Origin of the sequence: Chryseobacterium sp. MYb328 (assembly GCF_037572595.1) — a bacterium.
GTDB lineage: Bacteria > Bacteroidota > Bacteroidia > Flavobacteriales > Weeksellaceae > Chryseobacterium > Chryseobacterium pennae.
On record NZ_JBBGZQ010000033.1, the window covers coordinates 1 to 46,125 of the forward strand.

General features: G+C 33.5%; 32 protein-coding genes, 2 pseudogenes and 1 CRISPR repeat array. Of the genes and pseudogenes, 9 read left to right on the forward strand and 25 right to left on the reverse strand.

Annotated elements, in window-relative coordinates; all coding sequences use genetic code 11:
- Window positions 1–300 precede the first annotated feature (300 nt).
- Window positions 301–1,914: a glycoside hydrolase family 10 protein gene (locus WH267_RS23180; protein WP_445223284.1), complete on the reverse strand. Its 1,614-nt coding sequence runs from the start codon at window positions 1,912–1,914 to the stop codon at window positions 301–303.
- Window positions 1,915–2,055: 141 nt separating this feature from the next.
- Complete coding sequence (gene typA / locus WH267_RS23185) at window positions 2,056–3,861, reverse strand: translational GTPase TypA (RefSeq protein WP_340011300.1); 1,806 nt, start codon at window positions 3,859–3,861, stop codon at window positions 2,056–2,058.
- A gap of 512 nt (window positions 3,862–4,373) precedes the next feature.
- Here typA and WH267_RS23190 point away from each other — a divergent pair.
- Complete coding sequence (locus tag WH267_RS23190; RefSeq protein ID WP_340011303.1) at window positions 4,374–6,335, forward strand: glycosyl hydrolase family 28-related protein; 1,962 nt, start codon at window positions 4,374–4,376, stop codon at window positions 6,333–6,335.
- Between the two features lie 55 nt (window positions 6,336–6,390).
- Here the strand turns inward: WH267_RS23190 and WH267_RS23195 are convergent, their stop codons facing one another.
- Window positions 6,391–6,642, reverse strand: a complete 252-nt coding sequence (locus tag WH267_RS23195; RefSeq protein ID WP_123318872.1) for a DUF1294 domain-containing protein — start codon at window positions 6,640–6,642, stop codon at window positions 6,391–6,393.
- A gap of 129 nt (window positions 6,643–6,771) precedes the next feature.
- Between WH267_RS23195 and WH267_RS23200 the strand changes: the two genes are divergently transcribed.
- On the forward strand, window positions 6,772–7,128 hold the full coding sequence (locus WH267_RS23200) for a hypothetical protein (RefSeq protein WP_123318871.1): 357 nt from the start codon (window positions 6,772–6,774) through the stop codon (window positions 7,126–7,128).
- Between the two features lie 63 nt (window positions 7,129–7,191).
- Here WH267_RS23200 and WH267_RS23205 read toward each other — a convergent pair whose 3' ends face one another.
- The 9 genes from WH267_RS23205 to WH267_RS23245 form a co-directional block, all read right to left on the reverse strand.
- Window positions 7,192–7,887: a M48 family metallopeptidase gene (locus WH267_RS23205; protein ID WP_340011308.1), complete on the reverse strand. Its 696-nt coding sequence runs from the start codon at window positions 7,885–7,887 to the stop codon at window positions 7,192–7,194.
- The gene (locus WH267_RS23210) at window positions 7,887–10,940 is read right to left on the reverse strand and encodes a type I restriction endonuclease subunit R (RefSeq protein WP_340011310.1); all 3,054 of its coding nucleotides are present in this window, start codon (window positions 10,938–10,940) and stop codon (window positions 7,887–7,889) included. The genes WH267_RS23205 and WH267_RS23210 overlap by 1 nt, the downstream gene beginning before the upstream one ends.
- Window positions 10,937–12,970 (reverse strand): DUF262 domain-containing protein, encoded by a 2,034-nt coding sequence (locus WH267_RS23215; RefSeq protein WP_340011313.1) that lies wholly within the window; start codon window positions 12,968–12,970, stop codon window positions 10,937–10,939. The genes WH267_RS23210 and WH267_RS23215 overlap by 4 nt, the downstream gene beginning before the upstream one ends.
- Window positions 12,960–14,378: a DUF262 domain-containing protein gene (locus WH267_RS23220; protein WP_340011316.1), complete on the reverse strand. Its 1,419-nt coding sequence runs from the start codon at window positions 14,376–14,378 to the stop codon at window positions 12,960–12,962. Before WH267_RS23220 ends, WH267_RS23215 begins: the two co-directional genes overlap by 11 nt.
- Before the next feature lie 222 nt (window positions 14,379–14,600).
- Window positions 14,601–15,215, reverse strand: a complete 615-nt coding sequence (locus WH267_RS23225; RefSeq protein WP_340011318.1) for a hypothetical protein — start codon at window positions 15,213–15,215, stop codon at window positions 14,601–14,603.
- Window positions 15,216–15,234: 19 nt separating this feature from the next.
- Window positions 15,235–15,591, reverse strand: a complete 357-nt coding sequence (locus WH267_RS23230; protein WP_340011320.1) for a hypothetical protein — start codon at window positions 15,589–15,591, stop codon at window positions 15,235–15,237.
- Window positions 15,592–15,691: 100 nt separating this feature from the next.
- Complete coding sequence (locus WH267_RS23235) at window positions 15,692–16,891, reverse strand: restriction endonuclease subunit S (protein WP_340011321.1); 1,200 nt, start codon at window positions 16,889–16,891, stop codon at window positions 15,692–15,694.
- Window positions 16,885–19,326: a type I restriction-modification system subunit M gene (locus tag WH267_RS23240; RefSeq protein ID WP_340011323.1), complete on the reverse strand. Its 2,442-nt coding sequence runs from the start codon at window positions 19,324–19,326 to the stop codon at window positions 16,885–16,887. The genes WH267_RS23235 and WH267_RS23240 overlap by 7 nt, the downstream gene beginning before the upstream one ends.
- 362 nt (window positions 19,327–19,688) lie before the next feature.
- A complete protein-coding gene (locus tag WH267_RS23245) occupies window positions 19,689–20,363 on the reverse strand; it encodes a YceI family protein (RefSeq protein ID WP_340011325.1) in 675 nt (224 codons plus the stop codon).
- Window positions 20,364–20,666: 303 nt separating this feature from the next.
- Here WH267_RS23245 and WH267_RS25220 point away from each other — a divergent pair.
- A pseudogene (locus WH267_RS25220) lies at window positions 20,667–20,765 on the forward strand (bacteriocin-like protein); the annotation flags it as partial.
- A gap of 177 nt (window positions 20,766–20,942) precedes the next feature.
- A CRISPR array of direct repeats spans window positions 20,943–22,145; the repeat unit is 47 nt; unit sequence GTTGGGAATTGCTTTCAAAAATTATTATCTTCGTGATTAGTCACAGC.
- Window positions 22,146–22,202: 57 nt separating this feature from the next.
- Here the strand turns inward: WH267_RS25220 and cas2 are convergent.
- Genes cas2 through cas9 form a run of 4 tightly spaced genes read right to left on the reverse strand, consistent with a single transcriptional unit; the run spans window position 22,203 to window position 28,141 of the window.
- The gene (cas2, locus tag WH267_RS23250) at window positions 22,203–22,541 is read right to left on the reverse strand and encodes a CRISPR-associated endonuclease Cas2 (RefSeq protein WP_340011326.1); all 339 of its coding nucleotides are present in this window, start codon (window positions 22,539–22,541) and stop codon (window positions 22,203–22,205) included.
- A complete protein-coding gene (gene cas1 / locus WH267_RS23255) occupies window positions 22,538–23,431 on the reverse strand; it encodes a type II CRISPR-associated endonuclease Cas1 (RefSeq protein WP_340011328.1) in 894 nt (297 codons plus the stop codon). Before cas1 ends, cas2 begins: the two co-directional genes overlap by 4 nt.
- Window positions 23,428–23,721, reverse strand: coding sequence for a PIN domain-containing protein (locus WH267_RS23260; protein WP_340011330.1), 294 nt, complete (start codon window positions 23,719–23,721; stop codon window positions 23,428–23,430). Before WH267_RS23260 ends, cas1 begins: the two co-directional genes overlap by 4 nt.
- Window positions 23,708–28,141 carry a type II CRISPR RNA-guided endonuclease Cas9 gene (cas9, locus tag WH267_RS23265; protein WP_340011331.1) on the reverse strand — a complete coding sequence of 1,478 codons (4,434 nt, stop codon included), beginning with the start codon at window positions 28,139–28,141 and terminating at the stop codon, window positions 23,708–23,710. Before cas9 ends, WH267_RS23260 begins: the two co-directional genes overlap by 14 nt.
- Before the next feature lie 217 nt (window positions 28,142–28,358).
- Here cas9 and WH267_RS23270 point away from each other — a divergent pair, with 217 nt between their 5' ends.
- Window positions 28,359–30,482: a Tex family protein gene (locus WH267_RS23270; RefSeq protein WP_340011332.1), complete on the forward strand. Its 2,124-nt coding sequence runs from the start codon at window positions 28,359–28,361 to the stop codon at window positions 30,480–30,482.
- A 173-nt stretch (window positions 30,483–30,655) separates the two neighbouring features.
- The gene (locus tag WH267_RS23275) at window positions 30,656–31,288 is read left to right on the forward strand and encodes an HAD family hydrolase (protein ID WP_165852234.1); all 633 of its coding nucleotides are present in this window, start codon (window positions 30,656–30,658) and stop codon (window positions 31,286–31,288) included.
- A 284-nt stretch (window positions 31,289–31,572) separates the two neighbouring features.
- On the opposite strand, the gene WH267_RS23280 is transcribed toward WH267_RS23275, so the two are convergent.
- From WH267_RS23280 to WH267_RS23295, 4 genes are all read right to left on the reverse strand, one after another.
- Entirely contained in the window at window positions 31,573–33,144 is a 1,572-nt protein-coding gene (locus tag WH267_RS23280) for a M20/M25/M40 family metallo-hydrolase (protein ID WP_340011334.1), read from the reverse strand.
- 302 nt (window positions 33,145–33,446) lie between these two features.
- Complete coding sequence (locus tag WH267_RS23285) at window positions 33,447–34,595, reverse strand: carboxypeptidase-like regulatory domain-containing protein (RefSeq protein WP_340011336.1); 1,149 nt, start codon at window positions 34,593–34,595, stop codon at window positions 33,447–33,449.
- Between the two features lie 352 nt (window positions 34,596–34,947).
- Window positions 34,948–35,124: a histone H1 gene (locus tag WH267_RS23290; protein ID WP_034684091.1), complete on the reverse strand. Its 177-nt coding sequence runs from the start codon at window positions 35,122–35,124 to the stop codon at window positions 34,948–34,950.
- 1,133 nt (window positions 35,125–36,257) lie between these two features.
- Window positions 36,258–37,667 (reverse strand): aminotransferase-like domain-containing protein, encoded by a 1,410-nt coding sequence (locus tag WH267_RS23295; RefSeq protein WP_340011341.1) that lies wholly within the window; start codon window positions 37,665–37,667, stop codon window positions 36,258–36,260.
- Window positions 37,668–37,783: 116 nt separating this feature from the next.
- On the opposite strand from WH267_RS23295, the gene WH267_RS23300 reads away from it, so the two are divergent.
- The 3 genes from WH267_RS23300 (at window position 37,784) to WH267_RS23310 (ending at window position 40,596) form a co-directional block, all read left to right on the forward strand.
- Window positions 37,784–38,299 (forward strand): hypothetical protein, encoded by a 516-nt coding sequence (locus tag WH267_RS23300; protein ID WP_340011342.1) that lies wholly within the window; start codon window positions 37,784–37,786, stop codon window positions 38,297–38,299.
- Between the two features lie 90 nt (window positions 38,300–38,389).
- A complete protein-coding gene (locus tag WH267_RS23305) occupies window positions 38,390–39,301 on the forward strand; it encodes a helix-turn-helix domain-containing protein (RefSeq protein ID WP_340011344.1) in 912 nt (303 codons plus the stop codon).
- A gap of 89 nt (window positions 39,302–39,390) precedes the next feature.
- A complete protein-coding gene (locus tag WH267_RS23310; RefSeq protein WP_123318850.1) occupies window positions 39,391–40,596 on the forward strand; it encodes an MFS transporter in 1,206 nt (401 codons plus the stop codon).
- Window positions 40,597–40,666: 70 nt separating this feature from the next.
- Here the strand turns inward: WH267_RS23310 and WH267_RS23315 are convergent, their stop codons facing one another.
- Together WH267_RS23315 and WH267_RS23320 are read right to left on the reverse strand one after the other, a co-directional pair.
- Window positions 40,667–41,020 carry a DUF488 domain-containing protein gene (locus WH267_RS23315; RefSeq protein ID WP_340011347.1) on the reverse strand — a complete coding sequence of 118 codons (354 nt, stop codon included), beginning with the start codon at window positions 41,018–41,020 and terminating at the stop codon, window positions 40,667–40,669.
- A 100-nt stretch (window positions 41,021–41,120) separates the two neighbouring features.
- Entirely contained in the window at window positions 41,121–42,218 is a 1,098-nt protein-coding gene (locus tag WH267_RS23320; protein WP_340011348.1) for a lactonase family protein, read from the reverse strand.
- Window positions 42,219–42,565: 347 nt separating this feature from the next.
- Between WH267_RS23320 and WH267_RS23325 the strand changes: the two genes are divergently transcribed.
- A complete protein-coding gene (locus WH267_RS23325) occupies window positions 42,566–42,925 on the forward strand; it encodes a prevent-host-death protein (protein WP_115971571.1) in 360 nt (119 codons plus the stop codon).
- A 1,106-nt stretch (window positions 42,926–44,031) separates the two neighbouring features.
- Here the strand turns inward: WH267_RS23325 and WH267_RS23330 are convergent.
- The 3 genes and pseudogenes from WH267_RS23330 to WH267_RS23340 form a co-directional block, all read right to left on the reverse strand.
- The gene (locus WH267_RS23330) at window positions 44,032–44,469 is read right to left on the reverse strand and encodes a hypothetical protein (RefSeq protein ID WP_340011350.1); all 438 of its coding nucleotides are present in this window, start codon (window positions 44,467–44,469) and stop codon (window positions 44,032–44,034) included.
- A gap of 261 nt (window positions 44,470–44,730) precedes the next feature.
- On the reverse strand, window positions 44,731–45,267 hold the full coding sequence (locus tag WH267_RS23335; protein ID WP_340011352.1) for an STM3941 family protein: 537 nt from the start codon (window positions 45,265–45,267) through the stop codon (window positions 44,731–44,733).
- A gap of 16 nt (window positions 45,268–45,283) precedes the next feature.
- Window positions 45,284–46,125: pseudogene (locus tag WH267_RS23340) on the reverse strand (hypothetical protein); the annotation flags it as partial.

Sequence of the window (46,125 nt, forward strand, 5' to 3'; positions counted from 1 at the left end):
CGTCATTAACGATTATGTAATATAGATTATATTAATAAAAAATATAATATCAATTGATTATTGCAATTAAAATTAGTCGTAAATGATAGATTTTATACTAAAATCGCCAAAATATACAATGGATTATTTAAGTATAATTGTGAGTATAAATTATTAATACCCTTGCTTATTAGGTTTAAATTTTTAAAAACCTTTTTCACTGTTTTTTCTTCAAACCCAGAAATCTAAAGAATTCAACAAAAAAGAGGTTCAACTTAAAGTTAAACCCCTTCTAAATTTTATAAGATCTCTGGCAACGAATTATTTCATTTTCTTTGCCATATAATCACTTTCATTTCCTAATCGGTCGATGGCTTTGATCGCTACACCGCTTAGTTTTTTACCGTTTTTGAATTTAGGAATATCTTTGAAAAGTGTATCCAATGGTAAGATCTCTGTTTGCCATACTCCGTCATACTGACTAAAAAGTACCCACTGGAAAACTTCTGAAGCATTTTTGGTACTCCATCTTGTCTGTGCAAAACTTCCGTTATCTGTAATAAATAAGGTTGGAGTCTGCAATGGAACAGTTTTGATCCATGGGGATTTCGGTATTAATGCTTTTTCACTGTAAGGTCCGCTTTTCAGAACCGGAAGCATACCTGGATTTTTAGTAAGGCCAGCAATACTCCAGTGAATTTCACCTGCATCATTTTTGAGGATGTTTCTGGAGATTTCAATCTGGTTTTTGATTTCTGTTGGGCGGTCATAGGTTTTAATCTCAACCGTATTCAAACCTGGCCATAAGTGACGTTTCATTGTATTTTCTGACTGCCACCAGTTTAGCAACGCTTCAAAGCCCTGCCCTTTTGAATCGATCGGCCAGTACAATTGTGGGGAGAAGTAATCTACCCAACCTTTGTTTAACCATAATTTAGCATCAGCATATAACTCGTCAAACTGTGAAGATCCAACAATTCCTGCAGGATATCCCGGTTTCCAGATTCCAAATGGACTGATTCCAAATCTTACGTTATTTTTTTCTGCATGAATTTCCTTATAGATACGTTCTACAAATTTATTCACGTTATCTCTTCTCCAGTCTGCTCTAGATAAGGTTCCGCCACTGCTTTGATAAGCGTTCCATGTAGCATAGTCCGGGAAATCGGCTCCTTTGTTATAAGTAGCGTATGGATAGAAATAATCGTCAAAATGAATGGCATCAATGTCGTATCTTTTTACAATATCCTTCACAACATTGGAAACATGGTCCTGCGTTTTTGGATTAGCCGGATCAAACCAGTACATTCCATTTTTTAATCTCACCACAATATCAGACATTCTGTTGGCCATTGACATCTTATTAACTGTACCGCCATTGGTATGGTGGGCACGGTAAGGATTCAGCCATACGTGTAGTTCCAATCCTCTTTTATGAGCTTCTTCGATCCAGAATAATAACGGATCATAGTTTGGATAGGGTGCAGCACCGGTTTCTCCAGTCAAGAAGTAAGACCATGGTTCAAGATTGCTTGTATACAAAGCATCTGCGGAAGGTCTGATCTGAAAGATGGCTGCATTGAAGTTATTATCTTTGAGCATATCCAGCATACTGATAGCTTCTGCTTTCTGCTGATCTACAGTAAGATTATTTTTGGAAGGCCAGTTGATATTGGCAACACTGGCAATCCATGCCCCACGGAATTCTCTTTTGATCTCCGGAAGATTGGTTCTGAATGTTTCTTCAGTTGTAGTTCCTGTGTTAGGCTTTACTGCTACAGGAGGTTTTGGCTGGGTTGTAGTGTTATTGGTATTAGGTTTTGTTGTATTTTTAACAGGAGGAGTCTTTGTTACATTGTTCTGAACGGAACATGAGATACTATAAGATGAAACAACTCCCAATAAAACGATAAGTTTTAATTTATTCATTTTCATAGCCGTAAAACTACTTTAAATTATATTTTACTATTTCGGATATTCTTTTGAAAAAATAAACAATTTTTCCGATTATTTAGAAAAAAAGCCTCGAAAAATTCGAGGCTTTTCTATATGATATTGATTATAAATCAGAGCTTATTAAGCTTTCCCTGATCTTTCAACTCTTTTTCTTTCTTCTTCAGAAAGAAGTTTCTTACGCATTCTGATAAAGTTTGGAGTTACCTCGATTGCCTCATCAGCCTGGATATATTCCATACATTCTTCAAGAGAGAATAAGATTTTTGGTGCAACACCTGTATCTTTATCTTTTCCAGAAGCTCTCATGTTATTCAACTGTTTTGCTTCAACGATGTTTACAACCAAGTCACCAGGTTTATTTTGCTCACCGATAACCATTCCTGCATAGATCTCCTCACCCGGATCAACATAGAACTTACCTCTATCCTGTAATTTAGCGATAGAATATTCTGTAGCTGGACCTTGAGTTTTGCTGATCAACACCCCATTACTTCTTCCAGGAATAGCTCCTTTGAAAGGCTTGTATTCTGTGAAACGGTGTGCCATAATAGCTTCACCTGCAGTAGCTGTCAACATTTGAGAACGCAATCCGATCAAACCTCTTGAAGGAATTTCGAATTCCATGTGCTGCATTTCACCTTTAGTTTCCATAATGTGAAGATCTCCTTTTCTCTGAGTCGCTAAGTCGATAACTCTTGAAGCATATTCTTCAGGAACATCTACAACTAAAGATTCGTAAGGCTCACATTTTTCACCATCAATTTCTCTTAAGATAACCTGTGGCTGACCAATTGTCATTTCATACCCTTCTCTTCTCATTGTTTCGATCAAAACTGACAAGTGAAGAATACCTCTACCGAATACCAAGAAAGTGTTGGCATCATCAGTCTGTTGAACTCTTAATGCTAAGTTTTTCTCTAATTCTTTATATAATCTTTCTTTCAGGTGATTAGAGGTAACATATTTACCATCTTTACCGAAGAAAGGTGAATTGTTAATTGAGAACGTCATGTTCAACGTAGGCTCATCAATTGCAGTTCTTTCCAATGGCTCAGGATTTTCAAGATCTACGAAAGAATCTCCAATCTGGAAAGAATCAAAACCTACTACAGCACAGATATCTCCTGCCTGTACTTCAGTTACTTTTTTCTTCCCTAAACCTTCGAAAACGTATAATTCTTTTACTTTTCCTTTTACCACTTTTCCATCTGCCTGAGCAAGACCGATCCATTGAGATTCTTTAAGCTCTCCTCTTGTTACTTTTCCGATTGCAATTCTTCCTAAGAAAGAAGAGAAATCTAATGAAGTAATCTGCATCTGAAGGTTTCCTTCAGTTACTTTAGGCTCAGGAACATACTGTAAGATACCATCTAATAATGGCATAATGTCTTCAGTTTGTTCTAATGAAGTGTTGAACCAACCTTGTTTTGAAGATCCATAGAATGTAGGGAAATCCAACTGCTCTTCTGTAGCTTCAAGGTTGAAGAATAAGTCAAATACTTTATCATGAACTTCATCAGGACGACAGTTTGGCTTATCTACTTTATTGATAACCACTAATGGTCTCAATCCTAATTCTAACGCTTTCTGTAGTACGAATCTTGTCTGTGGCATTGGTCCTTCGAACGCATCCACTAACAAGATAACTCCGTCAGCCATTTTCAATACTCTCTCTACTTCTCCACCGAAATCCGCGTGACCAGGAGTATCAATTACGTTAATTTTAGTGTCTTTATAAGTAACAGAAATATTCTTGGATAAGATGGTGATCCCTCTTTCTCTTTCAAGATCATTGTTATCCATAATTAATTCTCCACTCTCCTGATTTTCTCTGAAAATATTGGTAGCGTGGATGATTTTGTCAACCAAAGTCGTCTTACCGTGGTCAACGTGTGCGATAATCGCAATATTTCTAATGTTTTGCATATAGGATTTTTACGGGTGCAAAAATAGTGATTTTAAATGAATTAATTAAAAAGTTTATGCAATATTTAACAATTTCATAATGAGAAAATTAGATAAAATACTTTTACAGTCTTCTGAAAAACACATAATATTAAGGTTGAGTTATTTCATTGTTTCTCCCTTCTGCTCCTATAATTTTCCATGGCTATATTGATCAATTTATTCAGGAAATCTTATTTTGTATACTGATAATACCCTCTGAACGTTTTTTATTTGACCTTTGAAAAATTCCCTTAGCTTTTTGTCGTTAAATTATTTTTGATTGCTGAATGATCAATATAAGGCGAAAATGGATTCTCTTTTAAATACAACCAATTTACAATCTCTATATACTTTTTAATCTAACTCTTTCAACTATTCTATAATAAAATATTACACGTCAAGTTCTGACGCCACCCCTTTTTATCTTTGTCTCAATAAATTCTTGCAAGGATATTATACTATTTATTTTATTAAACACCAAAAACAAAAAAATGAATACAATTGAGTTAAATGACGTATTTACAGGGGAATGGACTGTATTTTTAGAAACTAATGAAAATTATATAGGAAATCCTATTACGGATGCCATGTGTGATGAAATCATTTATAAGAAAATTGATCAGAAATATTACAGAAGAGTTCTGGAGAATAACGAGGTTAATGTTCAATGGTTTGGAGCAAAGGGTGATGGAATTACCGAGGATACCCACGCAGTACAATTGGCTGTAGATTTCCTAAAAAATATCAAAGGCGGAACTTTATTCTTCCCAAAAGCAAAATATGTAATCCAGAGTGTAGATTTTATTGGTAAAGAATATTCTAATATTTCTATTATTGGAAACCAAGCCGTTATTAAGCAAAAAATTGGTATAAAAAGGTATATTGACAATTGTCCGGTATACCCTTCTGGGAGTAACACCCCCGAATACCCAAGAACTGGAGAAAATGACATTTGTCTTTGGAATGGTTATAAAGAACGTACCTCTTCCCGTCACACAGGTATGGATGGTGTATTTGTATTCAATTCCAAAGCATACAGGGAATATAACGATATCAATGCTATTAAAAATATTAAAATAAAAGGAATCCGTTTCGAAAGTCAGAATAATGTAACAGAAGACTTTGATGAATTAATGTCACAAGTTGTATTATGTGGGGTTTCTAATGTCCTAATTGAGGAATGTGAATTCATTCAGTTTTATTCTGACGGGATTACTATTTTAGGAAGCATCAATGAACATCCTGATACCAAAAGATGTTACAATGGCTATGTAGAAATCAGAAACTGTCTTTTTGACGGAGTAAACTGCAATAACCGCCAAGGTGTTTCTGTTTATTACTGTGACAGATCATTAATTGAAAACTGTACTTTCAAAAACATTACAAGAAGTGCAGAACCTGGAGAACCTGGAGCAATGCCGGGAGCTATTGATTATGAATCCGATTCTGTGAATATCTATCAAAGATCAGCTATTGTTAGAAATTGTTACTTCGAAAATATTGGTGGTAGCCTCGGAGCTATTTCAATACTTATACACAATGTAAAAGATGAATATCCTGATCCAATGGCCTTAGCTGGGTATACTCCAGAAGTTACAAACTCTGCAAATCCTGATCTTGATTCTATAAAAAAAGCGAATTCATTCAAAGGGTTTGTTTTTGAAAATAATATTTTTGAAAAGGTATTAGCTCCTCTAAGCATCATTGGTATAGAAAATTATATGGATTATAAAGGAAATTACATTGTCAAATTTGTTGATTCTTCTGTTAATCACGCCAAATTATTGATGAATCTGAGTAAAGCATATGGAGTCTTGATTGAAAACAATAGTTTTACCAATATTAAAGAAGGTGCTCTAGCGAGAGAGGGTGCCAATAAGGTTCTGTTAAAAAACAACAATATTTCCAATGTAGGAGAAGAGATCTGTATCCATATTTCTGATCTATCTTCTCATATTGAGATTATTGGAAATACATTCAAGCATATTAAAGCTCTAGCTATTAATTTTCAGAATAAGCTATCTCTTTCTAATAGTAAAATTATTGATAATGATTTTGGAACACCTCAAAATCTAAATAATATCTTAATGGTTTTAGGATCAGGAAATGCTACTCCAGAAGATTTTATTAATCTAGAAATAAGAGGAAATAAACATTCTGGATTCAATGATATTGGAATATATCCTTTCATGGTGGATCCAATATATCCAAACTACACTCAGATTCCACCTTCTAAAATTTTATATGGAGTATCAGAATTTCAAAACGCTGATATATTCCCAGATCCTACCTATCTTGGAAATTTGATCGGTATGGTAAAAAATGAAAGACTAAAGGATTATAATGGTATTCCTATTATTGTTCAGACTTTTATTCCTTATGATCCTATCAATAAACAATATAGAAGGGTCGCCGTTAGTAATACAGCTTTCAGTGCCTGGAAGGAAATCTAATTATAAATTTCTTTTTATCTGAATAACACCTCTTTTTGAGGTGTTTTTTTATTAATTAATGTCTTATCAGCCGATACATCAAAATAATATCAATTAAAACCACAATGAAAAACTTCACCAGAAAAGATTTTTTGGATACTTTATGATTAAAGATCAACATTCCGGAAGCAGCGCCTATAATACCTATCAATGAAAGACCTAAAAGAACATTCTCAGAAATCCTCCATTGCTGCCTTTTGGCTTGAAGTTTATCAAATCCAAAAACACAAAAGGTAATAAGATTAGCGATTAATAGAAAAGGAATCATTCTACAATTAATTTGCTGCAAAAATAAAGTTTAATTTATATATGAAAAAGCCCTGTCTTACTTCCACAAAATATTTGTCATATTATCAGCATAAGATTTTTTAAATTTGCCACTCATAAAAATGAAGTAATGACAGTACATGATTTGGCAGGAACTTATTCTATTAAAGGAAGCAATCAGGAAGAATCTGATGAATTTTCTTATCAGGGTACCTTAATTTTATCAGTTGATGAAAATGCCCGCATTATTGCCCAATGGATGATTGGCGATCATATCCAGAACGGAACAGGATTTTATAAAGACCGTATTTTAGTGCTTAACTTTAATTATGAAGGTGATGATCACAACATTTATAAAGGAGTTGCGGTATACCGTTGTCTGAGTCAGGATATCCTGGATGGTTTTTGGTCTGAGAAGCATGGTAACCCGCTGTATTTGGGGAGTGAGTATTGTGTGAGAATTGAGAACCCTATATTTTTGAATTGAGATTTGAAAGTCTTATGGTTATTAGAATCTTAGCGAAGACACTATCCGATAAAGTGTGTGAAATTATAAAGGTAATTCATTTAGAATCTTTTTCTGCAGTCTCCAATTTGGCAAAAATCGATCCATCAAAATAATAAAATTCTTATTATGATTTCTTTCAAGCAAATGAACCAATTCATGTACAACAATATATTCAATACAGTCAATTGGTTTTTTTGCCAATTCTATATTAAACCAAAGCATTCGTCTTTCAATATTACAACTTCCCCATTTGGTCTTCATTTTTCTGATGCCAAAATTGATCCCCTCTATCTTCATGAATTTAGCATACTCTAAAATTAAAGAACCAATCTTTATTTCCAATTCTTTCTTGTACCAATTGTAAAGTGTTTTTTTCTTTTGTTCCAAAGTTGCTTCAGGTACAGCATATAGTTCAATAGTAGTATGTTTTAAAACTAATTTAGACCTCTTACTTTCAATAACCTTCATTAGATAACGTTTGCCAAAAAACTGATGACTTTCTTGTGTAATAATCAATTTTGGATCTTCGCGTTCTTGGCTTCTTACTTTTTCTTGTTCTCTTTTTATCCAATTGAGTTTAGTCGCTGCATATATTTTCACTTTTTCCAGATCATAAAATTCGGGAGAAGCAATGGTCACCCGCCCGATGGGCGGGTGCACACTTAGATGTAGATTTTTAATCGCTTTAAAAGTGACCTCAATTTCTACAGAACCTATATATATTATTTTATTTGTCATTAATATTCATCTTTATGAGCATCAATGATTTTATAAATTTCCTCCACTTTATTAATATCAACTACGACATCATAAATTGCTTTCTTGACCAGTTTTTGTTTGGCTATATTTTCCCTAAATCCATCTTGTTTTGCATATTGAACAGCTTCTTCTAAAACTAATGTTAATTGTTCATCACCATCTAATGTATGATATAATGCTACTTTTCCTTTCGTATTCAGACATTTCGGAACATCATCATTTTTTCCTTGATTCACCTGACGAATAACTTCTGCCATCTCTTTTAGATATTGTTGATAGTTAATAGTTTCTTGTTTCCTTCTTTCAATTAATTCCTGTAACAAAATAGACATCTGATCAAAATATTTAGGATCCAGTAAATGTTCCTCTACAATCTTACTACGTACATTATTTTCAATAATTTCAGCTACAGCTTCTTTATTTCCTTTAATTTCATTGGGCAAACTATCAATGGCAGTATCTATATTAATTTCCAGCAAATCCAATAAGGAGATATTTTCAAAAGGCGAAATGACTTCAGATTCGTCTGCTTTTATATAAGTATCAATTAAGAAACGCATATCTGCTTCGTAAGCTTTTAGGTTAATAGTCTCTCCCGAAGCAATACGAATGATCTCTCTCAAATTTAAATATTCATCTAATTTATCATTAAATCTTCTGATTTCTGTTTCAGTAAATTCTGCAGCAATAAAATCAGCCTTCACATTGGCATAGGCACGAATATATTCTACAATAGCTTTATACAAAGCCATGCGTTTATATTCAGTAGCTTTTAAATCTTCCGGCTTTTCTGTATTTCCACAGAAATAGTGAATATACGCCAAATCATTTTTAGGCTTCTCTACATTCTCGCAAATACTTTCTACTATTTCAAAAGCGGTAAACAAGCGATCCTTAGCAACCTTTAAACGATCTTTTAATTGGATGCTTACCTCTTCCTGAGTAAACTCCTCACTGTCTAACTCCGAAGTATACACATTGATAGCATCCTTCACATTTCCAAATAACTCCATATAATCAATGATATATCCATAATCCTTATCATCGGTATCTAAACGGTTTACCCTACAGATAGCCTGGAACAAGGTGTGATCCTGCATCTTTTTGTCAATGTAAATATAAGTACATGGTGGTGCATCAAATCCAGTCAGTAATTTAGAAACTACAATAAGCAGCTTCATCCTTACAGGTTCTTTCCGGAAACGTTCTTTAGCATCTGCTTCATATGTTTCCGTTTTAGATTTATTCCCTTTTACAGATACATCTTTTAATAAATCTGTATAAGTCTTATAAATAAATTGCTTATCTGTTTCGTTATCTGTACCAGTATCTTCCAATGAAACATCACTTGCGTTGGGATTATATGATGTGATGATGGCGCATTTATTTTTCAGTTCGGTATTCAAAAACAGGCTATAGTATTTTGCAGCTTCATAAATACTTGAGGCTACCAAAATGGCATTTCCCATTTGATTCTTCAAACGTGGTTTAGTAGAAAAGTCAACAATGATATCTGTAACGATTTTCTCCATTCTGCTTTTTGAACTCAATACGTTCTGCATAGTACCCCACTTCTTCTTCAGTTCATTTTTTTGGAAATCATTGAGTCCTGCAGTTTTGACTTCAAACCATTGGTCAACTTTACTTTCAGAAGTTAGATTTTGTTCAATAGCCCGGCCTTCATACATCAGATCTTTGACTACTCCATCTGCTACTGCTTCATTAAATTTGTAGGTATGAATGTATCTTCCGAAAACATCCATTGTTGTTTTCTTATCTTCTTTTAGCAAAGGTGTTCCTGTAAAGCCTATGAAAACAGCATTATGTAAAACAGCCTTCATCACCTGATTCAGTTTCCCACTTTGTGTACGATGACATTCATCTATAAATACGAAAATCTCTCCTTGTATATTTACGGGGTTATCTTGTAGATCCTTAATGAACGTATCAAAATCAGTCTCTGTTTTATTGCCAAATTTGTGAATTAACGAACAAACTAATCTTGGTCTTGGAGAAGTTAGAAATTGCATCAATTCTTTTCCTGACCTTGTTTTGGCAACATCAGTTTCCCCCACATCCTTAAAAACTCTTTCTATTTGATCATCTAGCTCTGTACGGTCTGTTAATATTACGATTCTTGAATTAGCAACGTTCTCCAAAATCCATTTACCAAGCATCACCATCATTAAAGATTTACCGGAACCTTGAGTATGCCAGATAATTCCGCCTTCCTTTTTACGGATAAACTCCTGTGCTTCTTTCAAAGCAAAATACTGGTGAGGTCGAGGAAGTTTCTTTTTACCTGCATCGAAAACAATTCCGTTATAAATGATATCTAGAATACGTTCTTTAGCACATAACTTCTTTAAATATTTATCCAATTTATAACCTTGATTCTCGTTTTCATCTTCTTTCCAGGCGAGATAATATTTGTTTTCAGTTTCAATAGTGCCATATTTCAAACCCTGTGTATTATTTCCTGCCATCAGCAACTGAACGGTGGTATAAAACCATTCATTGAATAGTACCTTTTGATTGGAAATAGATTGATTGATACTTTCAGAAATATCAGTTGTTCCTCTTTTCAATTCTAATACACCAATTGCAATCCCATTGATGTACAAAACTACATCTGGACGACGATTGTTTTCACCTTTTGTTAATGTAACTTCTTCGGCAATACCAAAATCATTTTTATCGAAGTCATTCCAGTCAATAGGGAAAATAGTATCGAATTGCTCACCCAAGTCCACACGTGCTTTTACACCATAGCGTAAAAGAGAATACATATCTTTATTACGTTGATACAAATTACCAGAATTGGTAACTGCTAAATCGTAGACTTCTTTTACAGCTTTATCTGTCAGGGGTTCTGAGTACCCTCGGCTCAACAGATTCCTTTTAAGAATTTCTTCTTCTACGTTGCTGTTGTGTTCCTTCTTTTCCCAATTACCATAATAAGTATAGCCTAACTCCTGTTGAAATAACTGAACTATCCGGTCTTGGGTGATGCGTTCTATAGGATTGATCATAATAACTTTGTTGTTAGCAAGTGAATTATGCTTTTATTGTGATTCTTAATTTCCTCAATATACCACTTTTTTTCTTTCATCATTTCCATTTGCTTTATACTGTCTTTTGAGTTAGAATTTAAGTAATGTTCTTTTTTAGCCTGTGGCAAATAATTACTTAATTTAGAATTATTGCTGTGTGAAATTAAGCATAGATTCCCAATACAATTTAAAATTTCTTTATCATCAATTGCCTCACCACTTATAGGATTTTGGGGATAATAATGTTCAACAGAGCTTCTAAAAGAGAAAGCAAAATCTTTATAAGAATCTTTATTTTGTTGCCACAATAAATAATCAATATAATTGAAAACAAGGTTATTTTTTATTTGACCATATTTCAATAAGTTATGTGAAAATGAATATTGGAATTTTGACAAATCAGAGTGCAGCATTTCATCATAACTTAGTTCTTGAAGACCATTTAAAAATCTATACTTTAAAAACTTATTAGCAATCATTCTTAAGTGATTGATATACAAATTAGGCATAATATTATTCTGGCCTTCAAGTTCTTTATTAGTTATGGTAAAGAGGTAGTTTTCATTTAAAAACTTTAGAGCTTCAAACAGCCAATATTTATATACTAATGTAGGAGTGGAAACGTGAAACATCGATAGTAATAATATTAATTCATCATTATCAGATTTTTCCGAGTAAGTATTTACATAATTGTAAGATTCTTTATCTCTTACGCAGTCAACTTTTGGATAAAATTTCAAAACCTCCAAACTCCAAAAATCACTTCCCGTCAAATATTTTCTTTTGATAACATACTGATCTAATAAGAATTTATTTTTTAGTAGTTGATAAGCAAATAATTTCACGAATGCTTCTTTGTCACTAGCTTTATCCAAAGCTGTTTTAAAAAAGCTTAAAAGTCTTTTATCGTCCAAACTTACTTGTTGGTCAGGAACGATTAGTTTCAAAGTGTGAAGAAGAAAGTTTTCAAAGTTTATTATAGGTTGATATTGTTTTGAATCAGACTCATTTATTATATCTTCATTATTTAACTTTTCTATTTTCTGTGATAAGATTCCAGCATTATCAGAATTCACAATCTCAGAAAAAGATATTCCATCATTTTCATTTAATAATTTTGACGAATAAACATCCATTATCTGAAACATATCGCTAAATGATTCTGGCATAAATTGGAACCATCTATAACCAAATAAATGTGTGCGTAATTCCTTTGGAAACAACAATTGTACATAAGTATCCATTTGAGAACAAGCTTCCCAGATCATATTAAATTGCTTTCTTACAATTTTGGCATTTGCACACCCATTCAATTCTTTCATCATTCTGGATTTAAGAATTTCGTGTTTTTCCAGTTGCTCTCCTCTTGAATTCATTATTTCAAAGTAATGATTCATATCAGTGTCTAATGGAACCTGTACTCTAACAATAATTACTTTCTCAAATAAATATTTTAGAAATCCTTCAAATGTCTTATTTGCTAAAACAGCTTCCTTACTATCTGACGAGAATTTTTCTTCTAACTGCTCCAGTTGTGATTTTATAATGGTAATGCCTGATAGAATATTTTCGTTAAAATCTGGAAAATTAGGGCTTTCAGTTCCATTATTAAATATGAATTCAACTGTTTTTTCTGAAATCGGTCTTGACTCAAAATGGATTATAGTCCTGGTTAAAAACGATGAGACAGATGAAGCTACTTTACCTTCATTAAATAACTCTCTTAATGCACAAACAAGCAAATTAAAAGTGGTAAGCCTTTGCTGTCCATCAATAGTTTCATAAAAACTACTATTATGGTCTTTTCGATAATTTACGACTAATGTTCCTATGTAATAATGCTTATCTTCTTCTTCAATGTAATAGTCTTTTATATCTTCAATTAACTGAATAATCTGTTTATCTTCCCACTCATAATTTCGTTGATATATAGGGATAAGGTATTTGTTGTCTTCTGTGAAAAGTTTCCCTATTGTCAAATCTTTTAGATCTTGGTTATTAGTTAGCATAATAATTATTATTTTTAAAAAATTCAACAATCCTTTTGTCCATTCTCCTAGACTCTTCGCTACTAAAATTTTCGATACTTTGGTACGTCGGTAACCTAAGTATTTGAGCATTTATCACTTCTTTAGGCTGTATAGCATTTTTTATAATCAGGAAAAGATTATTTGCAATCACATAATTATCTAAAGAATCGAAACCCAATCGTTGATATTCAAACCTTAAATAATAACACCAAACAAAAGCTTTTTCTATAAATTCGTCGAGTTCATTTTCACCAAATTTATCAATATAGTAAATTGTAATACACTCAAATAAATCCTGTAGATAACTCTCACCATCACGATAACTAAAGTTGTTTCTATAAACCAACTTTACCAATAACTCAGATGCTGTACATTCACTATCTTTTGTAGTATTAGGTTTTAGATAACTTTTTTTGAATTTCTCATTTATTCCCAGATAATAGTCGATGTATTCAAAAAACCTTCTTCCATTAATCATTAATTGATCTATCTGAAATGGAAAGTGCATAAATCGTTTATCTATTTTTCGCTCTACATTCTCATTGTAATTGTCTACTAAATGATGAGTAATTTGCATACTTTTCACGTATGGGAAGCTTTCAATTTTATCAATACTGATTCCCTTAAAAGAATCAATATGTTGTTTACCAAAATATCGAGAATGTCGGTTATTACTCCAGCCTTTTATTCTAAAAAGATACTCTGAAAATAACCCGGCTAATTTTTTAGACGAATATTTTTCCCAGTGATCAACAATTTTCATTTGTACATTTCGATCAGAAGAGTCAAATTCCCTTAAATGAAAAGCTTTCAACAAATCGTGTGGATATAAATCTTTCCCTCTCGAATTTTGAGAGTCAAAAAATTGAAATGCCTCATTCTCGTTATGAATAAAAAAAACCACTACTTGAAATTTAGTGACAAAACTTGATATGGTTTCGTCATCGAAATGCTGAATCGATCTTCTAATGAGTTGATAGTTTTGGTTAATATTCTCAATACTTGTCTTATTATTGTATTTAATGTCAATAATATCTAATTTTTCTTTTAAATCAGCTACAAGCTTTTGAGTATTGGTTTGATATTTATTATTTCCTATAGTTTGCTTATAAATAGCATAAATAAGCAAACGTAATGTAGTATATCGTTGTTGACCATCAACAATGTCGTGATAAATTACATCTTGATTATCTTCAGTTAATTTATTTTCGTGAATTACTATTGTTCCAAAACGGTAATTCGTTTTTTTTCGAAAAGTATGAATATCATCAATCAGTTGTATAACATTTTTTGAAGTCCATTTATATGGTCTTTGATATTCGGGAATTCTGACTTTTTCAAGACTAATAAAATCTTGTATGTTATAAATTTCAGCTCTGTTATTCATCAGTTATAGTGTTTTCAATTTGAATTTAAAGATATTTTTATAATAATAAATTTTGTCTACTGTAAAATTATATTCTCAATAACTTCATATTTATAGCCTGTCTTTTTATCTTTAAAGTCAAATTCGCTATATGGAATGATAAGGCTTATATACTTTTTATCTTCTTTTAGTTTTCCTATTTTCAAATTTGTAAAATCATATCTCAAAACGGTTACACTTTTTTCAAACTGATTTAAACATAATAAAAAAACCTTTTTTACTATTTTTCGAAATATTAAAATTCCAAATAAATTTTTCTTTTCCAGAAATACTTGAAATATTATTATTACCTTTTTTTAAGTATCTAATTTCATTTACAAGTCTTTCTTTTAATTTACCAGAATCAATTTCTGTAATTTTTTTGTCATTAAACTGAATTTTATTATCAATTTCATTATCCAAAACATACTCATCCACAACTTTATGTTTTTTATCGTAAGCACTATGATGTTGCCTGCACAGCATAATCAAATTATCTTTCAATGGTTTATGTGCTTCTTCATAATGATTTAAAAATGTATTCAAATTAACAGAATAAGAATCTCCATTTTTAAAATATCTATTTAAGATATTTCTAATAATTGATTTTCTATCAAGTTTTTTGTGAGAAAAATGAGCAGTATCTAAACATTTATATCTACCACAATAATCAGGATTGTTGGTATACTCACCTAAAGCATTATTCTGGCAAGTCTTCTGGCTTTTTTTCAGCTCCCTACCTAACTTAGTTATAATCTTATTAGTGGCTGGACCAATAAATTTCTCAAAGTCCGCAAATGATCCCTCAAATACAGCCATAATTATTAGTTTTTATAATTTATTTTTTATGGTTATTTCCAAATGGCTGAAATTGCCTGATGAGATCTTCTTTTGTATTAATACCCGATTCATCAACAAATAAATAGATCCTATTTTTCAGAATATGTTCTGTAATCAATAAATGGATTTTATTTCTTGTGTCACGATTTATATTTCCGTTTTCTAAATCTTTTATAACCTCATTTATAGAATTGATAGTTTCTCCTATGTATAGTATTTCTTCGTCTGTTAAAACAGTCCAAACAATATTAGATGGATTATAATTCTCGTAAATTCTTTCTAAATCAAGCTTTAATGTAAGACTTTTAAACTCTCCAATTTCTTTAAAACCTAATTCCAAAAATTTTTCTTTCATCAATTTTATTTTTTGTTGAATAAATTAATCAAATACTGAGTAGTATTTCATATTAAAAATGAGATTGCTTCGTCGCTTCGCTCCTCGCAATGACATAATTCTACACCAGCCTCACTCTCCCCGTTAACAATTCTTGCATCATCCCTTGTTTTATCTGGCGTGCTTTTGCAAGTTGTATTTCCAGAACTTCCAACTCCGCATCCATATCCGATAAGATTGTAGCGATGCGGGTTTGCTCGGTGAGAGATGGATATGGAATTTCTAAAGGTAAAATATGCTTATTATTTATTTGTGGAATTGATGTAGTATCAGCAATTTTGTCAAGTCCAAAAAATATCAATGAATAATACAAAAACTCATTGTTAGTATTTTCTGGAACAGTTAGCGTCATTAGATTAGTATCCATAAAAGAATCTTCTCCAAGAATTCTTATTTTGTTTAAAAAAATTGAAGCACCTCTCTTCGGAAAAATGATACTCCCTTTTTTAATCGAAGACTCAGTTTTAATAAAATAAGACCCTTTAACTGTATATTTTGCAGAATTGTTTAGCTCATCAACTTTTAGATAAGGTATTCCATCTTCAGAAAATGTAAATATTGATGGACTATAGCCACTATTAATTACGACAATTTCTCCCAACTTCTTCACTTCCCAACCTTCTTTAGGTGTCAACAACTCCTGCATTGTCCCTTGTTTGATGAGACGTTTTTTGGCAATTAGTTCCATCAGGCTTTCTATCCAAGCATCAGCATCACTCAAGGCTTCCGCTATCGCTTTTTGTTCAGGCGAGGGTGGACACACAAAATTGAAGTTAACAAAATCTTTTTGGTATAAATGCGTGATTGTAGATCCTGCTGTAATTTTTAGAAGGAAATCATCAAAATAAAAAGACATCAAAACATAATAGAAAAACCTATTATTGATATTATTTAATTTAGGTCTTACTACAAAAACTCCACTATTTAAAGTTGTCGGTTTCGGTAGAAAATTAACATAGGCAACCTTCCCGATTGTACCATCTTTTGTTACCAGTACATCACCAGTTTTTAATTGAATGTTTCTATCTTGGTCAAATCGCATTTTTTCAACAAATACACAATTATCCCAATCAATATATCCATTTTTGAAATCAGTTCCTGTCACTAATCCGTAATTACCTGTCTCTAAATATTCTGCGGTTGTTAATCCTTGCCATCCAATTCTTGCTTTAAGATTAAAATTTTCCTCTAAATTAATTAATATCCAATCTTCTGGTAATAACCCAATTTCCGTCAGCCTCATTTTATTTTCCTTTACCATACCAATCCCATTTTTTGTAGATGGGCCATTACTTTTCGTGAAGCTTCCGTTGTCTTAGTTTCTAAAGCAGGCAAAGCCTGTTGGTAGCGGCCCGCCAGTTCCTTAATGCGTTGCGTTAATTTTTGGCTTAGTTTTCCCTGTTCATTGTTCAGAGCATTTTGCAATACGAGTGTCCATTTGTGGTTAATCACCATATCTTTTATTTCGGCATCGGTAAGCAATGGATATTGCGCCACTACTTTTATTTCCAGATTTTCTTTTGCTATTTTGATCAGTTTGGTAATGCCACCTAAAGCTTCTTGTGTATCAATATAATTTTTAATGTATTTCAATTCTTCCCTAGAAGCATTCTCTGCCTTACGTATTTTATAAAAGTCTTTTACATTTTTAAGATTTATTTTTTCCAGATCACTAAAAACACCTTCCTCTTCATTGTTTTCTTCTTCAATTTCTGCAAGAGCTTCCTGTGTAAGATTCAGTTGGTTTTCCAGATCTTGTAAACTGGCGTTTTCCTCTTTAAAAAAATAATGGATCATCATTTCCGGCGTTATCATTCTTCCTTCAATTCCAGCTAAACCAGGGATATCTTTATCTTGAGCCATCTTACCATCTTTTCCTTTTTTACCTTTAATGACCAATCGGATATATTCATTTCCAGCCTTCCAGCCATCCATTGAAATTGAATAAAAATCATCCTGCATCACTTCGTTCCAGTATTGCATAAGATGCTGGTACATTGAATAACGATTGACTAAAGCATTATTCTCAAAATGGTCTAAGATCGTTTGTGTTGATATTTCAAAGGACTCTTTTATTCCAAAACCTTTTTCCAAACTATTCCATTTCATTTGTTGTTCGTGCAGCCATTTATCAAAATCATCGTGCATTTTCCTATTAAAATCAACAAATTCAGGATGATTGAAAATAGTAGTTTTAACATCTTCTGCAGGCACTTTCAATTCAAAATATCCCTCTCTTGCCGGGCTGAACAAATCAGCTTTCAGTGAAGGGAACAAATCCCAGTAAGCCTGTAGACCATCTACATCCTTCTCTGGAATACCTCCTAATAAATGCCCTGCCAAATCCTGAATATCTTCGGCCTCCTGTGTGTCAACATATCTTGGAATATTGAGGTTATAATCATTTTTAGGATCTGCAATTTCCGTCATTGATACCATTCTACTAAACTTCGGCACTTCAGCAAATGCATCAAACACATCGGTAATCTTACGAATATCCTGCTCTCGTAAACGGTTTTTATTGCCGTCTTTTACAAAGTCTTTGCTTGCATCAATCATAAACAGTCCTTTTCGATTTTCGGCATTTTCTTTGTCAAGAACAATAATACAAGCCGGAATACCCGTCCCATAAAATAAATTAGCTGGCAAACCAATGATCGCTTTGATATAACCTTTCTTTAAAATATTTTTACGAATTTCTCCTTCAGCATTTCCACGGAACAAAACTCCGTGAGGCAATACAACAGCACCCTTTCCATTTGCTTTCATCGATTGTAAAATATGCAATAGAAAAGCATAATCGCCATTCTTTTCAGGTGGAACCCCTAAAGCAAAACGATTGTATTCATCGTTTTCTATGCTTACCCCATTACTCCAGCTTTTTAAAGAGAATGGAGGATTGGCAACAACATAATCAAATTTTGGTAATCCATCTTCCTTAGAGTTAAACTTAGATGGTCTGGATAATGTATTATCTGCAACAATTGTTGCCGTTTCAGCACCATGTAAAATCATATTCATATGAGCTAAATTGGCCGTAGTAGTTTCTTTTTCCTGACCATAGAGATCAATATTCTTACCTGCTTCATTCATTACTTTTAGCAATAATGAACCTGAACCACAAGTAGGATCATAAGCTTTTGTTTGGTTTGAAGAATTTTTTTGATTAATACCAATCACTTTTGCCAATACTCTTGAAACTTCGGCAGGGGTATAAAACTGCCCTTTTGACTTTCCGCTTTCGGTAGCAAAATGACGCATCAGATATTCATAAGCATCCCCTAAAATATCGTCTCCCTCAGCAGAATTTCCAGAAAAATCCAAACTCGTATCATTAAAAATACGTACCAGATTGGAAACTGTATCTACTAGATCTTTTCCTTTTCCTAGCCTATTATCATCGTTGAAATCAGGAAACTCATTAAGCTTATTAGCTTCTTTTATAGGATTAAGTATTTGTTTATTGATCTTATCACCAATTTCAGCATTACCAATCAACTTGACCATATCATCAAAAGATGCATTTTCAGGAACGGTAATTGCTCCATACGGGTCGCCTTTATATTTATCTGAAATGTACTTTACAAATAACATAGTAAGTACATAATCTTTATATTGAGAAGCGTCCATTCCGCCTCGTAATTCATCACAACTAGCCCATAACGAGCTGTATAGCTCAGATTTTTTAATTGCCATTAATATCTACTTCAATTTAAGCGTTAAATATAACAAAAAAAGCAATTTTTTTATTCAATAATACTGTCTAATATTTATTTTTTTAGATAAGATATGTACCAACACAGATCGTTTTTATAGAAAAAAAATAATTACAAAAAATCGCCACCCTTTCAGATAGAGATTAAAATTAAATCAGCATCAATGTCCTAAGGAAAGAGCTTCAGCCTATCATTTCCACTAGAGTACTCAAATAAGCCAGATCTACATTTCTTTACCAGCATAATCACTGCGCTCCAACCCCTGATAAAAACTTCACTTCAAAAAACAAAAAAGCTGCTTCCAAAAGAAAGCAGCCTATAGATTATTGATAAATCTAAAAATTATTTTTTAGCTTTTACATCAATTGCGATTTCGATGTCTTTGCTGATCATCCATTCTGCAGGATCAGTTTCAGTAGTTCCGAATTTGATTCCCCAGTCTGTTCTGTTTACAGTGAATTTAGCTTGGATAGCTGCTGTATTGTCTACTACATCTACTTTAGCAGGGAAAGTAACATTCATTGTTTTTCCCATTAATGTAAGGTTTCCGCTTACTGTTTTGTTAGCTCCTGCTACAGCATCTTTCGGTGCTTCTTTCAGGTCTGCTACGCTTGTAATTTTAAAATCTGAAGCAGGGTTTTTCGCTACGTCAAAGAAGTCAGGGTTTTTAAGGTGAGCTTCAAGCTCTGCAGGTTTTTTATCTTTTTCAGTTACTGAAGCGGGATCAACTTTAATAGAAGTCATATCAATATTGAAGTTTCCAGCTACTACTTGTCCACCTTCAATGCTTAAGTCTCCTGATTTTACATTAAGAGTTCCCCAACGAGGAGCGAAACCTCCTTTATGGAAAGCTTTCCAATTCACAAGAGAAGTTGCAGCATCTACTGTCAATACTTCACCTTTACTCTCAGCAACCGACTGTTCTGTAGCTACTGATGTATCTGTTTTTTCTTTATTGTTACATGATGTTGCCAGCAATCCTACTGCTACTAATGCAATTACGCTAATTTTTTTCATATTATTGAACTGTTTAAAAAAGTTTATTGTTTTCGGGTACAAAAATAGAAAAACCTTATGGGTCATCTCTTATCATACATCAAGAAATGTAAATTTTGTTACCAATGTTAGGATTTGTAATATAAGAAGAAATAAATGAGGTATGGAAATAGTATAGTTTATTATAGACTTCTTTTTGAATTTACACTTCTCATCACGAATTCTTATTTGATTTTCAAGATATTTTCAAAGATATTTTCACATTAAATATTTAATTTGAGAATAATTTACATATTTAATCTTTACCTATAAAAATAATACCATAAAAAAATCACAAGGGAACATCTAAAATCTATTAAAGGAGGAATTGATTACTACCCAGCTGGCTATTTGCATACTTGCAGATGCCCATATGTATCATAAACAAAGTCCCTCGGTTAGAGGGATTTTATATATATGGTCTTAAGATTTATTATCTTCATAATTAGTCACAGTTTCTATTTTTTTAACATATATCATTAAGTTGTGAATTGTTTTTTAAAAATTATTATCTTCGTGATCAGTCACAGCAAGGATCTATAGGTCGGGTTATTTCAGCATGTTGTGAATTGCTTTCAAAAATTATTATCTTCTTGATTAGTCACAGCGTCTCCTGATTCTGCCGTATCCGGGAGCCGTTGTGAATTTATTTCAAAAAAATTATTATCTTCGTGATTAGTCACAGCGAAATTCTTAACAGTAAGCAAATTGCAATTGTTGGGAATTGCTTTCAAGAATTATTATCTTCGTGATTAGTCACAGCATGATTGCCTACATTAAAGAGCTTGTGATTGTTGGGAATTGCTTTCAAAAATTATTATCTTCGTGATTAGTCACAGCTTCAAAGTGAGTAAGGACAATTCCTTTACTGTTGGGAATTGCTTTCAAAAATTATTATCTTCGTGATTAGTCACAGCCAACTTGTGAATGTTGTGGGCGTACTAATTGTTGGGAATTGCTTTCAAAAATTATTATCTTCGTGATTAGTCACAGCTGAAATATGGTTCTGTAAGAACTGCGCATCGTTGGGAATTGCTTTCAAAAATTATTATCTTCGTGATTAGTCACAGCAATGAAACATTTGTTTTGTCTGTCTAAGTCGTTGGGAATTGCTTTCAAAAATTATTATCTTCGTGATTAGTCACAGCGATGGAACTGGGGAGGCGATTGGAAAAGCTGTTGGGAATTGCTTTCAAAAATTATTATCTTCGTGATTAGTCACAGCGATGTTCTTAGAACTGCCGTAGCTTTAGTTGTTGGGAATTGCTTTCAAAAATTATTATCTTCGTGATTAGTCACAGCTACGAAGATAAAGAAATGCCTTTTCCACTAGTTGGGAATTGCTTTCAAAAATTATTATCTTCGTGATTAGTCACAGCGGGTTAGTTCTTCTAGTGCTTTCATAATTCGTTGGGAATTGCTTTCAAAAATTATTATCTTCGTGATTAGTCACAGCATAAGTTTTATACAAGAAAGAAATGAAATGGTTGGGAATTGCTTTCAAAAATTATTATCTTCGTGATTAGTCACAGCGCATAATGATTATTCTGTTCAGCTCTTCCTGTTGGGAATTGCTTTCAAAAATTATTATCTTCGTGATTAGTCACAGCGACTCAATCCAACAGCCCCCAGTAGAGATAGTTGGGAATTGCTTTCAAAAATTATTATCTTCGTGATTAGTCACAGCCAGGGGTCAATTTTGGTGGTGGAGGATTTAGTTGGGAATTGCTTTCAAAAATTATTATCTTCGTGATTAGTCACAGCCTCAAAAAACAATCTACTGAAAATCAGCAGATTGTTTTTGTTTTTAGGATTTAAAATTTAGAATAATTCAAGCTGTTGAAAGGTTGGAGGAGGTTCTTCTTTATTTCTGGCAAAGAATATTTCAATATCTCCAAACTGTTTGTCAGTAATGCACATAATGGCAACTTTACCTGCTTTTGGAAGCATAAACTTAACTCTTTTAATATGAACTTCAGCATTTTCACGACTCGGACAATGCCTTACGTACATTGAAAACTGAAATAATGTAAAACCATCATCAAGCAAAGATTTACGAAAGCGATTGGCATCTTTCATATTGGCCTTAGTCCCTGTTGGTAAATCATATAATACTAAAACCCACATAATTCGGTAAGCATTAAACCTTTCGGCATTCATATCAGTTCAGGATAAGAGATCAAACGCTTTTCTCCTGTATAACATTTATACAGTGATGTTGCTGTTGTTTTCACGGCAACCAATAATGGTCTCTTTTTATCATCTATTTTTACATCTTTGGTCGCAATCTGTAAAATAAAAGCTTTAAATTCTTTAGTTAAATCTTCCGTCTCTGAATTGATTGTAAGCCATTGCATTACTAGTAAATCAACGAAAGGACGATAAGGTTCCATCAGATCATCGGCCAGACAGTAAGGATTATATTTATTTTTATGGAAAATTCCAAGAACAGGAAGCAGTCCGGTCTCAACAATTGCTCTTGCCACAATGCTTCTGAGAACCGAATATCCGAAATTGAAAAACTGATTGGGTGAATCTCCAAAACGCTGTCTCAAAAAATCCAAACTAATGAGATACTTCCAGTAATGTTGTGCTGCAATACCTTCCATATTGGTAATATCACCGCTTTTCACATTATTTTGATAATCAATCATTGGTTCGTAATAATTCCCTAAACGTTTTAAAACTTCTTTTTGATTTTCAATTTTACATTCAACAGTTTGTTTCCAAAGTTGTTTTTTGAGGGGTTCACTAGCTTCTAATTGGTCTTTGATCCGGTCAGAATGTTCAGTGTGTCCATACAATGGAAGCATAATTCCGTGTGGTAAATGATGACCGTCACAGCTCACCACCACCACATTATTTCCCATCATTTTCTGAATCAATTGGTGTGAAATAGTAATCTGGAAATGATCCAACATCAGCAACCCTAAATCTTCTACCGGAACTTTACCTTTCATCTCATTGGTGGAAGGTTCTAAAATATACATCTGTTCATCTTTAAGTTTAAGATAAGCAGGATTGCCGATATAAATGGAACGGGTGATCATAAAAAAGGATTTATGATTTTCAATTTTTCACCGATAATCATTCCGTTACACATATCTTCTGATAGTAAAATAGCACAATCATTAAGTATTTTAATAGTAAGTTGTGTAATTTCTTTCTTACCCTTTTTCTCTTTCCTTTCGAGATTTTTTATAAATTCAAAAGGAACTAATTGAGTAACAAATGGTCTCTTAAGCAATATCTCTATTGCCTTATCTTGCTTTTTAATATCCTTATTATCAAAAGCATATAAAAGAACATTCGTATCAATTGCAATATTACCTATATTCATCAAACATTTTTTTAACTTTTTCTTTTGTTAGAATATTTATATCACCTAGCCTGTCACAATCAATTTTAAAGCAAACCTCTGCAATTTTGATTCTATCCTCTGACATTGTGACCTGAAGTTTATTCTGGCTTTCCAATTCTCCGATTTTAGTTTTTGAATCATATTGTTTTATTAGATAAGCTATATCTTGACGGACGAAGTAACATTCAGTGCCTGAAGTTTTTTCAACTTTATAGATTCTCTTAATTTGTTCCTTATTTAAATCATTCAAATTCACATCACCACTCACAAACTCTTCTCCTTCAGGAACATAAACCAAATCATTGGGAGATAAATAAAATAACAGTTTATCTCTTTTTTTATTTTCTAATGGCACTGAATTCAACCTTTGTTTTTGCCTTTCAATAACTTCATTCAAAGGAATTGTTTCATAGCTTCTTTTTCCACTTTTATCTTCATAAATCGCAAAAAATAAGTTAGTTCCTTTAGCAGCTTCTACATATTTATTTTTTTTATTCCCTGATTGCCCAATAGAAAACCTTCCCGTTCCTTTTTCAAATACCCTTACTTTAAAAATTGGCTGGTGAAATACTCCGTTATTTAATTCAATAATGTTTTTATTCATCTCTTCGATAGATTCCGGAGTGAATGCTAAAATTTCAGGAGGAATTTCTTTTCCTTTTTCATCGAAAGCACCTTTATAATTTTCTAAATGTGACAAAAGTATTTTTTGTATGCCTGTATCCGTTATTGAGCTCCTAATTTTTTTCTCATCGAAACTTATATCCAACGGTTTTCTAATTGCAGTCAATATTTCTTTTTCACCAACTTTTACCCAAGGCAAATTCACTTTTGCATAAACAAATTCTTTATGCATTGGCTTTCTTATTGCCCAATTTGTTCCCGTTTGTTCTACTCTTTCTTTTGTCTTCACCCCATCTTTCTCTACATATTTTTCATAATAATTAGTAGCCTTATTAATCACACGAAGATTTTGCTTAAAACTTACAATAACGGTTTCCAATTTATTCTTAGCATCCACAGTAAAATTATCCCAAGGCTTCAAAAATTGTTTCGGAGCTTCTCTTTCGACTCTGTTGCCAGTTTGTGGATGTTTGTAAATAATTTTTTCAAACTTCATTAGTTTCTTTTTTAAATCATAACGCTTAGTATCTGATTTTGCAGACTGATTATTAAGCAGATTCACATGATCTTTTGTCGCACAAGCAATTACCAAAGCATCTAAAGCGTGATGTCTATGGTCGATTCTTTTCTTTGAAAATCCCTTTGAAAACTCTACAGGAACGGTTGGTAAAAATTTCTGATGATTTTCATTCCAGGAAGTAAAATCTGTTGAATTGGTCAATTGATTCATCCGTTCAAAACGTGGTAAAATCAATTCATTCCAAACATCATTTAAACCCCAATCTTGTTTGAGCTGTGTCGTAATTTTCCCATTCCCTGGAACAATATTTTTAGAATTCACGCCTTCATCAGTACCGTCTTCCTGTCGAACGATATTGGAAAGAACACCTGAGATATATTTACTGATATGACGAGTATCATTCAACTGACGTTCAATCATTTTTTCAGGAATTTCTTCTAAAAGGAGCTTGTTTCTTTTGCCTCTATTATTGGCATAATGTTTTTTTACAAAATCTTCGTATTCTTCAGCTTCAAAAACTTTTACACTTTTTCCAAAACTACACTCAACAATCGTTCCTCCAAAATGCTTAATAAATCCTAAACCAATGTAATTATCTTTCAATTTATTAACTGCTGACTCACAAATAATTTTATTACTAAAACTGTCATCAAAATATTTGCTTTGCGGAATGATATGTTCAATTTCATATTCCGATGTAAATAATTTATTTAATGGAATAATCTGTCCTGTATAAGGAGATTTATACCTCTGTTCCAGCCAAAGTTTGTATTTCTTTAAATCTGATGAAGAAGGTTGGGCCGTTTTACTGATTTTCAAAATATCATCGTCAATTTCTATATCAGATTTTAAAATTCCATCTTCATAAATCTTCAAAATCTCCTGTTGCATAGGAGAATAAGGACGAACATCTTCTACAGAATTATCACTCATCATTTCTGCCAGTAAAGCTTTGATACGGAGATTTGTATTTTCATTTTCCGTTATTCTCTTTGTAGCCTCTACCCTTTCATCTTTTGTTTGTTTCATCTCCCTTCCCAGCTCAATATGAATTTCGTTGAAGAAACCTTTAGCTCCATTTCCGTATTTCAACCAGATATCCTTTACCACTCGAAGCGTTTCTGTAATTACCTGTTCTACAATTGGGTTACGAAGCGAATGTTGTTTAAACCCTTTTAAAAATTCTTCCAAATCATCAGCAGAATTCCATTTACCAATCATTGATCCTTCTGAATGCCTTCCATAAACAACGTATTGAGCCAACCATAATTGTAAACCTTGAAAATCATTTTCTACCGTAAGATGAATTGCCTTTTCTCTCACTTTATCTTTGATATTTTCATCAAATTCACCAGTAATAATTTTCTGAATCCTATCTTTTGAATGTTCGTTGATATTTTCGTAATTCCAGTATTTACCTAACCTCATCAAAGGCAGCAATTTCTTAATAGCTTTTTCAGAAAAGGAGCCATATTCACTTTTAAATGGGGGAAATTTTTTGAATGCTTCGAAGAACGAATTTTCATCGAGCTTATATTTCCCAGCAAAAGTTTTCAATGCTTTTTCATATTCAATCTTGTCATTGACAGAATAGATTATATGCCAAATTTTTTGTTCAATGTCTCTTGTCAGAAAATCATCAGAGATATTTTCAACCTTATCCAATCTCAATGAAATCATTGTTTTGGTTTCGTTACAAGGATATTTTTTATCTTCAACATAATTCCAGCGAAACTTTTCAGTTTCAGCATTGAGTAATTTTCCTTTAAATTCTTTTTGCTCCAAAAGAAATTTAAGTAGTGGCTTCTGTTCAATTTCTTTTCTGTTATTCAAGAATTCAAATAGATTTTCAAAATCTTTGGTGGTGCTTAAAAATTCTTTTGTAACGTTAACATCATCATCTTTTTTATAAATATTCAGATTAAAAATCCATTGCCAGATACGGAATTCCTGATAAAACGGGTTAGACTTTGGGATTACTTTTAAAAACTGCGTATGTTCTACTCCATTTGCATCTTTATACTTTCTGAATTCCAAAGTACAATTGGAAATAGATGATTTCTGACTTCTCAAAGGTCTTTGGTAAAAAATAATATCATTCATAAAAAGGTGTACAAATTCTTTTTTACTTAAAGTCAATTGATGTGCTTCGTTATTTCGATACAATTCCCGCACACAATCGTTGTACAGGTCGTCACTCTTCAATTCCTGATAAAATTCTTTCTGCTTTTCTAAAATTTGTTTAAGTTCTTTCTTGTAAAACTTTCTTTCAATGGTACGAACCAGTTTACCTTTGATCTTCTGTTTCGGATTTTTAAGAAGAGTTTCATAAATATATGTTCCAACAGTTTTGTGGGATTTATCAATTTCCTGCTCGGTTTTCTTTTTTATAAGTGTCCAATCATTTTCGCTAGGTGCACGGAAACTTCTTTTTTCATTTCCGTCTTTGTCAGTTTTGACACTTCCATCATCATTTAAATCAGTAGAAACTATAAAATCTCTTGTTTTATCTTTCCAATCTAATAAAGACGTTTTGCTTGAACGTCTGTAAATCCAACCATTTTCTAAAATTAAAGAATACCAAATATCAGATTTCCCTTTTTGAGGCTCATCTTCCAAAACATCTATAATTTTTAAGGAATAAAATTCTACAAGTTTATTTGGATTCTCTTCCTCTTCCTCGCCACGTAATTGATAATATCCACGTTTTTGATTAAAATTCAATAGAATCCAGGCCAGCTCTTCTTTTTGTATTTTATGAGCAAGTGCCTTTTTTCGGAGATAATAAATCGTCCAATCGTAGGGAATTTTTTTGTCATTTTCTAAAAGTTGGGGTTGATGATTTTTAAAATCAGTAAGCATTTCATCAAAAGAATTCTTGAAAATAAATCCATCATTATTATAAGCCAATTTCGGTTCAGACTCTTCTTTGAACTTTCCAAATCGTTTTTCAAAATCAATTTGCAAAGCATAATGTTCCGGAAGAAAATTCAAAACGTTCAAAACTCTGTGAAGCCTTTCTCTTCTTAACAAAAATCTTTCACGCAGTCTTCTTACCCCTCTATAATCAGTTCTTGCCGCGGTTTGTGAAACAGAATTTCCGGCACCAAATTCTCCAAGAACCTTCTGATCCATTGGAATAATTCGGCTTCCCATCCCAAGAATTTCACCATACTTGTTTTCAAAATTCTGTCTTATCAAGGCCCAGCCAATGGAGTTGGTTCCCAAGTCTAATCCAAGTATATTTTTAATCATTATTTTATTTTTTGGTACTACATAAAAATAGAAATAAAAAAAACATTCAAATTATGGATTCCCATAATTATAGTAAACATGTTTTCTTCTATATTTGTAGTAATAATTTTGAAAAGCAATTCACAATAAGGATTATTCCGTTGTGAAAACATTCAAGGCGGGGCAACTCGCCTTTTTTCGTTTTAAAACCCTATTTTAGCCTTCCGAAAACAGAACAATGACGACCGTAGAATTTATACAGAAACAGCTCGATATTTCTGAGAAGAGCATCAACAATACTTTACAATTATTAGCAGAAGACTGTACCATTCCTTTTATTTCCCGTTACCGTAAGGATAAAACCGGAAATCTGGATGAAGTACAGATTGAGAAGATCTCAAAGATCAGCAAGCAGTTTGATGAAATTGTAAAGAGAAAGGAATCTATTGTAAAATCTATAGAAGAACAGAATGCACTGACCCCCGAGCTCAGACAAAGAATTGAAGAAAGCTTTGATATCCAGGAGTTGGAAGATCTATATCTGCCTTTTAAAAAGCGTAAAAAAACCAAAGCGGATAGTGCTAAGGAAAAAGGATTAGAGCCTTTAGCCAAAATCATTATGAGCCAGAAGAATAATGAAGTGCAGTTTCTGGCATCCAAATATTTGAATAATGAGGTTCCTTCTGAAGAAGATGCCCTTCAGGGAGCGAGAGACATTATGGCAGAATGGATCAATGAAAACATGTATGTCCGTAAGAATCTGCGTCGTTTATTCCAGCGTAAGGCTGTTGTTACTTCTAAAGTCGTGAAGGCTAAAAAGGATGAGGAAGATGCCCAGAAGTTCTCTCAGTATTTCGAGTGGGAAGAAAACCTCAGCAGAATTCCTTCTCACAGGCTTTTGGCTATGTTGAGAGCTGAAGCGGAAGGTTTTGTGAAAACCAATGTGGGAATTGACAAGGAAGAAGCCGTCGATTTTATTGAGAAAGCAATTATCAAATCTGATAATGAAAGTTCTGAACAGATTGCATTAGCGATAAAAGACAGTTATAAAAGGCTTCTGGAGCCTGCTATTTCCAATGAAGCTTTACAGGAAGCTAAAGAAAGAGCTGACAAAAAAGCCATTGAAATCTTCTCTGAAAACCTAAGCCAGTTACTTCTGGCTCCCCCACTGGGAGAGAAAAGGATACTGGCAATTGATCCTGGTTACAGAAGCGGCTGTAAAGTAGTTTGTATAGATGAAAAAGGAGATCTTCTTCATAATGAGACCCTCTACCCTCACGCTCCACAGAATGAATCCGGAATGGCAATGAAAAAGATCCGTTCTATGGTGAATGCTTACAATATTGAAGCAATTTCTATTGGGAATGGAACAGCAAGCCGTGAAACTGAGTTTTTCATTAAGAAAATTGCTTTTGATAAGCCTTTACAGGTTTTTGTGGTTTCGGAAGCAGGTGCCTCTGTGTATTCTGCCAGTAAAATTGCAAGGGATGAATTTCCAAGCTATGATGTAACGGTTCGTGGTGCGGTTTCTATCGGAAGAAGACTTTCAGATCCATTGGCTGAACTGGTGAAAATTGACCCGAAATCGATTGGCGTTGGACAGTATCAGCATGATGTGGATCAGACTCAATTGAAAAATGAACTGGATTCTACTGTGATGAGATGTGTGAACTCCGTAGGAATCAACCTGAATACAGCCAGCAAATCATTATTAAGCTATGTTTCCGGGATTGGAGAGAAAATGGCTGAAAACATTGTGAATTTCAGAGCTGAAAACGGAGCTTTTGAAGACAGAAAACAGCTTAAAAAGGTTCCGAGACTTGGAGAAAAAGGATTCCAGCAGGCCGCTGCATTTGTACGAATCAGTAATTCAAAAAATCCATTGGATAATTCTGCCGTACACCCTGAAGCGTACGGAATTGTTGAAAAAATGGCCAAAGACCTGGGTATTAAAACCAATGAGCTGATTGCCAATAAGGAAAAAATAGCCCTGGTAAACCCTGAACAATATATTACCGGAGACATCGGAATCCTGGGAATCAAGGATATTTTAAAAGAGCTTGAAAAACCTGGTTTGGATCCAAGGAAAGCCGCTAAAGTATTTGAATTTGATCCCAATGTAAAAAGTATCAGAGACTTGAAAGCAGGCATGATCTTGCCAGGAATCGTCAATAATATTACCGCATTTGGTTGTTTTGTAGATCTTGGGATCAAGGAAAGCGGACTGGTTCATATTTCACAGCTTAAAGATGGATTTGTATCGGATGTGAATGAGGTTGTAAAACTGCATCAACATGTGAGAGTAAAGGTAACTGAGGTGGATGAAGCGAGGAAGAGAGTGCAGTTGAGTATGATTTTGTAAGCATGCGATCTGTATTGTTTTAACTCTTAAAATATTTTAAGGGTTTAGAATATTAAGTTGAACTTCCTTTAAAGTATTTGTTTATAAAAATCTTTGATTTTTACTTAACTGACCTTAATGGTTAAATAATTGCTTGTTAAAAGTCTTTATTCATCAATTAAACAAGAAACATTTTGAGTTATAAAAATTTAATTTTCGATCTGGACGGAACTTTATGGGATTCCAGAGCAACGATTATCAAAATATGGAATGATGTTTTAGGCAAGCATCAACTTATCCAGCAAGAGCTGAAGCCTGACGATATGAATCAATATATGGGTTTACTCGCCCACGATATTCTGAAGGATATGCTTCCGGGAATTTCGGATCTGCAGATTCAGGAACTTCTTTCTGAAGTGGTAGCTCAGGAAAACAAGGTATTGCGTATACAAGGCGGTATTCTTTATCCTGGTGTGGAAGATACACTGAAAAGCCTGGCCAATACCCACAATCTTTTTATTGTAAGCAACTGCCAGGACGGATATATTGAGTCTTTTTTAGAATATTACCAGTTCAATAATCTCTTTGTAGACTTTGAATCTCATGGACGCACTCAAAAAACGAAGTCAGAAAACATAAAGCTTCTCATGGAGAGAAACAGTTTATCTGTTGATGATTCTGTATATGTTGGGGATACCCAAACTGATTATGATTCTGCTGCTTCCAACGAGTTGCCTTTTATCTTCTGCGAATATGGATTTGGAAAGCTTTCTAAACAGCATGAAGCCCAGATTTCAGTATTTTCTGATTTAAAAAATTATATTTAAATAAAATCCGTCCCGCAAAACTGTGGGACGGATTTATTTTTTATTTGATCTTTTGTATCGGCATTTCAATAATCCCGTTATGAGGTGGAGAGGTGAGAAAACTTGATATCTCAATCTAATGCTTGATTGAAAGAAACTTTTATTGATTATTTATGTTAAAATAGCCGTTACTAAAATGCAAATACAAAGACATTATTTCAACAAAAAGTGAAGTAAAAAAAATAAAAAAAGGCCGCCTTTTCAGGCAACCTTTTTACTGAAGAGTTATTTTTTAAAAGAGCCTTTTATTTATAATCTTTAGAACTTCTTTTAGGCTCTTTTGCTTCCGGCCATTGTACCGTAATTCCTTTCTCGTCTTTAGGCATTACTCTTTTCTCTCTATTGGTAAATTCAGGATCTTCAGAAGCCATATAAGCCAAAGCTGCCGTTAAGATCACGTTATTCTTCACCTCATCAAAAACAATCTTGTCATAAGTATCTTTTGTAGTATGCCAGGTGTATCCGAAATATCCCCAGTTCAAAGAACCTAATGAGAATCCGGGTACTCCTGCTGCCACAAATGAAGCATGATCTGATCCGCCACCGCCAGGCATTCCAGGGAAATCTGTCTTTATGTGACTTCTTACCGCTTTTGGAACACCATCAAGCCATTTTCCAATATAATCATAAGCTTTTACGAACCCCTGACCACTGATATTAACAACACGTCCGGTACCGTTATCCTGGTTGAATGCTGCCTGTGTTCCTTTAATAATCTGAGGATTATCTGCCACAAAGCCTCTTGAACCGTTCAATCCCTGTTCTTCACTTCCCCAAAGACCAATCACAATAGTTCTTTTGTTATTAGGATAGTATTTTTTAAGGATTCTCATGGTTTCAAGCATTGTAAGTGTTCCCGTACCATTGTCTGTAGCTCCCTGCGCTCCGTCCCATGAATCAAGGTGAGCAGAAAGGATCACATACTCATCCGGCTTTTCTTTCCCTTTAATCATACCGATCGTATTAAAACTTTTCGCTTCCGGAAGCACCTTCGACTGAGCATCGATTTTAATTTTAGGCTGAGCCCCTTTTTCTGCCATTCTGTAAAGCATTCCGTAATCTTCCACATCAATGTCTACCATAGGAATTTTGGATGTCTTAGCTCCAAAGATTCTGTTTGCCCCCATAATTCCGGTCCAGTTTGAAATAGCAATTCCAGCTGCTCCTGCATTTTCTAAAGCTTCGGGAAGTGTATTATTATCATAGCCGATATTTTTTACATAAGCTGCAAAATCCTTGGTTGCCTGCTCTTTTTCTGCCTTAAGTTTTTCATAAAGTTCCGGAGTAGCAAATTCCTTAATCTGCTCATCAGAACGTCCGATTTTCTGATACTGGGCCATCAGCACAATCTTCCCTTTTACGGAAGGAAGCCATTTATCGAATTCTGCTTTGGTTGATACTTTTGGAAGAACTACTACTTCTGCTTCCATTGCCTTTTTGGTAGCCGGACTCCATGCCAGCTGAGTGGCAGACAATGATTTTACCCTTGGAAAAACCATATCAACATGGGTGGCTCCTCTCTGCCATCCCTTCCAAGTTCCGAACTGCTGAAGATTGGCCTCAATACCCCATGAACGAAGCTTTTCTGCACTCCATTCATTAGCAGCAAGCATTTCCGGAGTCCCTACAAGACGGGGTCCTATCCCATCCAGAAGCTCATAAGCCATGCCTTCAAGCTGGGAACTGTTGTTTACTTCATCTACAAAACTCTTTACGATTGGATTAAGGTTTTCTTTTGGGTCTACCTTTACCTGGGCCCATGAAAATTGGGCAGCCAACATTACAGCCGGTACTGCAAAAAATCTATTTATCCTCATAATGTATATTGATTGCACTAAAGATAAAAGAAATTGCGGAGATGATGAAGGAATGGGCATAAAAAGTAGATATAAATACTGTTTGAATAAACCGTAACTCTATAATTTTAAGAATTTCACTGTTGAAAAAGTGACAATATTCTGTATACTCCACTTGGCTTAAAAATTACAGCATGGATTTTTACGAATATAAAATTATTGAGCCGGTAATCATCACAAACAAAACCATATTAACAACTCATTACCAAACAGATACAAACATCTACCGGTAAACGAAAATATAAAAATTCAAATCTAAAGGATTATTTTCCATTCATAAAAATCTGTTCTTCCTCAGAAAGCAGAATGGTATTGTTCTTATTTTCCTTTACAGGAACATTATCCCAGATGTTTTTACTGAAGTCTACCTTTGGATCAAGACCTTTGTCATCAGATTTCCTAAAGGTATTATAGATCAGTTCTCTGCTGAAGTTTTTCTCATGTTTTACTCCTTTGTAAACTGCAAAGTATTTGTAGCCTTCAAGTTTAGTCAATGCAGGAACATACCCATCATCATTTTTATAAAAATCAAATACCAGCATTGCATTCCCAAGCTTATAATCGTATTCTTCTCCTCCGGCTGTTTTTCTTTTGACCATAGGGTAATTTTCCTGTATGTAATGGACTTCAAAATACGTAATTACTTTATCTGCCGTGTTATATTTAAACTCCCCTTTCATTTCAATTCCTTCTCCGGATCTGATCTTAAAGATCACCAATTGTTCGTTACCATCTTCAAATACCATGGTCCCCGAATATTTAGCACCCTTACTTTTTATATGAAATAACACCCGGTTAAGTTCAAAATTGAAAAAATAATTCCCAATATATTCATGAGAAAACTCTCTGTTACCTGTAGTAAAAATACTGTCTGATTTGTTATTTTTCAAATATTTCACATTATTCAGCTGCATTTGAAGAATCTGGTCATAATCCATTTTAGCCCCGTCTCTGTAACTATAATAATTGCTTTTACTCCAAAGCTTCGCTTCTGCAATGGCTAGAAAATACAGCTTATCATTATCTGTCTTTTTCTCTTTGTAGACCACATTGTAAACAGATGGTTTTCTGTAATATCTCTTTTTATAATTTGTATTGATATTCTCAAAGATCTCCCTAAGATCTACACTGGCCATTTTTACTTCATCAATATTTTTATATGCTCTTTTAAGCTTTACTGAGGGATTATATGCTGGTATTACTGCGCTTTGAAAACCCGAAGCTGAAACTCCGAAGTCAGCTGCATCCTGATCTACCGGAGCAAAACCGTCTTCATTGGTATAAACAATCTGGTTATGGAGAATAATTCTTGCATTGGGAACCGGAGCTCCGGTTTCTGAATCTTCTACTCTTAATTTTTGGCCCGAAAAAAGTCCGAAAACCAGAGTAAATAAGACATAATAATGTTTCATGAAAATGCTTACTGTTAAGACAATGAAAATACAAATTAAATTTACAGTTTTCACGATAGAGTGTAAAAATTGAAAATCGGAAGAATAAAACTGAAAATTGTTTTTATATAAAAGAAATCACGTTCAGCAAACTTGCACTTCAGCATTATTTCAACATATATACTTATAAAATTATATATTATAAAGTGAGATGGTTTCAATGATCGGGAATATTGATAGAATTATTTATCCATCTGTATAATTATTTCCATTCAATAAACAGTAATGCCTTCAAAATTGAAAATCGCAAAATCCGAAGTCTCAAAAATAAAGGCATAAAAAAACCGGCTACAAAAGCCGGCTAAAGGTTGAATTACTTCTTAGATTCTTCTACAGAAACTTTTCTGAAATCCTTGAACAATTTGCTAAGTTCTAAAGCTGATTTACGAGCTCTTGTACCTGCTGCCTTGTTTCCTTTTTCCGCTTGTTGGTTTGCCTCAGTTGTGAACGCTTCAAATTCTGCGTTGATTTTTTCAATTAGTTCTTTCATTATATTTAAAAATTTAGGCTGCAAATATAGGTTTTATGGTGATTCCAGCCTAGTAGCAGAGAAAAAAGTTTGGCCAAAATGAGTGAAATTTTAACATATTTCTACTCTGAAACCGATTTTTATCGATTTTCACCCTCTCATTTTCATAAAAAACCTGCTGCAATCCCTAGCAAGCCAATTTTTTTCCAGGATTACCTCATTCATTTTCTTTCTCAATTTTTATTTTAATGGCAACAAATTTTGAAAGACTTACCTGCCACTTATCTTATTTTTTCAAAGCACCTCATGAATTATCTTGTGTTCTGGATTTTATATTAAATTAAAAAAAACGACTTAATCCATGTTCAGAAAATTAATTTTCCTGGCGCTTATACTGCCATTATTTGTTTTTTCACAAAACAAGATCGGTTATAAAATTTATTATGATGAAGATCTTGCAAAGAATGGGTTAAAAATACAGGTAGATTATAAATTGAAAAAAAGCATCTGATACTTTATCCTTTTATTATGCTAATGAAAACTGGGGTGAGAATGATCTTTTTAAAAACCTGACAATAGTAAAGGAAGAAAATCCTGATATTAACTTTGAAATTAAACCTGAAAGCAATACAATAAAGATCCGGAAGAAAGAAGGAACTGAGCTTTCCCTAATCTATCATATCAAACAAGATTTTATAGACCCCAGTTATAAAATATTCAACCGTCCGAGAATCAATAACACATTCTTTCATGTTTTGGGTAAAAATCTTTTTATGGTTCCATTCTCTTTCACAAAAGCACCAGATGAGCGGAAATTTGAATTTTCTGTTGAGTGGGTGAATTTTCCGGAAAAGTTCAGACTTCATAATAATTTTGCTTCTTAAATTCAGAAACATATCATAAACGGTGAAGATATTGATCTTACAAAGGAAATATGGATAGATGGTTTCTATTTCAAGATTACTGGTGGAGTTCCTCAATTGGAAGTTGACAAAAGTAAGAATATCAAGTATCTGACTGAATAAAACGGGGATATAAACCACCCCGTCAAATCTTTGATCTGACACCCTCCAGAGGAAGGGAATTGAAGCCCTTCGATTGTAATATAAGCCTAATAGGCTATTTTGTATTTCTTTATACACTTTCTTTTTCTCTTACATGAACTCACAAGCCTTTGTTCCTGTTTTATCCAATACCTGAAGACTTTCAGGAGTTATTCTTTCCGCAAAGACCACCCGGAAATGGTGATTGTATTTCTTGGTAAGGGAGAAGGTACCGCCCGGAGTAAACAATATTTTATGATCTTCACAATACTGATAAAGCTTCTTCATATCCATATTTTCAGGCATTTGTGCCCAAATACTGTATCCTCCTTGAGGTCTATGGAAATAAGATCCTTCCGGAAATGACTTTCTCAGGACTTCAAGCAGCTGAATGGCCTGTTGATTGAGTTTCTTCCGGAATGATCGCAAATGCCTTTCATAGCTGTTTTCCTGTAAAAGTTTCAGTATCAATTCCTGATAAAGTGGAGATACTGATCGGCCCAGGGCAAACTTTGCTCTTTCTGCTCTTGCATAAAATTGTCCGGCACATAGCCAACCTAATCTGATCCCAGGTGCCAGGGTCTTGGAGAATGAAGAATACATTATGACCCACCCTTTTTCATCAAAACTTTTAATACTGGAGGGTCTTTTTTCTTCAAAGTAAAGATCGGAATACATATCATTTTCGATAATGCATATCTGATGATCTTCTGCAATTTTCAACAGTTCCTTTTTAGTATCATCACTCATCATAATTCCGGTTGGATTATGGAAATTGGGAGTGACGATAAGTGCGCGGACATTATTTTCGCAACATACTTTTCGGAAATAATCTGTGTCAAAACCACTTCGGTAATGAACAGGAACTTCAATAACCTTCAGTCCAAGATTGGCAACAACTTCCAGAATGGAAAATACACATGGGCTATCCACCGCAACCACATCACCTGCCCTGGTTACTGACGTAAGTGCAATTGTAAGTGCCTGCAAAGCACCATCGGTAATGATAAGCTCATCGGGATTGAATCTGCATCCATATATTCCCATTTGTTTTGCAATCTGTTTTCTCAGTGCTTCAAGTCCGTTGGAAGGATAATACCTCAGCAGAGAAGCTCCTTTTTCCCGGATCACTTCCTGCATAGTTCTTAGAATAAGTTTTTGTGGAATCAGAAGATCACCAGGCACTGCGGTATTGAAAGAACTTGATTCTGAAATCCTTTTGGAAGTCAGCAGCATATTCTTCATAAACACCTCATCCCTAACGACAGGAGGAAGCTTTGTTCTGAATTCAGGAATGTTCTCTTCTCTTTTATCTGCAACAAAATAACCTGAACGCGGACTGCTTTCAACCAACCCTTTGATGATCAGATATTCAAAACCATTTTGCACAGAGCTTGTGCTGAGGCTATATTTTGCTTTTATTTCCCGAATGGAGGGTAGTTTATCACCACTCTGCAAAATTCTGTTCCGGATCTGCTCTTCAATTACTGCTGTAAAAGCTTCGTATTTGTATGTTTTCATCGTCTCAGGTCAATCTGTACCGAACAAATTTACAAAATTAGAATCTGTACCGATTGTATTTTAATCATCTGTATCCTTTCTGAATGAATTAATCTCATAATTTTGAAGAAAAAAGAATGGAAATCATTTCAAAATTTACCATAGGTTCAGATGAGGGCGTTAATGATCTTTTTACAGTTGTTAAATCTTATGTAAACACAACTTATAAAGACCTTATTTCAGAGGAAGAGATCAAACACTATATTGAAGACTGGGATCCCAGAAAAATGATCAATGAACTGAACAATCTCTCTAACCAGCTTATTATTACCTATGCCGATCAAAAGCCTGTAGGATATGGTATTTTAAAAAGTGGTTCCCGTTATCCCGGATTTCCGGAAGAGAAAAGGCTTACTGAGCTTCATTTTGTAATTCTTCCTGAATACAGTACTCCTGAGATCCGTGAATCATTATGGAAAAAATGCAGAGCTGCGGCCTCCTTTACTGATATTATCTGGACTAATATCCTTATTCAAGATCCTTTACTGGAATTTTTGAAGGAATCTGGTTTTAGTATTAAAGAAAGTTCCAGGACAGACCCTTTTCAGCTCCCTTCTTATATTGTAGAAATGCAGATCACTAAGAATGGGTAGGTTTTAAATCAATACCAATGATAAAAACTATGGAAGGCAAATCTTAAAAGAAAAGATTTGCCTATCTTTGATTTTTATAATTCTGGAAAAATGAGTGATCAACTGGAAACCATAAAAGATTATTACAACCGCACCCACAGAAACATTCTTGATGTCCCTGAGGCTGATTTTGAGCGTGGTAAATCTCATATCAACATTATTCCACGGAAATATTGTAGTTTTAAAAGCCCTTACAACCGTCGTGATTATTACAAGATATGCTTTATCATAGGAAAAGGAACGGCTCATTACGCCTCTCATAAACTGTATGTTGACCGCCCTGCCCTATTCTTTCCTTCTCCTAACATTCCTTATACGTGGGAATGTGAAGATGATTTTCAGGAAGGGTTTTCCTGTCTGTTCAATCAGGAATTTTTTAATGTAAATTCAGAATTCAATTTGTTTAAAAAAACTTCACTGTTTAAGGAATGGAGTAAGCCATTTATATTCCTGAATGAGGAACAGATCCAATTGGTCAGTATGTACTTTGAGCAGATGTACAGGCTGAATCATTCTTCTTATCCGTTCCGTTGCAGTGGTATTAAAAGTAATCTGGCTTCTGTTTTACACCTGGCTCTTGAAAACCGGGTTGAAGACGTAAGTCTTAATGAGCTCCCTGCCAATGTGCGTTTATACAGACTATTTGATGAACTTCTTAACAAACAGTTTCCTTTGGACTCTCCGGCCTACCCTTTAGTTTTAAAAACGGCTTCTGATTTTGCAGATCATCTGAATGTGCATGTGAACCATCTGAATTCCTCAGTAAAATCGGTTACGAATCTTACAACCACTCATATCATTAAAGAAAAAATATTTGAGGAATCTAAAAATCTGTTGAAATACACCAATTGGGATATTGCTCAGGTGGGGTATACGCTTGGATTTGAACAGCCTTCCCACTTTAATAATTTCTTTAAAAAGCATGCGCAGACTTCACCGCTGAAATTTAAAAACTTATTTTAAATATTTGAATTTTGTAATTTTTACTTTGTCTTTTAAAACTTAGTTTTCTATTTCTTGAAGTATTTTTGCATGGTAAAAAATGAATGAATATGTTGAGAGAAGCATCTGAGAAACGCATCAGATTAATAACCATTATGGCCTTTGTGTCTATCCCGCTTTCTGGGTTTGTCACGGATATTTACCTGCCATCCTTTCCTTCTATGGCCAAGGAAATGATGGTTTCGGAAAAAGATATACAGATTACTTTAACCTCATACCTTTTAAGCTATGGCGTTTCCCAGTTATTTGTGGGAGGAATATTAGACAGTATTGGACGCTATCGCCCTAAATTACTGGCTTTATTCATCCTTATACTGAGCAGTCTTTTAATTACCATGACTAATAGTATTCTGCTGATATGCCTGCTCCGCATTCTTCAGGGAGCCGCTGTCTCAGTACTTGTGGTGGCTACGCGTGCCATTTTTGTTGACATTTATGATTCGGAACGGGTAAAGCATTACCTGAGTTATTTTACAATTGCATGGTCTTGCGGCCCCATTCTGGCACCTTTTCTGGGAGGGTATTTAGAAAAATTGTTTAACTGGCATGCTAATTTTTATTTCCTAGCCTTTTATGCAGGATTTTTATTCCTGTTTGAGTGGTTCTTCAGTGGAGAAAGTCTTCCACAGAAAAAGAAACTTGATCTTTCAGAAAACATCAGTCTGTATTCTATGATGCTTAAAAATAAGATCTTTATGCTGGGAATCATTATTTTAGGATTAAGTTATTCTATTGTAATGCTTTTCAATATCACGGGACCTTTTATTATTGAAAATACATTCCACTTTACTCCTGTTGTGATTGGATACTGTACTTTGATCTTAGGATTTTCATGGATGATCGGAGGTTTTATCGGGAAACGCAGGCTGACACTGGACTTCAAACCAAGGATTTTACAGCCGATTCTTCTTCAGTTGGTCCTGATTGCAGGATTAATCATTACAAGTTACTTTTTTGAAAGTCTTTATATAATGATTCCCTTTGCCTTTTTTATTCATATCTGTTCCGGGATCTTATTTACATCATTCTTTACTACAAGTATGCTGTACTTTCCTAAAAATGCAGGTACAGCTGGCGGGCTGATGGGCGGACTGGTCTATGTTATCACCTCTGTTACCAGTTTTATTATTTCCGTAAGCGGAACGGTAACGGAGCAGAAAGGGCTTTCCTGGCGTTATCTGATCATTGCAGTTTTGCTCCTTGGAGTAATCCTCATTATGAATCAGGCCGTAAAAAAAGAAAAAGCAGAGAATTGATCTCTGCTTTTTTTATTGTTGTTGACTGCATTATGATACGGAGAGTTTCACTCAACAGAAGAATGTCAATTTATTTCAGATTTTCCAGATACTTTTTTAAAACAACAGCATGACAGTGTTCTTCATCCTTTGCAGCATAAACCAATGTGATTTTTTCCTGATTTTCAAGGCGTTTCAGAAAATCTTTACCCAGATTACTTTCATAAAGTTCTTTCATATATTTTTCTGAAAATTCTTTCCAGAGCCGAGGATCGTGATGGAACCATTTTCTTAATTCTGAAGACGGCGCAATATTTTTATCCCATTCATTAATATCAGCTTTTGCTTTATTGAGCCCGCGAGGCCATAAACGATCTACCAAAACCCGACAGCCATCTTTTGGGGAAGCTATTTCATAGACTCTTTTTAATGCAATTTCGGACATAATACCAATAGTAAAGATCAATCAAAACATGAATAAATAAATGCAAACCTCATTCCTTCTTCCTTTGAAATTCAGTATTCGGTTTTAATAATATCAAAAATTAATATTTTCTGACCTGCACTGTTGAAACCCCTTCCAATTTCACTTTTTCCACTTTTTTCAGGAGTCCTGTTTCAGCATTTCGTTTGAAAACAACAGCAGTTCCGCTTACCGGATGGGCCACGATCAAGAAATTTCCGGTACTATCGATGGTAAAAACTCTCGGATGTATTCCTTTAGTAGATTGGTAGCCTACAGTTTTTAAAGTTCCATCATTTTGGATTGAAAATATGGCTATATTATTCTCATTTCCTCTGTTTGAAGCATACAGATAGCGTCCGTCAGGAGAGATATGAACATCTGAACTTTCAAAATTATCTTTAAATTTCTCTGAATGGGTATTGATTCTCTGAATGGGTTCCAGTTTTCCATTCTCATATTGATAAACACTTACTGCGCCCCCCATTTCTTCGATACAATAGGCGAATTTTCCATTTGGATGAAAGGTAAAATGTCTCGGACCACTTCCGGGAGTTGCCTGTGTAAAAGAGGTTTCCGTTTCTGTCAATGGCTCTTTTTTATCGCTTCCAAAGGCATAGGTTCTTATTTTATCTGCTCCCAGGTCAGGCAAAAAGAGGTACTTAAAATCAGGAGAAAAAACCGTTGAATGAATATGGGCACGGTCCTGTCTATCCGGATTTACACTTCCTTCCGAAAACTGAATGTTCTGAACATGGGGCTGTATAAATCCATTTTCTAAAATGGGATACACGGATGTGCTTCCTTCCGTATAATTTCCATTGACCAGCCATTTTCCATTTTGATGCGCTGCCAGATAAACCGGATTTTCGCCACCACTTTTCTGATTGTTGATAAAGGTGAGAGACCTTTTCTCCGGACTGAATTCAAAGCTGCTTACGCTTCCTGCATTTTTTGTCTTACTCTCGGTACAGGAAAAAAGATACTTTCCATCGTGTGATAAGGTTAGAAATGACGGATTTAAAACTCCCTTAACGGATGTTACTTTTGCGAGTTTTCCTTTGAGAGGATCTAATTGATAGACATAGATTCCTTCAGATTCTTTATCATGGTTAAATGAACCAAAAAACACATAGGTATTCTGCGCACATAATGTAAGGCTTGCTAAAATAACAAACATTGTGCTTAAAGTTTTTTTCAATTTTTAATTAGTTTTTTTTAAATGTTCCGGGAATAAAATAGAGAACTATAAATTTATATATTTTTATTTGAATTAAGATATTTTTCAACCATCAAAAAAAAATTAAATCTCCTTACTGCAATACATTTTATGACTTCATTACCTACCACATTTCACTTACAACGATTATATTTAATTTACTCATACATTTTTATCAATAAAAAACTTTATCTTTACTCATTCATTCTTATAACAGATAATGTACTATCATGATTATGGGAATGATCTATTAACAAGGCGTTATTATGGGTATAATTAAGCCTACCTTTACTAAAATTTAAATTATAATGAATTATAAGCTCGAGCTCAATACTCAAGAGCCTAACTCTAAAATTGTTTTTCACAACATCATATTTGATTCATTCAAAATCAATATTGTTGAAAGATACATCGGGGCAATGAATTTCCGTCCAAAACTATCTAATGTTTTATTTAAAGTAAGAACCTTAGATAATCAACTTATTAACAGGAAAGATGGTAATATAAGGGTGAAAATTAAGGAAGACAATTTTGAGACGTATCAAAAATTATCACAGGCATTAAATTCTTACGAGTATAAAAACAAGCTGATCAACAGACAGGAAACGGATCAGAATTATGTACATTTTATATTGAGCCTAGTGATTGCAAACTATAATCTTAATTAGTATTTTCTGCAATTGATTTTCCATTGACACCCGTATCTTTGGCGTCAATCCTTATCAATTGATCTTCATCACCGGATCGTTTGCAATACGTTCCATGATGTGAAAAATTTTCACAGGAGAATTCACAGAATTTCAACACTGAAATCATTTGAGACAATCATATTATAAGCCTGGAAGTTTTAAAAACTTCCAGGCCAATTTGCTTTTACACCTACTCTCAGATATTTCGATCAGATCATCTTATACGTCCTGTCTATTTCACACCTTTTGAAATAGATCTATTATTAGCATAAATTTTTACATGAAAATACCTAGAGGAATTTCCGTTGAATATTCTTGTTATATAAAAATCCGCTATACTTTAAAGCAAGAATCATTTTTTTCTTTTTTGTTAAAAATAAAAAATTTATTGTGTTATTCGCCTCAGACAATATTTAATTCAAAAAATAAACAATATTAATATATCATCATTTTCCTTTCTTCTATATAAGCTTAATAAATTAAAAAGCAAATGAAATTCACAATAGGCCTTATTGATAACTACAATTGCCTAGTAACATAATTTGTCTTAAATTTGCACCCGATTCTCATGTTTAATTTGAGTTTTCATGGTTATTAGTTTTTATCCTCGAAGTCATTCGGGGATTTTTTGTTTCTCTACTTTTCAAGAACAACTTTAAAGTTTTGATGAATCCAATCCAACAGAAGCTTTCAGCTGTTTTACAAAATATGGTGGAGTGAATCCTTTTTCTTTTTAAAAGTATTGACGATAGGATATGACCGTGATAAATCAAGTTTCTTAAAATTAATTATACAGTGAATAATTCCTCCATTAGCCAATACAGTGAGCAAAGAAGAGTGACTTACAACATAAGCCCACATTTTAAATTTTCTGTTTGAATAAAATATCATAAAATCTATATATATTAATAAAATACTGAACAGCTATTCAATATTTAATAAACAAAACTTTAATAATCTTACAATTTAATAAACTTTATTCAGAATTTAATTTTCAATCTTAGACTGTAACAAATCCCAGTACCACCAATTATCAGGATTGATTAATTCTCAATACAATAATAAAAGATTAAAACTTAACCTTTTTAACTGATACTTATATTTTTATTTTTTATAAAATGTAAAATCTGATATATTCCTTCAAAAGGTAATCCACTCTCTAAATTACAAATTATATAATTTTTATTTTTTTGCTTTATTTTCAATTTACTAAACTGAGTTTTATTTAATATATTACTTTTTAATTCTTCCTCTAATGCAAGACTAACCTCAATAATATCATTCAACCCTATATAATCAATTAAGCTATTATCATTTATTATAATTCTTGTACTTGTAAGTAAAAACCAATTTTCATTATTTTCAAAATAAATAATTAATGGTTTTTCCTCTTTAAGTAAAGTATTCCAAACTATATTGTATCGTTCTTTATTCGAATCATTAATTATTTTTGTTTTTAAACCTTCATCTCCTTTTCTTTTAAAAATAGACAGATAAATAGGTGCTTTATTTTCATTTATCATTTTAATTTTTTTTGTGAAATTTAACCTAGCTTTCCTTATTTCTATTTAAAGAAATGTATTCAAACTCATAAAGATAATTAAAGGATAATAATTATTAGTATCGGTAATCTCAAGAGCGCCTTCGCTGTTTTTAGCAAAACTTAACCCTGTATTTCCAAGGTGGTCTTTATATTGGTAATATATAATTATTTTCTAATTTAACAGAAGAAAACCATTGCATGATCGGCAATGGTTTCTTTGTTATATCTTGTTAGTCCAAAATCATTTATTCATTCTGTATTTTTCAAAACTACTTAATATCATATCTTCTAATTGAGTAAAATTGCAATACACAAAATTGGATGATATTGATATGGGAGTACCATAAGATCTATAATTTGCTTTAAGTAATTTTGATTTTATTCCATTTGAAATATTAATGTAGCCCTCTGGATTCTTAACCTTTATAAACAAAAAATTTACTGATGCCACATTACTCTTTTCTATTGAAATTATATCATCCCATTTAATGAGACCAACACCTACAAAGCTTGAATTATCTATAATACCTTCTTCATTAACAATAATCCCCATATTTTTATCAAATAACCTTTTTTTAACCATAATAATTAAAATAAATCCAAAAAAAAATACGGCTACAAGACCAATAAACTGTATAAGTAATGTATTGTTTATTAAACGTGTAATAAATATATGAGGAACAACGATAAATAGAATACCTAAAATTACAAATACCAGGCATCCTATTATTGATAATAAAACTTTTTTATTACTAGACTTAATTACTTTTGTTTCCATTTTTCTTTTTTGTTAATTAATTTACTACACTCTCTCCAGCTTCTGTCCCTATAATACCACCAATGATCCCACCAACAATTCCTCCTATAAGAGCACCTGGTACAGCTCCTACACCTCCAACAAAAGCCCCCATTCCCGCTCCTAGTTCTGCACACACGGCCCCTTGATAAGCTCCTATTGCACTACCTATAGTACCACCAGTAGCTGTGGTAGCATTCTGCCCAAATGTCCCTCCATCTTTTTCAATACCATTATATATATTGACACCTCCAATAACAACAGTTCCTGCTATACTTGCTTTTCCTAAAATATTTCCAGCTTTACCCATGTAAACAGGTTTGATATATGTTTTGCCATTTCCGTAAAACTTGGTAAAAACTAAATTAACAGGATTATCTGGACGAGCAGTGCCTACGTATAGTTTAATACCATTCTTCCCACTATATGAAAGTCCTTCAGCAAATCCACCTACACCATCATTTACATTTCCTGTATATCCTAAATTAAAACCCTTATTATCCAAAACATTATTTAGATTATATGGACTATAGTAAGGCAATCTAATCTCTGGGATATTAGGTCGCTTCATATGTACTACCATTTCCTGTGAGGTAGTCGCATTTCCTGCGAGACCTCCTGTCCACCAACTTGTATATCCACCAGAGCTAGGGGGACGGTTTCCACCCAAATTTCCAGGATAGAAGCTTGTTCTCAATCTTCCGCCACCGCTCAGCATTTGTCCCATTACACCACCTCCCTGGCTTTCAATAAAACCTGTATACTCTGCCTGCATTGCCTGATAATCATAAGGAAGTATCTTTCTGCCATCAGGGTCAATGAACATTATCGGATTATTTA

Bases quoted from the DNA above. Each gene is read 5' to 3' on its own strand.
- WH267_RS23180 (WP_445223284.1), bottom strand. From the start codon at position 1,914: ATGAAAATGAATAAATTAAAACTTATCGTTTTATTGGGAGTTGTTTCA.
- typA (WP_340011300.1), bottom strand. From the start codon at position 3,861: ATGCAAAACATTAGAAATATTGCGATTATCGCACACGTTGACCACGGT.
- WH267_RS23190 (WP_340011303.1), top strand. From the start codon at position 4,374: ATGAATACAATTGAGTTAAATGACGTATTTACAGGGGAATGGACTGTA.
- WH267_RS23195 (WP_123318872.1), bottom strand. From the start codon at position 6,642: ATGATTCCTTTTCTATTAATCGCTAATCTTATTACCTTTTGTGTTTTT.
- WH267_RS23200 (WP_123318871.1), top strand. From the start codon at position 6,772: ATGACAGTACATGATTTGGCAGGAACTTATTCTATTAAAGGAAGCAAT.
- WH267_RS23205 (WP_340011308.1), bottom strand. From the start codon at position 7,887: ATGACAAATAAAATAATATATATAGGTTCTGTAGAAATTGAGGTCACT.
- WH267_RS23210 (WP_340011310.1), bottom strand. From the start codon at position 10,940: ATGATCAATCCTATAGAACGCATCACCCAAGACCGGATAGTTCAGTTA.
- WH267_RS23215 (WP_340011313.1), bottom strand. From the start codon at position 12,970: ATGCTAACTAATAACCAAGATCTAAAAGATTTGACAATAGGGAAACTT.
- WH267_RS23220 (WP_340011316.1), bottom strand. From the start codon at position 14,378: ATGAATAACAGAGCTGAAATTTATAACATACAAGATTTTATTAGTCTT.
- WH267_RS23225 (WP_340011318.1), bottom strand. From the start codon at position 15,215: ATGGCTGTATTTGAGGGATCATTTGCGGACTTTGAGAAATTTATTGGT.
- WH267_RS23230 (WP_340011320.1), bottom strand. From the start codon at position 15,591: ATGAAAGAAAAATTTTTGGAATTAGGTTTTAAAGAAATTGGAGAGTTT.
- WH267_RS23235 (WP_340011321.1), bottom strand. From the start codon at position 16,891: ATGGTAAAGGAAAATAAAATGAGGCTGACGGAAATTGGGTTATTACCA.
- WH267_RS23240 (WP_340011323.1), bottom strand. From the start codon at position 19,326: ATGGCAATTAAAAAATCTGAGCTATACAGCTCGTTATGGGCTAGTTGT.
- WH267_RS23245 (WP_340011325.1), bottom strand. From the start codon at position 20,363: ATGAAAAAAATTAGCGTAATTGCATTAGTAGCAGTAGGATTGCTGGCA.
- cas2 (WP_340011326.1), bottom strand. From the start codon at position 22,541: ATGAATGCCGAAAGGTTTAATGCTTACCGAATTATGTGGGTTTTAGTA.
- cas1 (WP_340011328.1), bottom strand. From the start codon at position 23,431: ATGATCACCCGTTCCATTTATATCGGCAATCCTGCTTATCTTAAACTT.
- WH267_RS23260 (WP_340011330.1), bottom strand. From the start codon at position 23,721: ATGAATATAGGTAATATTGCAATTGATACGAATGTTCTTTTATATGCT.
- cas9 (WP_340011331.1), bottom strand. From the start codon at position 28,141: ATGATTAAAAATATACTTGGATTAGACTTGGGAACCAACTCCATTGGC.
- WH267_RS23270 (WP_340011332.1), top strand. From the start codon at position 28,359: ATGACGACCGTAGAATTTATACAGAAACAGCTCGATATTTCTGAGAAG.
- WH267_RS23280 (WP_340011334.1), bottom strand. From the start codon at position 33,144: ATGAGGATAAATAGATTTTTTGCAGTACCGGCTGTAATGTTGGCTGCC.
- WH267_RS23285 (WP_340011336.1), bottom strand. From the start codon at position 34,595: ATGAAACATTATTATGTCTTATTTACTCTGGTTTTCGGACTTTTTTCG.
- WH267_RS23290 (WP_034684091.1), bottom strand. From the start codon at position 35,124: ATGAAAGAACTAATTGAAAAAATCAACGCAGAATTTGAAGCGTTCACA.
- WH267_RS23295 (WP_340011341.1), bottom strand. From the start codon at position 37,667: ATGAAAACATACAAATACGAAGCTTTTACAGCAGTAATTGAAGAGCAG.
- WH267_RS23300 (WP_340011342.1), top strand. From the start codon at position 37,784: ATGGAAATCATTTCAAAATTTACCATAGGTTCAGATGAGGGCGTTAAT.
- WH267_RS23305 (WP_340011344.1), top strand. From the start codon at position 38,390: ATGAGTGATCAACTGGAAACCATAAAAGATTATTACAACCGCACCCAC.
- WH267_RS23310 (WP_123318850.1), top strand. From the start codon at position 39,391: ATGTTGAGAGAAGCATCTGAGAAACGCATCAGATTAATAACCATTATG.
- WH267_RS23315 (WP_340011347.1), bottom strand. From the start codon at position 41,020: ATGTCCGAAATTGCATTAAAAAGAGTCTATGAAATAGCTTCCCCAAAA.
- WH267_RS23320 (WP_340011348.1), bottom strand. From the start codon at position 42,218: ATGTTTGTTATTTTAGCAAGCCTTACATTATGTGCGCAGAATACCTAT.
- WH267_RS23325 (WP_115971571.1), top strand. From the start codon at position 42,566: ATGAATTATAAGCTCGAGCTCAATACTCAAGAGCCTAACTCTAAAATT.
- WH267_RS23330 (WP_340011350.1), bottom strand. From the start codon at position 44,469: ATGATAAATGAAAATAAAGCACCTATTTATCTGTCTATTTTTAAAAGA.
- WH267_RS23335 (WP_340011352.1), bottom strand. From the start codon at position 45,267: ATGGAAACAAAAGTAATTAAGTCTAGTAATAAAAAAGTTTTATTATCA.